This is a genomic window from Fimbriimonadaceae bacterium (assembly GCA_023957775.1).
Classification (GTDB): domain Bacteria; phylum Armatimonadota; class Fimbriimonadia; order Fimbriimonadales; family Fimbriimonadaceae; genus JAMLGR01.
In genome coordinates, this window is sequence record JAMLGR010000010.1 from 1 (window position 1) to 57671 (window position 57671).

The window sequence follows — 57671 nt, forward strand, 5'->3', positions numbered from 1 at the left end:
GGGGCGTGGGGCGTGAGGCGTGAGGCGTGAGGCGGGAGGCGGGAGGCGTGAGGCGTGAGGCGGGGGCGTGAGGCGTGAGTTCCGTGCTCTAAGCCGAGGGTCTCTACACGCCCGCCAAGCGGGCGTGGCACGCAGGGTCATGCTTACCGCCTTTTCATCGGCGCTTGAGCGCTTCGTTTCCAACGACCGCGCCGGATGGGCCGAAGCGGCCTTCGCGCTCTCTTGCCCACCAACGGCGGCGGGTCGGTGGAAGTCTGGGGCTGCCTCACGAATGTGCGGCAGCCCCAAAGCTCGGTGGGAATCACCCTCGGACGAACACGTCCTGTTTGCCGTTCGTATCGCCCGAAACGAGGTTCGTGGCCGCCGAGACGAACATCACCGTCTGCCCGTCGTCGCTGATCGAGGGAACCGTGCTGGCCCCGTTCGACTGCGCGCCCGAGGCAGTCACCGACGCGCGCGCGGTTTTGTTGAGTTGGCGGTCCCGAACGAACACGTCCGAAACGCCGTTCGTGTCCTTGTTCTTGCCGATCAAGTTGTTGGCCTCGGACTGGAAGGCCACGAATCGGCCTTCCGCACTCATGCTCACGCCCCACCCTCCCGTGTTGCCCAGGCCGCTTGGGCCGGTGCCCTGCTTGCCCGTGGAGTCCACGGACACCCGCTCGGTTGTGTTGCTCTGACAGTCGCGCACGAACACGTCGAGCGTGCCGTTCGTGTCCTTGGACACGAGGTTCGTCGCGTACGAGGCGAACGCGATGTAGCGGCCATCCGCGCTCATGGCGTTGGAGAATCCGTCGCCATTCCCTTGCGCTCCGCTTTGACTCATGGACACTCGGATCGTGGTGTTGGTTTGGAGGTCGCGGCCGGAACACGTCGAACCGTCCGTTGGTGTCCCCAGCAAAGTGGACGCGCGCACGGTGCTCTGGGCGTGTGCGCCGACGACGAGGGTGAGCATCGCAGTTGCGATTGATGTTACGAGTGGAAATGTGACGGCGGTGTGACGGGTTTTGAACCGTCAGAGAGCGCCGCACCCAGGCTCGCTCCCGTGAACAACCCGTGACGGAGCCTGTCACACCCCAAGTCGCATCCTGTCGGACGTGGAACGACAAACCCCGTTCTTCCGTCCCGGCGGGACCCTCGATCCTCGGGCGGAGAGCTATCTCCGGCGATCGGCCGACGCGGTGCTGCTCCGAGCCCTCCTCGACCGCGAGTACGTCTACCTCCTGGACTCGCGTCAGAAGGGCAAGTCCTCCATGGTCGCGCGCGCGATCGTGGGCCTCCGCGAGCGGGGCGTCCGCACCGTCAAGCTCGACCTCCAGCGCGTCGGGGCCAATGTCTCGCCGGAGCAGTGGTACGCCGGCCTGCTCGCAGGCGTCGGCGACGAGTTGGGACTGAGCGCAGAGGTGTTCGGCCACTGGGCTCAAGCCAGACCCGTAGGGCCGATGGCGCGCTGGATCGGGACGCTGGGCGAGGTCGTGCTTCCCGCGTTCGCCGATCCGATCGTCGTGTTCGTCGACGAGGTCGACTTTGTGCGGGCCCTGCCCTTCTCCACCGACGAGTTCTTCGCAGGCATCCGCGACTGCTACAACCGGCGCGCCGAGTCGGAGGCCTTCGGACGGCTCACGTTCTGTCTCGTAGGCGTCGCGACCCCCTCCCAACTCATTCGCCATCCCAAGATCACGCCGTTCAACATCGGCCGACGGCTCGACCTCACCGATTTCACGCTCGAGGAGACCCGCCCCTTCGCCTACGCCCTCGACGCGCGGGGAGTGGACGGAGCCGCGCTCGTGGAGCGCATCCACTACTGGGCAAACGGCCATCCGTACCTCACCCAACTCCTGTGCAGCCTGGTCGCGGACGCGCCGGGGGCCGGGCCGGAAACCGTCGACCGAATCGTCCGCGAAACCCTGCTCAACGCGGAATCGCGCGCGCGCGAACCCAATCTCGCCGACGTCGAGAGACGTCTGCTCGAACCTGACCTCCCCGCCCCCGACAAAGAGGAGCAGCGCTGCCAGGTCCTCGACGCGTACGGTCAGGTCCTTCGCGGACGGACGGTCGAAGGGGGAGACGACGACCCCCTGGTCGCGACCTTGCGCTTGTCCGGCGTGTGCGTGGAGAGACACGGCCGCCTGACCTTGAGGAACCGCCTGTACTCGAAGGCCTTCGACGATGCCTGGCGCAAGGCCAACCTGCCCGAGGCCGAGTTGAGGCGGCAGCGGAGGGCCGCTTGGAAAGCGGCTCTGAGCACGGGCGCGGTGGCGCTGACGATCGTGGCGTCGATCGGGGCCCTTGCCATCCGGAACGCCCAACTCGCCGCCGATCGGGAGCGCCTGCTTCGACGCGCCGAGGCGCTAGGCAACGAAGCCGCGCGACAAGCCTACGTCACCCGGATGAACCTGATGGACATGCAAGGGTCCGACGGTCTCCGCCGGGCCGCTTTGCTCGATCTCACCGGTGCGTACCAACGCAAGGGCTGGGAGTGGCACCGTTGGAACCTGCTCCTCAACGGCCAGCTTTCGACCCTCCGCTTTCTTCCCACCGGCGGCTTGCTCGCGTTCGGCCCCCACGGGCAACTCGTTGCCGAAGTGACCGTCGACCCCTCCGCCGTCCGGGTCTGCTACTCGGATGGGACAACCTGGACCACTCCTCCCGCCGAGACCCGTTGGATCGTGCGCCTGGGCATGACCCCTCCCCATGCACGGGCGTACACCGCAAGAGTCGCTCCCCTCTTTCGCCGGCTCAAGGCCGGGAACACGATTGCGGTCGACGCCTCGCCCGACGGCTCCCAAATCGCCTACTACGACATCGAAGACCGAGCCTACCGGCTCGTCACGGCCGCAGGCATCACCAAGACCCTAATCTCCCCCACCGACCGACCGAACAACATCCTCGGTGTCTTTTCCTACGATGGATCGAAGTTCGCCATCCTGACGGCGGACGGGCGTCTCCGCTGCTACGATACGGAGACCGGACGGGCCCTCTGGGACAGTCCCTGCCGGGAACCGATCTATCTCTCTTTCTCACCTGATGGTTCGCTCGTGGCCGTCGCCCTCAACGAAGAGGCAATCCCCATCTTCGATGCCGCTGACGGGCGTCAGGTCGCTTTGCTTGAGGGACACACCGCGCCCGTACGCTCCGTGGAGTTCTCCAAGTCAGGAAAGTTGCTGCTCAGCGCCTCGCAGGACGGTACCGCCCGACTGTGGTCCGTGCCGCAACGCAAAACGCTTCAGACGTTCACCGGGCACCGCGATCTCCTGATGGGAGCGGCTCTGTCCCCGGACGGACGCCGGGTCGCCACCTGCGCAAACGACGGAGAGGTCCGCCTCTGGGACGTTCACCCGCCCCCCGCCACCGCGATCGTTGTCCGGGTTTCCGATGAGATGCACCGACTTGTCGAGAGCCCCCGAAACGAATTGTGGACGGCCGGCTCCAAGGGAGGCTTTGTGGCTTCCTTCGACCCGGACACCGCACAAATCGCCGCCACCTTGCCGCTCGGCACGATCGCCGACGATTCGGCCATCGCCGCCGATCCGGACGGTCGCAACATCGCCTGTTTCGGCCCAGACGGTACGGTACGGCTGCTGGATGTAAGAACGCTCCGGGAACGGCAGCGCTGGGACGTGGGTTCGATGCAGCCAGGCCCGCTTCAAATCTCCCAAACCGGCCTCATCGCCGCAGGATTCAAGGATGGAACGCTGTTGCTGCTCCAACCGGGATCGCCCGACGTCCGCCGTCTGGAAGGACACGCCGAACGGATTCGCTCGCTGGACTTCCAGCCCGGTGGGAAGTTGCTTGCCAGCGCTTCGATGGACCGCACCGTACGGATATGGGAGGTGGACACGGGCAAGCTCCTCAGGGAATGGGCGCCGGACAGCCCAGGCACCCCCGTTGGGGTCCAATTCTCGCACGACGGCAGGCTCCTCGCCTGCGCGAACTACGACAACACCGTGGCGGTTCTGAACATGCGGGGTGGCCCTGCGAAGGTCCTGCACGGACACTCCCACCGGGTCTTCGGAGCGCGGTTCTCACCCGACGACACGCGTATTCTCTCCTACGGGTACGACGGCACCGCGAGGCTGTGGGACACTCGCAAGGGCACCGAAATCGCCGTGCTGCGCCACGACAGTTGGGTGTCCTCGGCGCGCTTCTCTCCAGACGGCGAACGCATCGTCACGGCATCGGCGGACAAGACCATCCGCATATGGGACGGCCGCTTCGGCGACGAGTACATGGTGCTCCGCGACCATACCGAGGCCGTGTTCGACGCCGCCTTCACCGCCGATGGCAAATCCATCGTCTCGGCGGCCAACGACGGCACCGTGCGCGTGTGGAGGTCGAAGTGACCGGCATTTTCCGACGAATGCGGTCTAGTAACGACCCGATGGACTCCGTATGCTGTTAGGCATGGATCGTGAGTCGCCGTTCTTTCGTCCGGGCGGGACGATGGATCCCAGTGCGCAGAGCTACATCGAGCGCGCCGCGGACGCACGCCTGCTCGAGGCTCTGCTGGCCGGCGAGTACGTGTTCGTCCTCGACTCGCGCCAGAAGGGCAAGTCGTCGATGGTTGCCCGCACGATCGTCAAACTCAAAGAGCACGGCGTACGCACCGTCAAGCTCGACCTCCAACGCATCGGCGCGAACGTCACGCCCGAACAGTGGTACGCGGGGCTTCTGGCTGGCATCGGGCAAGAGCTGGATCTCACCAAAGAGCTGTTCGCGTACTGGGGCGAGCGACAGGCGGTGGGACCGCTCGCACGCTGGCTCGGAGCCCTGGAGTCCGTCGTGTTGCCCGCCTTGCAGCAACCCCTTGTCGTTTTCGTCGACGAAGTCGATTTCGTTCGCGCGCTTCCCTTTCCCACGGACGAGTTCTTCGGCGGCGTCCGCGACTGCTACAACCGGCGCACGAATGGTGCCGGTTTCGACAAGCTCGCGTTCTGCCTTGTCGGCGTGGCCACTCCTGCCCAACTCGTGCGAAACCCCGAGATCACGCCGTTCAACATTGGTCGTCGCCTCGAACTCTCCGACTTCACGCTCGATGAGACGCGGGGGTTCGCCCAAGTGTTGGATGCTCCCACCCGCAGCGGAGAGGCCCTGCTCGGCCGGGTCCACCATTGGGTCAACGGCCACCCTTACCTCACGCAGCTGCTTTGTAGCCACCTTGCTGCAGACCAAGCGCTCGCCAACCCGAAGGACGTGGACCGGCTCGTCCAGACGCTCTTCCTTTCTCCCGAAGCGCGCCAAAGCGAGCCGAACTTCACCGACGTCGAACGGCGGATGCTGGAGCCCGACATCCCCGGCATGACGCCCGAGGAGCGGAAGATCCAAGTGCTCGAGCTCTATGGCCGCATGCTCAGGGGCAAGCCGGTGGAGGGGCCTGAGGAGAATCCCGTCGTGGCCACTCTGCGACTCTCCGGCATCGGCCACGAGGAGGGTGGAACGCTCCGCGTGCGCAATCGCACCTACCAACGCGTCTTCGACGAGAACTGGCGTAAGCAACGCCTTCCCGACGCCGAACTGAGGCGCCAACAAGGTGCTGCTCGCGTCGCCGTCCTCCGCACCGCGGTCGTCGCGGCAGCCGTCGTGCTGGCGGTCTCGACCGCCGCGGTCGGCATGTGGCGGCTCTCCAACGATCGCCAGCGGTCGTTCACGGCGCTGCAGCAGCGCACGAACGAACTGAACAAGGTCTCGAATGACCGCCAGACCGCGCTCTCGGCTCTCGAAGAACGCACGAAGGAGCTCGACGCGTCGGCAGCAGCCCGCGAGCTGTCGCTCACGGCCCTCCAGAAGCAATCCCGCGAGTTGAAGGAGCTCGCCGAGCAGAAGAGCCGAGCCCTTGCAGACCTCCAGGCGCGCACCGACGAACTGATTGACCGCACCTACGACGCGCGCATCAACGTCATGCAGGGCGACCTTGCCGCAAACCGGTGGACACGGATGACGCGGCTGGTCGAAGCCACGGCCGACAATCCGAACCGCGGGTGGGAGTGGGGACACTACGCGCTTTCCATCGACTACGGAAGCCCGCGGGCCGCCTTCCGCAAATGGAGCCGGCTCGAGGAGCAGCCCGACGGCCGCATCCTCGTTTCCACGTTCGACGGGCTCTACGACTTCGACTCCATCCCCCCTAAGCGCGTCCAGAAGATCTCTTCGACCCCGGGCTTCACTCCCGGAATCCGTCGGGGCGCGTTTCGGGTCCAAATGATCGACTCGACCCGCGGAGACGCGATTCGCGATGCCGAGACCGGCAAGCTCCTGGTCAAGGCGCGCAACTACTCGATAATCTACGACGTGGATCCCAAGCGCCGTCGCTACCTCCTCTTCGTCGGGCAGGCCGACGACAAGTCGATCGAACTACGCCGAATCGACGACGACGCCCTTCTCGCCTCGTTCCAGGGCCCCGACCAGGCGAACGCCGGCCGGTTTCTGCCCGATGGCACGTTCCTGGGCATCTTCGCCACCCCGAAGGAGGGGGTGGCAGAAGTCTGGCACTGTGCGCCGGACGGCCGGGTCCTCACCAAAGCGCCGTCGGATCAGTGGTACGCGTCAGGCATCGCGACCGACGCCCAAGGCACGCTCTACGCCGCCTATGGGGACAACGCCAAACTCGAAATCCGGCGGGTGAAGGACCATCAGGTGATCGCGACGCTTCCGGACCACCCGAAGCCGCTCACCGACGTCGTGTTCTCGCGCGACGGCAAGCAGTTGCTGACGGGCTGCGAGGACGGCGTGGTCCGCCTCTTCGCCGCGGACTCCGGCGCGCAAATCCGAGTCCTTCCGGGGCTCACCTATGCGATCCGGACCGTCGTGTTTCTTCCTGACGGAAAGGGATGGTGCGCCATCGACCAGGAAGGCCACTTTCAGGTGTGGCGACGCTCGACCCCCCTCGCGCTCGAGGAGTTCCGCGACCAGGTGGGGAGAATTGGCGTCGCGTTTGTGACGCAGGACAACCGGCGGCTCGTTTCCACATCGTCCCACGGGGCGGTCATCAGCCGCGACCTCGTCACGGGAATGGTGGTGCAGAGGCAGTTGCTCGAGCGGGGAAAGACGCCCCACGTCGGCGGCATGCGCTCAAGACATCTCTACTGGATACGCCCCGACGGCGGGCTCGAGCGGTTGGCGACCGACACCCTGCAGACCCTGAGCGCGACCGAGGCCTTCCTGCCAAGACCCATCGTTTTCGTGTCGGTGATCGACAGGGGCCGCCACCTGTTCGTCTGCGGCGCCGACCGCATCTACGCTGTGCTCGACGCGCGCACCCTCAAGGTCATCCGTCGCTTTGAACCCAAGGCCACGCAATCGGGGTTGGACGCCCTGGGGGTTCGAATCCTCGACGCCTTCGCCATGAACCCCGACGCGCCCGTCTTCGCCATCTTCCAAGGCGACGTCGGCAAAATCATGGTCTTCTCCGCGAGCGACGGGCGGCTGGTCACCCAGTGGGCGCCCCAACAGAAGGTGCTGGCCATGGTGCTTGCGAAGAACGGCTCCGAACTCGTGGCCAGCGAAGGGGTCCTCTCCCAAGCCCACGATGGCCGCACCCTGATCTACGACGCCGCAACGGGCCGGCAAGTCGGCGAGCTCAGGCACCCGGGATTGGCGATGCTGTGGCCCCAGTACTCGGAGAAAACCGGCATCTTGGCCACCCTCGGAGGGGGCAACAGCAACATCGTGTTCCTGTGGGACGTCGCCGCAAGGAAGAAGATCGGGGAGTTCAGGCCCGATCCCCGCACGATGATGTTCTACTTCTCGCCGGACGGCAGACGCATCGTCACGAATTCGCCGGACGGAACCGTGGCGGTATGGAACAGCCGGACTGGAGAGCAGTACTTCCAAATGCCCTACCCCGGCAAGATCACCTACCAGCCCTACGGGCGGGGCGCCGGGGCGCAATTCTCGCCCGACGGCCGCCGCCTCGTGCTGTTGTCAGAGAACGGGTGGGTGCGACTCTGGAACAGCCTGGCATGGAATTGACGCGGGGCGGTTCACGCGCCGGCGCCGGCCCACGGCCAATGCCCCCAAGCCCAACACGACAATCGTCGCAGGCTCGGGAACCGGGTCGTAACGAAAGAACGCGTTGGTGTTGTTCTCGCGCCAGTAGCTGTAACGCGATCCGTCGTAGACCGCTCGGGCGTAGTGAAACACCGTTGGCGTATCGTCGACCCTTGTCCAACTGTTGGAAGCGATGGTGTACTCGTACAACCCGAGCGGGTCGGAAGAGTTCACACCGGTGTTGAGGAGGAGCTTCCCCCCGCCCACATCGAGCAGTTGGTGTTGGTAGGTGGTGACGGGGATGTCCGCGAGGCGCTGCCAACTGATCGTCGACGGATCGAACGCATAGAAGTGCGAGGATGGGCTCAACCCATCCTTCTTTCCCACGGTCAGATAGAACTTCCCGTCGGCGCGCGCCATCGAATTGTAAGCCATCGGCTCGGGGTTGTCGGCGATCGGCAAGAAGTCGGAGGCGCCCTGCCTTCGGAACATTCGCTGATCCCACATGCCCCCGGTGTAGTAGAAATCCACGCCGTCCGTCGAGCCGGCCCCGTACGGCGCGGGGCCCCAGGTCGGGCGCTGCCAGGCGTCCGCGGCGATTTCATACCGGTAGAACTCGTTTGCCCAGTTCCCGCGGTTCATGTAAATCCACCCGTCGTGGATCGTCACCGCGACGTTGTGTTCCATCGGCGCCAGCGCATCCGCCAACCTCGTCCAGGTGTCGCTTCCGATGTTGTACCGGTAGAACTCGGGAGAGACCCGAAAGCTTCCTCCCCCGAGTGAAACGTAACCCACCGTGGCATAGATGGAGTCGCCCCCCTCGTACACCATCGTGTTCGCCGAGCAGTTGCCTTCGGGAACAGGAATCGATGCCAACTGATGCCAGGTGCCGGCCAACGAACTTTCGGCCAGCACGGTCGCGGCAACCACGATCAAGAACCTCATATCAAGAACCTCTCCAATCAGCGAAGTCTGCAAAGGGCGTCCTGCGCGAAGCGCCTGAAACGCTCCATTGTGAGCGGGGAAAGTCAACAAAGCGCACGTCTCAGGTACGCCTCGTACGCCGGAACCCGGAACCCGGCCTCCTGCCCCGCGCTCGCCAACACCCCGGCGGCCCAAAGCCGCTGCCGTGTCGAGTTGTGCTCCAAAGGCTCCCTGGCCAACAAGCGCCGCACTTCCGCGGCGGTTTCGGGATCTCGCCGGATCGCCTCCCAGAGATGCCGAAGGTGCTCGCCAAACGGACCCTCGTCGTCCGCCACCTTGGCGGCCAACTCCTCCGTCGTTCCGCCACGGGCAAGGAAGGCGAAGGCGCGCTGCGAGAGGTAGGGATGTCCGCACGCAGCCTTCCACACCGCCGCCGAATGAAGCGGATCTCCAACCCCGTATCGCGCGCCCAACTCCGCCACCTCTGACTCCGTGAAGTCGCGGAGACTCACGCGCACGCCCACGTTGAATGGCGATTGGTTCAGATCGGCGATGAAGAGATGCGCCTCGGTCGCGTAGCTGATCAGGAGGCACAACCTCTTCCAAGGGCCGTCCGGGTCAAGAGCCCGGCGGTTGTGCCAACTCCTTACGAGGCCGAAGAAGTCGTCTGCATACTCCGTTCCGAAGACGCGGTCCACCTCGTCCATCGCCCAGCACACCGGCCCTTCCACCTGGCGCAGCAACGACTCCACCAGCGCGTCGAGATTGGAGTTGGGACCGATCCACTCGTTCCACGAGGGTTCGTAAGTTAGCCCGAGCTGAGTAGCGAGACTGTGGACCAGAGCCCGATACAGCGTCGCGGAACGCTCGATCTCGGAACGACTGAGAGCCTGGAAGTCCGTGACCGCCACCGCGTGACCCGCTCCGCGGGCCCGCCCCGCCGCGCGGGCGACAAGCGAGGTCTTGCCGGTTTGGCGCGGGCCGAACACCAGCACCACGGCCTCCTGCTCACCCATCGCCTCCTCGACGCGCCGGTCGGCGGCGCGCTCGATGTACAGCCGGGATCCCGCAGGAACGGCGCCGCCGGAAGCGGCTGCTTCCGGTTCAACACCCTCTTGGTTGGCCGGATGTCCTTCCCGCGCCGAAGCTTCCCAGTCGAGTGCGCCAGGGACGCGCCACTCCGGAGCGTCCAAGGCCGCTGCGGCGGCGGCGCCCGGCGTTTGGCCGTACTCGTCCGCCAGCATCGTCTCGAGCGCCTCGTACTGCTGGAGCGCCATCGTGTGATTCCCCATCGATGCGTAACCCAGGATCGACGCGACGTAGGGCTCTTCCCGCAGCGGCGCGAGCAAGGTCGCCGCATGGGCGAGCCGGACGGCCTCCCTTCCTTGTCCGCGGCCGACCAGCGTTCGGCACAACTCGTCCACCGCCCGGCAGTACATCTCCTCGTACTGCCTGCGGTAAGCGAACACCCAGTCGTCGTCCAGCGGGGCCAGCAACGGCCCGCCGTAGAGCACCAAGGCATCGGCCATCGCCCCGTCGTCGTCTCCCTGCGCAGCCGCGAGCAACGATTCGAACTCCTCCACGTCGGACTTCACGGCCTCGACCGCCAACATCGTCTTGCCGTGGTCGGTTCGCACCCACTTGCCACGCTCTCCCTCGTCCTCGAGAGCATCGCGCAGGTCGGCGATCGCACGCCGAAGGCTTTGGGCCTGACGGTCTCCGTCGGAGTCCGGCCACAAAAGGTCTTGCAGCGTGTGGTTCGCAATGGGTCTACCCTTGTTCAGGGCCAAGAACGCGAGCAGAGCCCCCACCCTTCTGGAACGGAAGCTCGCCGCCGTGCCCGACGACACGACCTCGAATCGTCCCAACATACGAATCTGCCACATGGTTCAAGGGGCCGTCGCAACCCAGTGGAATGAGATTCCACGAACCTTGCGCCGCATCCTGCATGCCGCAACCCTGCACGTTTCCCAGACATAAGGCCGGGTTTCGCCCCGGGGCGCCGATATCACTGGAGCCGCGAGAACCGCCGACTCTCTCCCCCTGCGGATCGTCGGGTTCAGTCCCTCGGGTGCTTCTCCATCACCTCGCGCTCGAGCGCCTCGACGCGCTGTTGCGCCTCGCGATCGCTGAGAACGCGCATGTACTGGACCGCTAGAACATTCACCCAGAAGATCCCATCGTGGTCGTGCACCCCGTCCTTCTTGCGGTACACGAGTTCCAGGCACAACATGTCGTTCTCGTGCCCGCGCACGAGGTAGACGCACTGGTCCGCACGGTGCTCGGCTAGGGGTCCCGGCGTCCAGCGCACTTCGACGAACTGTCCCACCAGCTCCATCCGGCTCCGATCGCGGTCGAGAACGTTGATGTCCATGGATTCAGCATAGTCGTGAACCGGTTTGCCGTGCATGTCCCCGAATCCGGCGACACCTTGCCGACCCGTAATTTTGCCGGGTTCTTAGGAATCTTCTTCCCTTCGTTCGACGAGACTAGTACAATGATCGTGTCTGGTTGTTTGTTGAAGGAGATGTGATGAATTTTCAACGCCCGCTCTTGATCGCCGCCCTCGCCTTGGGGACCACTTCGGCATTTGCCGCCCCGTACTCGTGGGTGAACTGGACGTCGTGGACGAACGGTGTCACTGCTTCTGGAACTATCAGCACCAGCAATGGCCTCGTCGGCGTGACGGTGACCGGCGGCTTCACCGACCTGCTCACGAACTACCCCGCATGGACGCCGACCACCAGTTGGGCCGACGGGTCCATCGTCGACAATGCTCCGGACAATACGTCCATTGTCAAACTCATCAGTCCGACCACCATCACGGTGACGTTTGATCGCGCTGTCTCGGACCTTGCGTTTGCCGTGTGGAGCGTCGGGCAGAATGGCAATGCCGTCACATACTCCTTCGACCACAACCTGTCGTTGGTGACCGGTGGCCCGAGCACCGAATACGGTGGCCAAACCATCACGACGACGGCAACGACGCTCACCGGCGAGGAAGGCAACGGGACCGTTCTCTTCGCCGGCCCGCTGACGTCGCTCACCTTCACCACCAACCCCGCCGAAAACTGGCACGGGTTCAACCTCGGCCTGAAGACCGCACAGCCCGTCCCCGAGCCCTTCACGATGGTGCTCGGCGCAGCCGCACTCGCGGTTGGTGCCAACCGACGGCGGGCCAAGAAAGCGTAACTCCTTTCCTTAACATCCAAACTTCGCCCCAGGTCCTCGACCTGGGGCGCTTTTCGTTTGCCCCTACGCCTTGAACGCGCCGCTCGTCACCCCTGCCATGAACGGCTTCGTGGCATAGAGGAAGAGCACCAGGAGCGGGATGCTCGCCAGCATGTACGCGGCGAACATCGTCGCGTAGTTCGCCGAGAGGTTGCTCTGCCCCATCAGGAACAAACCCGACGCCACCACGTGGTACTTCGCGTCCGAGTTCGTGATGAACGGCCAGAGGAAGTTGTTCCACGTGCCCAGGATGTTCACGATCGCCACCACCGCGATCACCGACTTCGACAAGGGCAGCACCAGCCTCCAGTACAAGGTGAAATGCCCCGCCCCGTCCATGCGCGCGGACTCGAACAGCTCGCCCGGCAACCCGTCGAAGAACCCCTTGAACAAGAAGATCGCGAAGATCTGGCCGCCCGCGATGTACGGCAGGATCAGCACCCAGTGCGAGTTCAACAACCCCAACTGCTTCACCCACATGAAGCTGGGAACGAGGGTCAGCACCCCCGGAATCATCATGAAACCCAACACCGCCAAAAACAGCGTCTCCCGCCCCCGGAACCGGCACCGCGAGAACACGTAACCCGATACCGTGCCCACGAGCACGACCCCGATCACCGTCACCAAACACACGAAGATCGTGTTGAGCGTGTAAGGACGCAACACCTCCCAAGCGTACGCGTAACCCTGCCCCAGTTGGCTCGCGACCACCCGCATCGCCTCCCAGTAACCGACACGGCGCACCGCAGCCCCCTTCTCCGTCGACGCGGCGACTTTGAACCCCTCGGTGCGCCCGGAAAGACGCTCGCGCGTATACTCCGCTCCCGCAACCGCGGCCTTGGGCCAGCCGAAGAACGAGTGGTTCATCTCCGAGTTCGTGCGCAACGAGTTGTTCAGCACGAACGCGAATGGCAGCAGGGTGAGCCCCAAGATCGCGAGCAGCGCCGCGTGAAGCCAGATCTGGCCGCCTCGACGCCTCATCCGGTCTCCCCCGCGAGCTCCTCCGAAGACCGGAAGTAGCGCATGTTCAGGATCGTCATCCCGAGGATCAGCAGAAACAGGATCACGCCGATCGCGCACGCGTAACCCATGCGCTGGAACGTGAACGCGTTCATGTACATCCAGAGACCCGGCACCATCGTCCGGAACCCGGGCCCGCCCCGAGTGAGGATGAACATCCCTTCGAACCCCTGCACGCTCCCGATCACCGTCAAGATCGTCAGCAGCTTGACCTGGCTCATCACCAGGGGGACGTCGACCTTCCAGAACTTGCGGATACCCCGGGCTCCATCAAGCTCAGCCGCCTCGTGGACGCTCTCCGAGATCCCCGCCAACCCCGCGTAGTAGATCAGGATGTTGATCCCGCCGGCGAACGGAAAGCCGATAAACAGGATCGCCCAAAGGGCCGTGCGCGGGTCGGTGAGCCAACCGCGCGTGAGGTCGTCGCGTCCCGCAAGGCGCAGCAGCTCGTTGAGGAAGCCCATGTCGTTGTAGACCATGCCCTGCCAGATCATCAGCCCCGCCACCCCGGGCACGACGATCGGGATCAGGAACATCACGCGGTAAAGGTAGCGCGCGCGCTCTGATTGGAGCGAGAAGATCAGGCGGGCGACGATCAGCGGCGCCGTCACGACCACCGCCAGCCCGAAGAGCGTGAGAATCCCCAGATTCAGGAAGCTGATCGCGAGGGTGGGGTCGTGGAGATACTCCACGTAGTTGGCAAACCCAACGTACCGCGACGCGCCCCCCACCTCGTACTCGTAGAACGAGGTCGCGAACGCCCAGACGAACGGCACCAGGCTGAACACGGCCAGCAGCAAGAAGGTCGGCGCCAACATGGCGTAGGGCGTGAGCGAGGGACGGGGCTTCAACGGGGCAACTCCCTCATGCCGGCTCGAATCGGCGCGAGTTCGCGCCACTTCGGTTCGAACTTCGAAAGGTCGATCCCCTTCCGCCGCACCACGGTTTCAGACGCGGTGCGCACGTTCGACTCCATCCACTTCATGAACTCGTCTTCGCCGATCCCGTCGTCCAGGTACAGATCCAGCATCCTGCGGAAGATCTCGTTGAAGCGCAGGTCGAACGCGTACAGCCATTTGGTGGTGGTGTAGTTGCGCTGCAGAATCTCGTGGAAAGGCATCAGCTCGGGGCGGGGCTCGACCCCCACGATGTTCGGCAACAGCGCAAGAACTTCGTTCACCACGAGGTCCGTGTTCTTCGGCACGGTCAGGAACTGGAGAAACGCGATGGCCCGCTGGAGCTTCACCGAGGTGGCGGCGTCGCCCGTATCGTTGATCGCGCTGTTGGTGATTTCAAACTGCGTCCCCGCCCCACCGACCACCACCATCGGGTGTCCGTCCGCGAAGCGGCTCGTGGAGCGTGGGATGGGCGGCAAGTAGAACACCCCCCACTCGAACGCCATGTCCGGGTCTCCGTTCAGCCGGTACACCATCGGGCTCGCGTCCCAAAGCATCGCGCCCTGCTGCGTCACGAACAGCCGGAAGATCTCCGACGCCATGTTTTTCTGGAAGTACTTGCGCCAGTTCTTGAGGAAGCGGAAGATCTCGACGTACCGGGGATCCCTTCGGGTGAAGAACCCCTTGCTGTTGAGGAACGCCAGTTCGTCCCAATCGAGGTAGCCCTTCATGTACTCCTCGCGCACGGGGTCCTTGGCGAGGTCGATGCCCGGCAGGATCTCCCCGTAGAACTGGTCGAACACGAGGTCCATCCCCCAGTCGGCCACCGAGGTCGATCCCACGAGGAACGGGATGAGCCCCGCGGCCTTGATCTTCTCCTCCGCTCGCACGAACTCGGGCCAGGTCGTGGGCACGCTCAGGCCCAGGCGCCGGAAGATGTTCTTGTTGTAGAACACGCCGGTTTCGATCATGTCGTAGGTGAGGCAGTACATCTTCCCATCGGGCGCTGCCTTGCCCCGGCTGATCGCTTGGTACTTGAACTGGTCCCACCACTGTACGCTGCCCGGCTCGCCCTTCGGAATGAACGGGTTGGGTCGCTCGAGGTAGCGGTCGAGCGGGATGTACCACCCCTTCTGCACGTCCTGCCACACGTCCTCGACGTTGACGTTGAGGATCTCCGGGGCCTGCTCGGCGGCGAGTTGCGTGACCAGGTACTCGCGCTGCCCCACGGGCGCCTCGGTGAACTCGATGCGCGTGTCGGGATAGAGCCGCTCGAACTCCTCGGCGACGTGCTTGAGCCCCTCGATCGGCTTCCCGACGTCCATCGGACGCCGATCCGGCATGTAGATGCCCGGCGCGAATCGCAGCGTGTACGGGCGCGACGCCGAGGATTGCTGCGAAGCGCCCTCCACACCGTCGGAGGCTTCCCCGCGCGGCCAGAGGGCCCACGTGGCGAATCCCAGGATCAGCACGAGAGAGAGATTGCGCAGCAAGCTGATCTCAGTCTACAACTCGCGCAAAAAGAGAACTTGCGGACAACTCCTAGAAAACCGGCCTCCCACTGACTAGAATGGGCAAGGGTTCGACGCAATCGCCATGGTGACACAAGCACAGATCGACGCGTTCCACAAGGACGGCTTCCTCAATTACGGGGCGCTGCTCACGCCGGAGGAGACTCGGGAGTTGCGCGAAGCCCTCCAGCGCGTGCTCGATGGGAGCAGCGAGGCGAAACCCGAATCCACCACCAATCTCTCGGGCGGCAGCGAAGAGGTGGTCGTCCAAGTCGTCAACGTCTGGGAAGCCGAGCCCGCGTTCCGACGCCACCTTTTCCACCCGAAGCTCGTTGCGATCGTCGCCGCGCTCATGGGAACCGACACCGTGCGCGTGTGGCACGACCAGGCGCAGATCAAACCGCCCCGCATCGGCGGCCCGACCGTGTGGCACCAAGACTATCCCTATTGGCCCGTGATCGCTCCCGCAGACCTGGTGAGCGCATGGGTCGCCCTCGAGGATGCCGACCCCGACAACGGGTGCATGAGCATGGTCCCGCGCAGCCACAGGTGGGGGATCTACGGAAGGGGCACGGTCGGAAACACGGAGGAGCACGCGCCCGCGTACGACCCCGAGTTCCCACCCGAAGGCGAGGAGGTGGAGGTCGTTCCCTGCCCCGTTCGAGCCGGCAGCGTGATGTTCCACCACTGTCTCACCTGGCATGGGGCGCCCCCCAACCGCTCCGACCGCAACCGGCCCGCGATCGCGGTGCACTACATGCCCGGCCATACCCGCTACGAGCCGAGCGGAGAGCACCTGATCGGGCACCACATCGAAGTGGCGCCCGGCGAGATCCTGAAGGGCAGGGCGTTCCCGACGGTGATGGAAGGCGAAACGGTTCTGGAGGGATGATGGGAGTGCGCCGATTCAGAGACTGTCGCAAACCGCAGTGAAGGGCTCCGGGTGCCACGCCCGCTGGACGGGCGTGAGTACAAGGTTGTAGCTGAAAGCCCCCGCACGCCCGCCAAGCGGGCGTGGCACCCAGGGTTTTGCAACAGTCTCTTCATCGGCGCTTTCGTTCTTCCGCGAATTCATTCGCGGGATCCCGGTCCAAGCCCTTGCCCCAGACTCGGCCTGAGGCGCAGAATGGACGCAAGGTCATTCCATGCAAACCACCGAACCCTTCAAGTACCTCCAGAAGACATACCGCCCCGACGAGGTGGAAGCCATGGCGGAAGCGATCCACGAGGACGGATTCGCCCTGATTCCCGGCGTGCTGGACGCCGGGTTGGTCGAAGCCGCGCGCGCGAAGATCGACGCCCTCGAACCGTTCGGCTTCGACAGCCAGGGAGTGAACGACCATTACAAGTGCGTATTCAACCGCGACCCCTTCTGGCTCCAATTCCTGGACCAACCAGGGGTGATCGACCTTGCCGAGGCCACGATGGGCTCCGAGTGCCACATCATCGGTGAGACGGCGTGGCGAAGCCATCCCGGCCACAACGGATGGTCGCCGCACACCGACCGCGTGTTCTTCGAACTGCCCGAAGAGGTGGCCCCTCACGTCAAGCTGCCGGTGTATCTGTGCACGGCGCACTTCTACCTCAGCGACATTCCCGAGGAGCTATGCCCGACCTACGTGATTCCAGGCAGCCACAAGTCGGGCCGATCGCTCGATTGGGGCAAGAACCCCGAACCCAAGTGGGAGGGGCGAGGGTTGGAGCCCGTGCTGTGCAAGGCGGGCGACGTGCTGTTCTTCCGCAGCGAAATCTGGCACACCGGGAGCCTCAACCGGTCCGAACAGACGCGCTACCTCCTTCAGGTGCACTACTCGCACCGTTTTATCGCCCAGCAGTTTTCGCCCTACCTGGAGTGGCGGTTCAACCCCGAGGTGCTGGCGGCGGCCAACCCGAGGCAACTCCGCCTCCTGGGCAACCACCGGCAAGGGGCGTATGACTAGAGGCCTTCTCGACCTCTCCGATCGGCACATCCTCGTCGTCGGGGGCAGCCGAGGGATCGGTGCGGCCGCCGCGCGCATGGCCGCCCGCGCCGGGGCGGCGGTCTCGCTGACCTACCGTGCGGACGGGAGCGCAGCCGATGCGTTGGTCGCGGAAATCGTTGGCCATGGGGGCCGTGCGGCGGCGTTTCAAGCCGAAGTGGCCGAGGAGGGGCCGATCGACGCCGCGGTGGACGATGCCGTACGCACGCTCGGGCCCTTGCGGGGCGTCGTCGTCTCCGCCGGCATCTTCGAGGGAAGCTACCTGGAGGACATGACTCCCGAGTTCTGGGACCGGACGATGGCCGTCAACGTCCGAGGGACGTTTCTGGCCGTCCGGGCGGCAGCCCGCGCCATGCGTGCGGCGGCCGAGGGCGGCAGCATCGTGATCATCACATCCACGGCGGGGCAGCGGGGTTCGGCCGAGTACTCGGCCTATGCGACGTCGAAGGGAGCGCAACTCCTGTTCATGCGCTCCATGGCGAAAGAGCTCGCCCCCGATGGAATCCGAGTCAACTGCGTGGCGCCCGCGTGGACCGAGACCGACCTGGCGGCCCCAAGCCTCGACGCGCTTGGACGCGAGGAGGTCGCCGCGGGCTTTCCTTTGGGGAGGATCGGGCTTCCAGAGGACGTGGCGGGCGCGACGACCTTTCTGCTTTCCGATCTGGCCGGGTTCATCACCGGCAGCACGATCACCGTCGATGGCGGGATGGATATGCGCGGCTGAGCAAACTGATCGCAAACGGGGGGGGGGCTCAGCACGCCCGTCGAGCGGGCGTGGCACCATGGGGCACCATGGAGCACCATGGGGCTCGCCCCGGCTACAAAAGAAGAGGAGGGTGCATGGCACCCCCCTCTCATTTTCACCGAGGTGAGACGGGATTAGGAACGGCGGCGGCGACGGAGCAGCGCGCCAGCGCCGAGGGCGAGAGCGGCGATCGAGGCCGGCTCAGGCACCGGAGCGTCGGTGCGGAAGTTGACCAGCGCGGTGTTCGCCGCACCGGTACTGGTGCTGGAGACGTCCCAGTTCGAGGCGCCGAACGTCGTGTTCCACAAGCCCACCGCCAGCCAGTATCGGCCGGGGCCGATGTTGCCGTCCCGGCCGTTCGCGGCGAGACCGCCGATTGCGCCGTTGGGATCCGAAGGCATCGTCCGGGACGTGGTGTTGCCAAAGGACAAGGCGCTCATGAAGCCGTGTCCGTCGTCATCATCGCTGCTGATCAAAGCGCCGGTGTTGCTATAGAGGCCAATCTCCGTATCCGGAATGGCCGTGTTCGTCGAAAAGACGTCGATGTCGAAGTAGAAACCCGAGGCCGAGGTCACGTTCGGAAAATCGAAACGCAGCCAGACAATGCTGGTCCCCGCCAAATCGACGCCCACGCTCCGGTCCGCAACGCTGTACGGCGTCGCGCTGCTGGTGATCGTTCCCAAGTCGAAAAACGTGACCGGCTGCGCCTGGACGGCGGCCACCGCCCCGATCGCGAGTGCTGCAAACAGTAGCTTCTTCATGCGGAATCCCTCTCCCTTCTGAGGCCAAGGCATCACGAACGCGCCCAGGTCCAGACCCATGGTAACGCCTTTCCGTCTCTTCGGCAACCCGATTGGCCCACTTCCGGTAGTTATGCTAGGTACCCGCCCGGACTCCTTCGCGCTCAAGGGCCTTGACCAAGTTGGCCTCGTTTCCCGATCCCACGAGGGCGTCCTTCACCTTCCCGTCCCGCCCGATCACGTACATTGTCGGGATGCCCGACACGTTGTACTTCGACGTCGGAATGCTCTCCTTGCCCCTGCCCGCCGGGTCGAAGGCAAACGTGAAGGTGTAGGTCGTCCCCCCGTTCTTCGCGATCCACGCGTCGAACGGCGCCTTGGCGTCCAGCACGTTGAGACTGAGCACCACGACCCCCTGATCGCGAACCCGATCGTAGATCTTCTGAAGACCCGGCATCGACTCCTTGCATGGTCCGCACCACGTCGCCCAGAAGTCGAGGATCACGACCTTTCCCTTGAAGTCGCTGAGCCGGATCGGCTTGCCATCCGGGGTCTGGGCCACGAAGTCGGGCGCGACGGTGCCGGCGGCGAGAAGCGACTTCTCTTCGACCGGGGCCTGGGGCGCCTCCGATCCCGCGCCGGGAGGCGCCGATGGAACCAACGTCAACTGCGCTCCGCTGATCGACGGCATGGCGTCCCACCACTGGCCGTCGAGTTCGAAGGGCCGATCGATCGAGAACCGCTCCCGGACGCGCATCGTCTTGCCATCCCGAGTCTCGGCATAGCCGGTGAAAAGGCCGTCGTCGTTCAAATCCACCATCAGCTCGATGGGACGACGCGTGCGGTCCCCCTGTTTGGGGACCGTGAAGATGCCGTCGCTCCCGTTCTCCACCAGAAGGAGCCGGTGAGGCTTGCCGTGGAGGGTCAACCGCCCCTCGCGCGCGCTGAACTTCGTCCACCCCACACGAGGGTCGCCGTCGCGCTTGTAAAGAAAGAGCGTGTAGGTGCCTGACTCCTCTTCGGAAATGGGAGATCCCCACGAGGCATGGACCTCGACCGCCTTGGAATAAGAGACGATCCCGTCGATCTCCTTCGCCTCGTCCCACGTCGGCGGGCCATCGTCGGTCAGGTCCCCGTTTTGATTGAGGTCCACAAAGAGACGCCCGGTTTGCCCAGGCGCCTCGTCGACGGCGAAGTAGGTGACGCATCGCGGTCCGTTGCCCACCTGGAACGCCCCGTACAGCGGTTTGCCGTTGTACGGCGGTTCCTTGGCGATCCCTTTGGGCTTCTCATCGACCAGGGCCTGCCCCGAAGGCATGTAGCCCATCATGTTCTTCTGCAGCGCCTCCATATCGAGGGCGCGTTGGGAGAGCGCAAGCTCCAGCGTGATCGCCGCTTGGCCGGCAGCCGTGTGCTGCTGCCCGCAGGCGCAGGCGACCACGCCGAGGGCCAGGACCAGCATGGGCTAGCCTCCGCCTTTCCGGTTCGCAAGGGCGGCTTCGATCGCCTTCTCGAGCGCTGCGCCGCGGATCGCGTTCCCGCTGGCCAGGACCTTCCCCGTGTCGCCATCGACGAGCAGGCCAAAGGGAATGCCCTCCACGCCGAACTGCTTCCCAATGGTGGTGTCCCAGTACTTGCCCTCGTACACCTGCTTCCACGGCATCGAGTGCTCTTTTGTGAACGCCGCCACCTTTTCGGCAGCATTGGCCTGGTCGAAGCTGATCCCGAGGATCTCAAAGCCCTTGTCGTGGTACTTCTCGTACGCCTTGATCACATTGGGCATCTCCTGGATGCACGGGCCGCACCACGTCGCCCAGAAGTCCACCATGACGATCTTGCCGGCGTAGCTCTTGGGGAAGCTGACCTTCGTGCCGTCCGTCGCAGTGGCTTGGAACGTGGGCACCATCGCGCCGACGCTGAGGTCGGGCGGCAGCGGGAACTCCTCCACGCTCTTGCTCGAGGTGACGGCCTGGAACGCTCCGTCGACGATCTTCAACTCGTAGGTCGTCCCGCCGAAGTTGAACGGCTTGTCGGCAGAAATGCTCTCCGCACGGCCGTCGCTCTTGCCGTTTCCGTTGCGATCCACCCAGAGACGGGTCGTCGGCTCGACACCCCCGGCAAAAGCGATGGGATAGGTCTTTCCGCCGACCGTCAGCTTGCCCTGATAACCGAAGTCGGTGTAGTAGAGCAGTGTGTTCTTCAGCGCCGCGCGCTGCGGGTCGTTCTTGTCGAACTTGTAGACCACGACCGACGCCAGGTCCCCGTGGACGAGCACTTGGGCTCCGCCGAAGTACATCGTCATCTCCCCCTGCTTGCGGGGCGCCCACGTCGTGGCGGGATCGTTGGTCAAGTCGCCGTCCGCGTTGCTGTCCACGTACAGCTGCGCGGTGCCGCCGTCCGGATCGTCGAGGATGAACGCGTAGCGCTTCCCTTCGATCGCGAAGGACCCGAACATCGGCGCCTGAAGGCCGCCCGGCCTCTTGGCGACGCCCGTGGCGTCGGCGCTCATTTCAGCGCGGATTGGAATGTAGCCGCCCATCTTGGCCGTCATGCCGCTGGGGACGAATGTGAGGCCCCCGCCTTGGGAGGCAAGGAGGGCGCCGGTTAGGAGCAAGGTCACCATGCGCGCAGTGTACCAAGATGGGTCGAGCACTACCCTGCGCCGACCACGGAATGCATGACGCTCAACCAATCCGCCGCCTGACCGGCCGAAGGCAGCGAGCGCAGGCGATCGACGCACCGCGCGAGATGATCCCGCACCTCGCGCTCCCCCGCTATCGCAACCTTCAGCTTCGGTGGCTGCGTGAACGTCCTCTTCTCGAGCCGCTCGAACAGACGCTGGTTGGGCGCATAGAGCGGCGCGGCGCCCAAGCGATCGATCAAGGTTCGCGTCGTCCGGGCCTCCTCATCGAATCCCAACTCGAAAAGACTTGCGCACAGGGTGACCATCGACGACTTGGCCAGGCGCCGAAACTCCTCGCTGTATCCAAAGTCGAGCAAGAGCAACGTGCCCACGACCTCCGAGAGGGCGGCCTTCGCGTACAGCTTTCGCTCAAATGCGATCTGGCCCAGATTTTGGAGGATCTCGCCGGTGGCGCGCAGGTCGTTGCGTTCCCGCGCGTGCGCCAGGGTCGCCTCGAGGATCAGCCCGGCGGAGTCCAAATCGGCATCCAGTCGATAACGCAGGCGCCCGATACATGTGTTCACAAGGCTCTCCACCCCGGGGATCGGTCGCCGCCGTGAAGTGATCCGAGGCGGCCTCTTGGGCGGCCAAAGCCTCGTCCAACCGCTCCTGCGACTCGAGGAGGGTTCCCAGGTTGTAGTAACACTTGACGAGCGTCGACTCGTCGACTTCTTCGTCGGCTTCCGCGAGCGCCTGGCGGTACCTCTCGATGGCCGCCTCGGGGTGGCCGAGCGCGCGTTCGGCGAGCCCCGACTGCATCGTCAGTTGACACCTTTGATCGCTTGCCGCGGCCCGCTCCGGGGTCATCTCGAGGGCGATCTGGACGAGCTCCCTCATGCGCTCGAACGCGCCTGCGTGAAAGTAGGCGGCGGACAGGGAGAGCACCGCGGGCAACCACCCGGGAGCTTCGACACGCGGGTCCACGAGAAGGAATCGGTCGACGGCTTGAAGCTGCGATGTGCCCAAGGCGCTGGATCCGAGCCAAGGTCGGATCGACGCGAACAAGAGGGTCGCGTGGTCGCCCGCACCTTCACCGATCAACTGGCCCACGATCTCGAGGGCCACGGGAAGGGAGTCCGCGATCTGGAGGTCGAGCGGCGTCTCCTCGCCACGCCGCGCAAACCAATCGACGCTCCTTTCTCGAAAGCGCCGAAACAGGTCGGCGCTCCTTCCCCCCTCGGAGACCGATGTCAGCGCGGCCGCAGTCGAACGCAAAACGCGAACGTACGAGGATGTTCCATCGCGAGAGATCAACCCGGAGAGCAGCCCTTCTTCCAGATCGCACGGCATCGCTCCGGAGCACTCGAGCAGGTGATCGATGTGGCAACGACCGCCCAATCCCGCAACCAGGGTCACCACGCCTTGCGCCTGCGGACCCAGATTGCGATAGCTGCTTTCGATCGCGTTCCGGAGGGAGGAGCGACGATTCGCACTGCCCCGGTCGCTTGTCAGTGCATCGAGGTTGCGGCGCAGGCTGCCGATCGTGGCGGCCACGCCGATCGATCCTCCGAGGCGGCCGGCGATCTCGAGGGCCATCGGAATGCCATCGCAGAGTTCGGCCATTTCGAAGAGCTGCGCATCGGGAGATCCCGTTGCCTTCGGGTCGACCACCCGCTCAAGGTTGCGCACGAGAAGCTCGATGGCGGGGCCGGGGGTGCACGGATCTCCCAGTTCCAACGGCCCCAAGGTCATCATTCCCTCGCCAGGCAGCCCCAGACGGGTGTGGCTGGCGCACACGAAGCGGGCCTCCGGATGGGTCCGGAGAAGTTGCTCGACCGTATGCCGATGCTCCGCCTCGACATGGTCGAGCAACACGACCTCGCACGTGCTCTCGGTCAGCAGCCGCGCGACGAGATCCGGTGGCTGCAATTCGAAGTCGAAGTGGGCGGTCTCCATCAGAGGGGAAACCCGCCAGAAGAGGACACGCAGAAGATGCGACTTACCGATGCCCGATTGCCCGGTCAGCGTCGTCAAGCGCCTCCCGCGATCGTCTCGCACCAAGTCCATGAGGGCCGCCAGATGCTCCCGGCGACCGACCATCGGCGCCGATTCGGGAGCGATGCCCCAGCGGCGACCCTGGGGCCGATCCATCCCCGAGAGCAGCGACTCGAACAGGCTCGACACCGCGCTCGGAACCTGTTCGCCGCAATCGTCGTCGAGTTGGGCCTCGTACGAGGAGAACGTCTGGACCACTTCCTCCTTCAACCCCAGGGCCGCGTAGATGCGCATCAACGCTTGGACGCGGTGCGACGAAGGCGTCCGCTGGAAACCAAACTCCGCGAGCCGCTCCAGAATCAACGGCGCGTGCTTCTGGCCCAAGGGCCCCGTGGCAAGACACTCCAGAGCTTCGAGCACCATGCCTTGGAGCTGCGATCGGATCGGGCTCAGCAACGGGTGCTCGAGGTCGCTGAAAGGCGTCGCGCGGGCAACATCCAACGCTTCCTGCCAGAACGCACAGGCAGCCAACGAATCGCGTTCGTGGCGCGCGCGCTGGGTGGCCTCGGCAAACGCCTTGACGTCGCACAGAAAACTCGACGCGCAAAGCCCGACTTCATCGGGAGTCACATAGAGCAAGGAGAGCTCGGAGTGGGCCGCCAAGGCCGTTTGAGCGCGGGTTAGGAGCAGGGCGAAATTGGGACTCCAAGCGAGGTCGTCTTCGTCGAACAGGGCGTGGGCGAGGGCCCGACGGTCCGCGTACAACGATGGTTGCGACGCCAAATAGGCGATCATCGCCTTGAGTCGCTTGCTCCTGGTTCGGAAGAGCCTGCCGTCAGGCCCCACCAAACTGAACGGCCCAAACAGGCACGCTTTCCACTTCATTCGCGAACCGCCTCGCCCTCCGATCATAACACGGAGCTGAAAGTGAAATGCAAGTGAAATGGTTGGTCGCGAATCCTAGGTGATCGGAGGCCACATGAACACTCTGCTTGCCGTTTTCATCGTCACCGCGATCGGCCAAGGCCCGATCCCGACCACGCCAACCGTCAATCGACCAGCCGCACACGCGTCGATGGCCACTCCCTGGGACGCCGTCCACGCGTACCTTGCCGAACACGCAACCCGCATCGACTCCCGGACCGAGGACCTGCTCAAGGCGGAAGCGTATTCGGGCACATGCACCTGGACTCTGGTGGGATGTGCCGATCGAAACTCCGCGCCGCCGGTGCTGGACGGACCGGGATTGGGGTGGCCCGCAGCCGATCGCGTGGTCTTCTTCGCTTCGGACTCGGAGGCGCTCATCGCCGCCTCCATGATCCTGGACATCACGGCCAACCCGCCGCCCGACTCCGGCGACTTGGACCAAGACTAGGTTCGCTGGCTGCCTAATCACCGATGTCGACATTTGAACCACGGCCGTCGAACGAGAGCACCGCGGAAGAGCACGCCCGCCTGCAACTGCTCTTCCGCAGGGCTTCCTCGCTCCCGCAACTGCCTCAAACGGCCCTCCGGCTGATCCAGTTGATCGATGAGGGTGAGTCCGGGGCGCGCCAACTGGAGCAGGTGATTCTAGAGGACCCCGGTCTCGCCGCCGAACTCCTGCGCCACGCCTCGCTGTCGGCCCATGATCGGGAACCGCCCGTCTCGATCCGCCAGGTGATCATGCGCCTTGGACAGAACACCGTCCGGTCCATCTCCAGTTCGATGCTGGTGAGCCTTGCCATTCGCCGTGGGGAGATCGTCGGGCCGTTCAACCCTCGGCGCTCCGCGATGCGCTCGACGGCGACCGCGATCATCGCGAGATTCCTCTATGCGCGCGCCAAACAATCGAAGCCGTTCGAGTCGGCTTGGAGCGCAGACGATCTCTACGCGGCAGGGCTCCTCCTGAGCCTGCCGGTGGCTCTGCTCGCCAAGGTGGCCCACGAGGTGTTCCGAAGGACGTTTCACAGCGCCCTTCGAACCCAGACCAGTGTCGAGAGCGCGTATCGAGCCCTCTATGGAGAGTCCCTCTTCCAACTGGGCGCAGACGCAGCCAGTTCCTGGAACATGGCGTCGGTGTTTACGACCGCGCTTCGGTGCTTCGAGGAGCCGTCGTCCTTCGAACAAGAGTACGTACCGCTCTGTTGTCTGAACTACGCCAACCAGATCGTCGTCGGTAGCGACACCGGACTTGAGCCATGGCCCGTCGCCCGGACCATCTCTCCCGAAGTGGAAGAAGAGGTGGGCATGCAGGACGAGGAGATCGCCGCCCTCCTCCAGTCCGTCCAAGCCCACCTCCGCGTTTCCGGGTACGTGGATTCCCAGTCGCCTTCGCCGTAGGAGCGACTGCGGCGACACGCTTCGGCGCGCATCGCCTTCGGGTTCAATGGAACGGAGGTGTGAACATGTCGCCGGTGCGCTTCCTTGTCGCCGTCGTTGCGGCCACCGCGATCTTCGGGATCGCGCTCGATCTCGTCACAGCCCACGTCGCCGTCGAGTACTTCACGGTCCACCACCCCCACGTGATCGACAGCGACTCTCCGATCGCGATGGCGCTGATCTGGGGCGTGGGCGCATCCTGGTGGTTCGGCCTTGGCGCCGGATTCCTCCTCTGGTGGGTGAACCGCCGTCGCCCGCAACCAGTGGCTTGGTCCCAGATTTTCGGCTGGATCGTCCGCGCGCTGGCTTGGCTCTGGGCTCTGATGATGGGGATCCTGCTGGCGGTCTACGGTCTCGCAGGGCTCGTACCGATGCACCAGCGAGGGCCGACCTTCGAGCACGATCGAAGGCTCATGGCCGTTGCGTTGACCCACGCTACGGAGTACGTGTTGGGGGGCGTCATCGTCGTGATCCTCCTCGTGAAGATCGTCCGGGCCTCGAAGGTCCGCACCGCCCCGTGACAGATCACACGGACGGCCCTCTGACACTCAGGTGCCTGCGTAGTACAGGGGCTCCTGCCGCCAGTCCTTCTCGCGATCGTGCGCCATCGCCTGCACGCGCGGGCGCCGCTCCCGCAGCCGCACGGACTCGATCATGAGCGCGCCGCCGCCCGAAAGATGGTTCTTCCCCACGCACTCGAGCCGGACCACATAGCGACCGGGCGCGGGCCAGAAGTCCAAGAAGTGGAACTCCCTCGCACCGACCTCCGGCGCGTAAAGGTCCATCGGCTCCCCAAGCCGGATGCCGTCCAGCGAGAGCACGAAAATGCCCAGATCCGGACCGAGACCCATCGTGACGAGAAGCCGCAACGGCTCCTTCACGCTCACATCGAACGGAATCTCCACTGCGCACGCACCGTCCGGCGCGGGAACGACCAGCACCGGATGCTCGAAGTGCTCCGGCAACGAGCGGACGGCCCGCTCTCTCCCGACCGGCTTCGGTCTCCCCGTGTACTCCAACCGTGGCAGCTCTTCAGGCTCTTGCGAGGGCGGCTCGAGCGAAGCCGCTAGGGCGACGATCCGATCGATGCTGGGGAGCGCGCGCTCGCGCGCGTGGGGGGCCCGGGCTGCGAACGTCGGCGCCCCCGTCTGGTACCAGAAGGCCACGCTGGCATAGTCGTCCTCGCGCGGGTTCCAGCTCATCGCCCGGTACTCGGGGTTCTCGTCCGGCGACATCCACCCAAACGTCTCGAACTGAACTCGAATCGACGTGTTGAACACGATCGGGTCGTTCACGTGCCAACGGTAGGCGCTCGTATGACCGCCCACGATGCCCCACTGGTCGAAATAAGGCACCCCGAAGTAGGGAGTCAGGGTCTTTTCCAAACCCCACGCGCACAGGAAGTAGTCCTCGGTGCCCGTGCCCCAAATCGACGGAATCGCTTCGCCGTCGATCGCGATCATCTCGTCCCCTTCGCCGAACCAGTACGGGCTGCGCGTGCGCACGCAGAACACGGTCCCCACGTAGTGGCCCTTCCCATCGGTTTCGAGCACGGTGTAAGGCTCGCCGTTGCCGGTCGGATAGCGCTGCGTGTACTGCGCATAGAAGTAGGGCGTGTCCTCGGGCAGCGAGTCGCGCTGGACCCAGTCGATGTTGTAGTACAAGAGGCTGAGGGGCTTGTCGCTCTCGTTTACGATCTCGACGCGAGCCGACTTGCGGAACGGCATGTGCCAGAAGCAGTTGTACGAGTCGCCGCCCTGGGTGGTCACGGGCACGCTGATCACCTCGCTGCGCTTGCCGAAGCAACCGCCGAAGAAATCGCCCAAAGGCGCCTCGACGCCCGGCCGGTCGCTGCCATCCCACGTGATGCGCAGCAGCAGCTCCTGGTGGTTGGCGGACCCATCCTTCGCCCACGGATGAGGCTCGGGCCCGAGAAACGTGATCCACATGTGGGTGATCACGCCCGGGCCTTCGACATCCATCAGCACATGGGTCTGCCCCGGGGGGATTCGAAAGTTGTCGCGATTGCTCTTCTCCTCGAGGTCGCTCTTAGGGGGTGCCGTGGGGTCGTAGTTGCCGTCCGGCCCCTCCCGAAAGGTGGAGGTGGCGCGCCGGCTGCGTCCGCTCTGCGGCGCGGCAAGCGATCCCATGGGGCCTGGACCGAACGGAGAGTTCACTGCCTGAGGAGCTCCCGAGCCCGGTCCCTCGCCTTTCCGGAGCCACTGGCGGCCAACACCTCGATCCACGGCTTGGCGGAATCGATGCCGTAACGGGCGAACACGTCGAGCCAGCTTAGGACTTCGGGCTCGTCGCTCGAGAAGAGGCGTGTGACGACGAGATCGAGTATCGGGGATCGGCCCATGGCGTCGCGGAGAGAATCGGGCACCTCGTGGAGCAGCATCGCGGCCGCAGCAAGATGGGCCTCGGGAGATTCCGAGTCGATCATCTGCCACAGCACGGTCGCCAGGTACCTGGCTCCCGTCTCCGGCTCGCGCAACCACTCGGCGACCTTTCCCCGGGTCGCCGCAACCACCGCCTTCGGGTCTGCTGCCAGCGCCGTCCGCAGCGCCCAGTTCGCCGAGGGGTCGTCGGGGATGGGCTCTGCCAGGAACTCGGGCTTGAGCAGGCCCCTCAGCTTGTTGGCCTTGGCCTCGGGGAGCGATCCGCCCAACACGTCGTGCAGCACGCGCACGTAAGAGCTTTTGGTGATTGGTGGATCGAGGCGGTCGAGGATCGTGTCGTAGCTGGCGTCGTCGGTGTAGATCCAGAGGCGCGCCTGGTCCCAAGGGCCTCGCGAGCGGGACGCCGCCGCGATGCCGGCGAGTCGTCGGAACGTGGGATCCTTGGGGTAGGCGACCGCGTAACGGGTCTTCGCCGTGGGCGCCTCCTTCTTCATCTGGGCGCACAGCACGCGCACGCGCTGGGGCTCCGCATCCGAAATGGCGGTGACTCCGAAAGTCGAGCGGAGCAGCTCGGCGTTCTCGGCCACCACGAGTTCCTGGGCGCTGGAGTCGTCCGGCACGAGCCGGGTGCCGGCGGGGAGGAACAGTCCGCGGGCATCGCTCCCCGAGAAGGAGACCTGCACGGCATTCATGCTCTCGCCGACGATGGAGTAGCGACCCGCCTTGGCAAAGGATTCCCGCTGCAGGCTCGCGTACCCCGCCGTTCGCGTTTGGGTCGGCAGGATCTTGAAGTCGCTCCCGAACATCGTTTTGGGGGGGTCGGAGCCCGTGGAGGCGTGTTGGGTCTTCTCGCACGCGCAATCCAGACCGCGCGGTGCCACCGTCGGTCCAGGATCGACCAAGGTCGCACCCGCAATGCGGATCTTCTTGTGGTCGAACAACCTCCCCGCTTCCGTCGCAGGCCGTCCACCCTTTGAACTCATCAGGGTGACGGTGACCGTGAGGACGACGTCGTACGGCCGCTCGTAGAGGAGGTACTCCTGGTATGCGCACGGCTCGTCAGGTGTCACGATATGCGGCCGCTCGAACTTCACCGTCCGCTTGGCGAACGCCTTCTTGAACTGGTTCACCGCGTCCAGCACCGGCGCAAAGCTCGCCCATGGAAGTCCTCGTGCGGCGGAGGCGCGCATGACATCGCCGTATTCGAACCGCCACGAATCCACCCGGCCCTGGGGAAGAAAATCGATCGGCGTTCGCCAGTAACCAGCACCATCACCCTCGAAGCTGTGGCTCTCGGAACAGGGCCGGTCGCACAGGCGGTTGCAGGCGGCGTGCGTGGCGTGGTTGGGCGGCGGACCTTGGCATGCGTTGATGCACATCGATCGCCAAACGATTTTGGGTTCGCCCTCATGCGCCGGTTCGAGGTCCACCGACACGTCGAAGCGCGCGAACTCGCTGTCCCCGCCGCCCGTGTCCTGCTTGGGTCCATCGATCCGGCGCACGATGGTGAGCGAGAGGTCCTGGGCGTTGCCCGTATTGAGCGGAGTGCCCTGACCCGCGGTGATCAGGAGCGCAACGAGTGCGGCGACCATGCGAGGAGTATAGGACTCGGTGCTAGGGTTGGCAAGGGGGTGAGGCTGTCACGGATTCGTCACACCGTGGGTCATAGGCTCTGGCCGTGGTTCACGCATCGTGAACGAGGAGACAATGGATGGATAAGTACGCACGCATATCGACGATCTTGATGACGGCCGCTGCGGTTTCGACGGGCATGTTTGTGTTCGTCAACGCCCGAGCTGGAGAAGGGGCCGGCTCTGCAGCGGTTGACGTCGGATGTTGCCTCCTACAGGCTCCGGGCCCGGACGGCGGATACGATCAACATTGGGAATTTGATTCGGACAATGCGATCCCGACCTGGAGTTGCTACCCCGGTGGACCGGTGAACTGCGTGCCCGGTTCCAAACCGCCGAACTGGTGGCCGATAAAGCTTGGCCTTCCCACTTCGGTCGCCCTAGGTAATGGGATTCGACAGTTGGAGTCGCTCACTGGTGACCTCAAGCCACAGGGACCAACGCTTTATCCTGGGTTCGTTGTGATCAACTCTCAACTGATGCTGGTCTACAAGGGACCAGCGAAGGAGGGGCACCGAGGCGCTGGGGCCGCTCAAATCACAATCGACAACTTGATCGATAAGATGTCCCTTGATCCCAAATCGATTGTAATCCCCATTCGAAAGGGTGCTCCCGTAGGTTCGGGTCCCCAGATGTGTTGGGGGGCAGATTCCGGTGGCAACCTCTACCAGGTTCCTTCAAAATCTAACTGCGTCTTCCCAGCACAGCTCCTATCCTGCACGCGACCCTCACGGTCCCACGACGAGAAGTTGATGCAGGTCACGTCCCGGGCAAACGCGATCCTCAAAAAGATCGCCGATTCGAATCGGGACCGAAACGTCAGGCTCGCGATTCTCATGGTGCGTGGCAGGCCTGCCCTTGCCTGGGTCCGCACGGAGCGACCCAAGGCAGCACTCCCCATAGGGCCCAACAGCAAGTGGGAGGAAATTCAGGCCGCGCTGAACATCGGGGGCTAGCTGACCCGAGGTGAGCCCCCCGTTGGGACGTGGAGCTCACCTCGCCGAAAACCAACTCGTTGTCGACACTATTCGGCGATCACCCACGCGCTGGCGTTGTCGTGCAACAGGGCGCGCACGTCGCGCCCGATCTCTTCGTCCGAGATCGTCCGTCCCGCCCGCTCGATCGCCTCGTAACGGGTGACCAGCGCGTCCGCGATCTCCCGGCGCGAGTGCTTCCACTTGTAGACGACCTGATCGAGCACGCGGGCGTCCGAGTGCTGCGGAACGAAGCTCGCGCCCAACAGCTCGAGGCGGAGCAGCGTGGTCTCGCGCACCAGCGAGGGGTTGTTCATGAACCACCAGCACCCGAACGGCAACAGGTTCGAGAACTTGCGGGCCGCCACGCACAAACCCTGCTGGTTCTCCCGCGCCAGCGCGGAGACCAGGAACCGGTTGTCCGGAAACGCCTCGCACAAGCGCTCGACCGCTCCCATGTCGGCCAGCCCGAGACTGTCTCCCGCGTCGCCCAAGCGGGGATGGACGCGCTTGCGGACTCCGATCATCATCGCAAAAGGCAGTCCGTGTTCCTTGCATACGGGCAAGATCGCCTCGGCCACCACCCGCGCGCGATGCGAGTCCTCGGGGAAGGCGAACGTCGGCGGCAGGGACGCGGCCATGTAAAGGGGCCGCATCTTGGCGACCCAGCCTTCGAGGAACGTCCGTATGGCGCCGATTTCGGTGGGAACCTTCGCCGCGGCGCCGCTCGAACCCACCGAAATGCCGCCGAGCAGGGGGTCGATCCTCAGGGCGGCATGGAAACGGGGATCTCGCTTGGGAGCCTCCCAGAGCGGCGCCTCCCGCCCGTCGAACGGGTCGTTCGTCATGACGAGAGAACGCACCCCGCTGAGGTCGAGCACCCGGTCGAGATGCTCGTCGAACGCCACCGTGTCGAAGTACTCGCGCACCTCTCGGAGGTCCCGCGCGTTCGGGTCGAAACCAAACTCCGACAACGTCGTCACCACGCCGGTCGTGGCTTCGGAGATCGGCGAGTGGCGAACGAACAACGTGTCCCAAACCACGTCCGCCTGCTCGCGCTTCGGCATCGCCAGAAACACCTCCGGCGCGATCGGGGAGAACCGCAGCGTCTCCGCAACGAGGTAGTGGTACGTGAGAAGCTCGTCGATCCCCCAGAGCGTCAACCCGAACGACGGCAGGTACAGGTGCGTGTGGATGTCGAAGACCGGCGACCGGTCGACGGCGTCCCTGACGGACCGGGCCAAAGACTCGCGTGCCATGGCCGGATTCTACCGGCGGCACGCCTCGACGAAAGCCCTGGCTCTGCGGGTGAGCTCCTCCCAGTCCCCTTGGGCGAGAATCTTCTCCGACACGAGGCTTCCACCCGCGCCGAGCGCCACGCACCCCGCATCCAGGAACGCCTTGCAGGTCTCGAGCGACACGCCCCCGGTCGGGATGATCTTCAGGTGCGGCAAGGGCCCCAGGATCGACTTGATGTACGCGGGCCCGCCGACCTCGGCCGGGAAGATCTTGATCGCGTCCGCACCCGCCTCGTACGCGAGTTGCGCCTCGGTGGGAGTGAACGCTCCGCACGCCACGGGCACGTCCCGCTCCCGGCAGAAGGCGACCACGTCCAGCCGCATCACGGGCGTGACCATGAACTGGTATCCCGCGGCAAGCGCGTTGCGCGCGTCCTCCACGCCGAGCACCGTGCCCATGCCGAAGGCGATACGGTCGCGCAATCGTTCGGGTACCGAATGAATGGCTTCCAGTGCACCGGGAGTGGTCATCGTCACCTCGATCGCCCGGATACCCCCCGCGTCGAGCGCCTCGCACAGAGGCGCGAACGCCACGGGCGACTTGGATCGCACGATCGCGACGATGCCCGGGTGGTGAATTCGGTCGAGAATCTTCTCTCGGGTCATCGGCCTACCTCCTCACGCGCCCGGAACCCCCGCCCTTCACCAGCGACTCGACCTCTTCGCGGCTGAACACGCCGAAGTCGCCGGGCACCGAGTGCGCGAGACACCCCGCGGCGGCGGCGAACTCGACCGCCTCCCGCGGGTCCATGCCCTGCAGGAACCCGAAGATCAGCCCCGCAGCAAAACTGTCGCCCGAGCCGACCCGGTCCACCACATCGATGACGTACCACCGGCCGAATGTCGCCGCGCCGTCGGTGAACACCACCCCCGACCAGCCGTTCCGCGAGGCCGAGTGGCTCAGCCGCAAGGTGATTGCCGCCGCCTTCAGCCCGAATCGCTCGACGAGTTGGCGGGCCACCTCCTCGTACTGCGGTGCGTCGAGGGTGCCCGCCTCGGGGTCGGAACCTTGGGCCTCGATGCCGAACACCGACGCGGCGTCCTCCTCGTTCGCGATGCAGACGTCCACGTGCTCCATCAGCTCGGTCATCGCGGCCCGCGCCTGCTCTCGGGTCCAGAGTTTCTTGCGATAGTTGAGATCGCAGCTCACCGTCAGGCCCCGCTCTTTGGCGGTGCGCGCCGCCTCGGCCACGGCCGTCCGCGCGCTTTCGGAAAGCGCGGGGGTGATGCCCGAGAAGTGGAACCATGTGGCGCCCTCGAAGATCGCGTCCCAGTCGAGCGACGCGGGGTCCAGTTGGGAAATCGCGCTTTCGGCCCGGTCGTAGATCACGTTCGACGGCCGCTGGCTCGCGCCGTGCTCCAGGAAGTAGATGCCCAGCCGGCCCGCTCCCCTTTGGACGAACGCCGTCTCCACGCCCCATCCGCGCAACGTGTTGAGGCACGCCTGGCCGAGGTCGTTGTCCGGCACCGCGGACACGAACGCAGAGGACACGCCCCACTGCGCAAGGGCGACCGCGACGTTCGCTTCAGCCCCGCCGAAGTGGGCGTCGAAGGAGCGCGCCTGCAGAAACCGCTCGTTACCGGGCGGGCTGAGGCGAAGCATGATCTCCCCGAAGGTCACGACTTTCATGGCTTAGAACCCGATGCTCGCCCCCCCATCGATGGGCAGACACACGCCCGTCACGAACTTCGCCGCGTCGGAGCACAGGTAGACGGCGCCCCACCCGATGTCGTCGGGGTCGCCGAGGCGACCCATCGGGGTGCGCGAGAGCACCTTCTGCTTGCGCGCCGGGTCCGCGTCGAGCGCCTTGCGCGTCATCGCGGACTCGATCCACCCCGGAGCGATCGCGTTGACGCGCACGCCGTGCTCGGCCACCTCCGTGCAAAGCCCTCGCACCATCCCCAAGTACGCGCTCTTCGCCGCCGAGTACGCGATCACGAGCGGCATCCCGATCAAGGAGGTCATCGACGCGGTGAACAAGATGCTGCCGTGCTTGCGCGCGATCATCCCCGGCAGGACCGCGGCCGACAGCGCGTGGGCGGCCAACACGTGGGTCCGCAAGACGCCTTCGAACTCTTCCACGGTCGTTTCCACGGCGCGCTTCTTGAGGTGGATGCCCGCGTTGTTGACGAGGATCGACACCTCACCCACTCGCTCCACGAGGCGAGGGATCTGGTCGAATTCCGTGATGTCCTGGGCGAGGTACGTCGCCTCGGATCCGAGGTCGTCGCACGCCGCGCGCAACTCTGCCTCACGCCTGCCGACCAGCACGACCCGCGCGCCGGACGCAACGAAGCACCTGGCGATGCCGAGGCCGATCCCAGTGCCGCCGCCAGTGATCAGCGCGGTCTCCCCCTCCAGCAAGAACGGGTTCATGCTCACCACGATACTAGCCCGCCTCCACCAAGTGCTCGTCTAGAAACCGGAAACCCCAACCGGGCCCCTCGTGCGCGCGCGCAAACCCTCCCTCCATGCGAATTGGGGAGTCGATCAAGGGGTCCACCCAGTCGAACGACTCCGCGCCCCGCACGTTTGCCACCGTGGAGAGCAGCGGCACGTCGTACTCCTTGTAGAAGTGCGGCAGCACGGGCAGTCCCCGCTCCTGCGCAAGCGAGGCGGAGGCCATCCAACCCGTGACGCCCCCGAGGCGCAGAATATCGGGCTGCCACAGGTCAAGGGCCTTGCGCGGTCCCGACAGTTCGCGCAAAGCCGTGAGGTCGAACTCGCGCTCGCCCATGGCCAGTGGGATGTCGGTCTCGCCGTTCAGAGCGGCGTAGCCGTCGAAGTCCGTGTGCTCAAGGGGCTCCTCGAACCACCCGATATCCAGCCCGCGCGCCCGCTTGGCGAGCTGGATCGCCCCGTCCAGGTCGAGACCTTGATTGGCGTCCATCAACAGCTCGACGTGCGGCCCCACCGCCTCCCGGACCCGACGAAGCCGCTCCAGGTCGTTCTCCAAACTCGATCCGACTTTCACCTTCACCGCCCGGAACCCGCGCCCCACGTAACCCCGAGCCTCGTCGATCAGCTCCTCCACCGAGTAGGAGAGCCATCCGCCGCTCCCGTAGAGGGGCACTGGAGCGGGATTGCCGCCCAGCAGCTTCCACACCGGCACTCCCTGGGCGCGCGCGAGCACGTCCCACATCGCGATCTCAATAGATCCGAGCGCCCACCGATTGAGGCCGGGATTTCCGAAGTACTCCGAAGCCCGCTCCCACTCCTGAACCAGGCCCTGAACGTCCGCGGGGTCCCACCCCTCGGCCATCGCGGCGGCGTCTCTCAGGGCGCCGCGAATGGCGTTGGGCGAGTAGTGGAACGCGAGCAGGTACGCCTCTCCCACCACGCCGGTGTCGGTGGTGAGCCGCGTGACGAGGAACCCGATCTCCGGGATCGCGTGCGTGCTGTCGGCGATGGGCCTCGATAGGGGAGAGAGCGCCTTGAAGAACCGGACCTCGCGGATCTTCACGCCCGGCAGCCCTCGTCGAGGCTGGGCGCGTCTTGGTGTTTGTACATCACGAAGTACTCGCGGTGCCCCAGGGCCTCGGGTTTGGAGGGCGTGCCGGCGGCCACCTGGACAACCAGGGACTCCAACTCCTTCCCCGCTTCTTCCAGGGTCACGGACCCTCCGAGCACCCGCCCTGCGTCGAAGTCCATGTCCTCCTCCATGCGGCGGAACGTCTCGCTGTTCCCCGTCACCTTAACGAGCGGAGCGATCGGAGAACCGATCACGCTACCCCGACCCGTGACGAACAACACGATTTGGGACCCTGCGGCGATGAGATCCATGATCCCTTCCGTGTCGTTCGGGTTCGTGTAGCCGAACTGCATGAAGTGCCCGTCCGGCACGCTGTCGAGCAGCCACAAACCAGGACCCGGGGGCTGTTGCGCGACCTTGATCACTCCCTCGATGGGTCGCGAGCCGCTTTTGGCGAACGCGCCCATGCTCTTCTCCTCGATCGTGGTGAGGCCGCCCGCAAAATTGCCGGGCGAGACGCTGTACTGGCGCACGTCCCGGCAGTAACGCTCGGCCTTGTCGTACGCCGCGGCGATCTGGGTTGCGGCCGAAGGATTCGCGGCGCGGGCGACCATGATGGCGCGCAGCCCGATCATCTCCACGGTCTCCTCGAAAATCGCGGTGCCTCCCGTATCGACCAGGCGGTCGAAGAACTTGCCGACCACGGGATTGCCCGCCAGCCCGCTCGTGCCGTCGCTTCCGCCGCACTCGCATCCCACCACGAGGTCGGCCAGGGTCATGGCCACCCGCGGGGTCTCCTCTCGGATTCTCTGGCGCATGGCATGCACGATGCCCTTGCCCTTGGCGATGCCGCTGCGCGTGCCACCCGCGTCTTGGATCGAAAAGGCTTCGGTCGGCCGCCCCGTGGCCGCCACGGCTTCGGCGATCTTTGCGGGCTGGGTCCACTCGCACCCGAGCCCCACGGCCAGCACGGCGCCCACATTGGGGTGGCGCGCCAGGGCCAGCATGAGCCGAATCGCGTAGGGGTTGTCGTAGCACCCGGGAAAGCCCACGACGTGCACGTCCTCCTCCCCCTCCCCGATCGCGTGGGCCACGAACTTCGCGCACTCGACGGTGTAGATGACGAGCACGAGGTTGCGCACGCCCTTACGCCCATCGGGCCGCAGATAGCCTTGCCACGTCTCACACATAGGGAGTGTCCGTCGCGGCTCCGGTGTGCAGGTCGAGCGTCTGGCTGCGGGCATCGAGCGCGCTGACGAGGTTGTGCAGGTGCACCCACTGCCCCGGTTCGATGTCGGCGCCCGCCACGCCGATGGGCACCCCGAACTTGACCACCGGTCGCCCTCTTGGGATGGGTGCCAAGGCGACCTTGTGCCCGAGCTTTACGGCCTCGAGCAGTTGCAGGGTCCCATTCCCCACCACCTCGACCGCACCGGGCTCCGCATCGTCGAGCAGCGTCGCCACATTGTCGTCCGGGTGCACGCGGAAGGCGCGGGGGATCACGCCGCGGCTCCCTGCTCCTTCTTCGCCGGCAGCAGCAGGTGGATGATCGCGAGGGCCGCCAGGTACGCGACCGGCGCGAGGACCATGATCGTCGAGTAGCTGTGGGTCTCCTGCAGGACCTTGCCGACGTAGAGCGAGAAGAACATGCCCATCGCCGAGCCCGCCAAGCCACCCATGCCGACCACCGAGCTGACCGAGTGGCGCGGCAGCGTATCGGAAACCAGGGTGTACAGGTTGCACGACCAGCCTTGGTGGGCCGCCGCGGCCAAGCCGATCAGCCCGACGGCGCCCCAAGCCGTGGGGACGTTCGCGGCGAGGGTCACCGGCACGACGCAGAGCGCGCATCCCAACATGACGATCTTGCGGGCGCGCACCGGATCCCAGCCGCGTTTGATGATCGAGGAGGAGAGCCAGCCGGCGCCCACGCTTCCGACGTCCGCCAGCAGGTAGATGGCGATCAGCGGCAAGCCGATGTTCTTGAGATCGAGGCCGAACCGCTTGTCGAAGAAGTCGGGCGCCCAGAAGAGCCAGAACCACCAGATGGGCGAACCAAAGGCCGTGCCGACGATGAACGCCCACGCGCCTTTGACCTTGAGCAGGGACGCCCACGACGCGCGCGTATCGGGATCCGGCGGGTCGCTCTGGATGTGCGCGAGTTCCGCGGGCGAGACGCTCGGGTGCTCTTCGGGCCGCTTGTACACGAGGAGCCAAGCGATCACGAACACGAGCCCGAACGAGCCCGTCACGTAGAACGCCGAACGCCACCCGTAGCTGAGCGTGAGCCATGCGACCAAGGGGGGCGTGAGGACGGGGCCGAAGTTCGAGCCCGCGTTGAAGATGCCCGTGGCCAGTGCGCGCTCCTTCTTCGGGAACCACTCGGTGACGGCCTTGACCGCCGCCGGGAAGTTGCCGCCCTCCGCAAGACCGAGCGCGCCTCGGACGAAGCAGAACCCGAATACGGAGCTGACCATGCCGCCCGCGGCCGCCGCCAAGCTCCAAAGCGTGACGCTGAGCGTGTACCCGCGGCGCAACCCGATGACGTCCATCAGCCGACCGCCAAAGAGGTAGCCCATGGCGTAGAGGGCTTGGAAGGTCGCGGCGATCCAGCTGTAGTACTCCTCGGCGTGGTCCGGGCTCCACGCCAACTCGGTCGTCAGCGTGCCTTTGAGCAGGGCGATGACCTGGCGGTCGATGTAGTTGATCGTTGTGGCGAAGAACAGGAGGACGACGATCCACCAGCGGAATCGGCCGATGATCGCGGCGGGACCCGGCGAGCCAGAGGTTTCGGGCATGTCGTCGTAGGTTACACCGATTGCCCTAGGCATGGGAACCTATGCGGGCGCTCGTCAACCCGCGCGCATGCGCGCCCGCTTGCGAACCTCGGACCAAGTGACCAGAGGGCGGACGACGGGGTCCAAGACCCGCATCCGTCCCAACGCCGCGAGGCGGTGCCGCCGCAGCCACCGGGCCTGGCCCTTCAGCCCCGGGTGCCTCTCGACGTTCCACTTCTCGGCAAACCGATCCAGGCTGCGGTCGTTCCACTCGGGCGACCAGCGAAGGAGGTGGTAGGCGAAGTCCGCCCGGCTTTCGGGCCTGGCGGGCGAATACGTGACCTTGGCGGACGGTTCCAAGTAGACCGAGCCCCCCTGCTTCTGGGCCAGCATGCAGAGATCCGCATGCTCGGCGGCGCTCAGCAGCTCCTCGTCCAACGGCCCAAGGGCCTTCAGCGCGCTCGAGCGCACGAGCATCGTGTGGAACTCCACCATGTCGACGGCCTCGCGGCGCAGCGCGCCCGCGTGGTCTCCAAGCCTCTGGTTCGCAAGCCGATGCGCCTCGTGAAACACGCGGCGGCCATCGACCTCTTGGATTTCCAGATCCCCACCCGCCATGTGGATCACGTCGGTGCCGGGGGGGCCGATCATGTAGAGGGGGCCCACGATCCACGCTCCGGTCTCGTCCGCGCACGCGACCAGTTTCTCGAGCCACCCCGGATCCACGGTCACATCGTTGTCGACGAAGGCGACGAACTCGGTTTCGAGCCGCGCCGCCGCGAGGTTTCGCGCCTCGTTGGGGCTCAGGAAGTGCTCGGTCCGGATCAGTTCGAAGTGCTGAGCCGCCGACTGTGCCCGAAGGTAGTCCCTCACTTCGGGAGGCGATCCCCCGTCGACGTACACGAGCTTGTGGGGAAACGTGGTGTTCGACAGCACGCTCTCGAGCGACTGCCGCGTGAAGCTGAACCGTTCTCGAGGCACGATCGCGACGGTGACCCGCGGTTCGGGGCCCTTCGTTTCTAACACGGGTCGGCTCCTTGGCCGGCCCGGGGAGGCACCCGTCCCGCCACGGACCTCCCAAGCAACCACCTTTCGGCTCGCCACGTGACCTTTCGCATCGCTTCCACCCCTCCTGCTCCCACCATTCTAAAGGAGTGTCCTATCGAGCCGCAAGGCAGTCCGGGGGCGGGTCGTGTCTGGGCCGGAGGTAACGTGGGGCCATGGGGCCGATCGTCGTCGAAACGGCCGCGCGCTGGCGCGACTACGCACCCCTTGTCGAGGCGCTTGAGCCCGGCGTTCCGGGTCCCGAGGCGCTGGCGCGGCGGGTGCTTCTGGACCCGAATTTCGAGCCGGGCGGTGCGCTGGTGGTCCGCCGAGGCGGCGAGGCCGTCGGCGGCGCCGTCGCGATCGCGCGGAGGGTCCCGTTGGAGAACGCCCCGCCCGACGCGGAGCGCGGCTATGTCACGTTGCTCGCGGTCGATCCACGGCATCGCCGCCAAGGGATCGGGGGCGCCCTCGTCGAGGCGGCCGAGGCTTACCTCGCCGTGCGGGGATGCACCTCGGTGTGGGTGTCGCCCTATGCGCCGGGCTACTTTGTGCCCGGCGTGGACGTCGAGGCGCACGCGGAGGCCCTTCGCCTGCTCGCCCGCCACGGCTACGGCGAGGTGTACCGGCCCTTGGCGATGCGGACTTCGCTCCCGGCGCTCGCCTCGCCATCCTGGGTGGACGACCGGGAGCGGGCCTTGGCGCCCGAGTACGGGGTCCGTACCTTCAGTCCCGACCTGGCGTTTCCACTCCTCGAGTTCGTCCAACGGGTGTTTCCCGGCGACTGGGTGCGGGTGGTGCGCGAGACGGGCGCGCGCATCCTGCAGGGCGAACCGCCGACGCGCCTCTTCGTCGCGGTCCGAGCGGACGGGCGGGTCGTCGGCTTCTCGCACCACGAGGCCGACCGGTTCGGACCGATCGGGACGGACCCCGAAGTGCGGGGCCTCGGGCTCGGCCAGGTCCTGATGTTCCGCACGCTCCACGCCCAGCGCGCGGAGGGTCATGCCGAGGCGTACTTCCTTTGGTCGGACGACCGAACGGCGCGCCGCCTGTACGACGCCGCCCGCTTTCGGGAGTGGAGGCGTTTCGCGGTCCTCAAGAAGTCGATTTCGCCGCGTCCGAGCCTCGTCTGATGGCGTTCGGCAGGAGGGTGCGGCCCGCATCGTGAACCTCGGACTATGCCGGAGATCGACATCCTTGCGATCGGGGCCCACATGGGCGACGAAGTCGCCTGGGGCGCGGCGTTGGCGGCGCACGCGAGGCAGGGCCTCTCAATCGGTCTTCTGCACCTCACTCCCGGCGAGAAGGGACACCCGACGCTGCCTCCCGAGGCGTACGCGGCGCAGAAGCGGGAGGAGGCCGCCGCGTGCGCGGCGCGGCTGGGCGCATCGATCTGGGCGCTGGACCACCGAGACGGGGAGTTGCGGGACGACGACGCGCTGAAATTCGAGGTGGCCGACGTGTTGCGCGAGGCCCGTCCCAAGGCGGTGGTGACGCACTGGGCGGGCAGCATGCACAAGGACCACGCCGCGGCGCACCGGCTTCTGGCGGATGCGATCTTCTACGCGGCCCTTCCGGGGTTCCAGCGCGCGCTGCCGCCCACACCGGGCCCGCGGGTCTTCTACGGAGAGAACTGGGAGGACCTGGAGGGTTACGAGCCAGAGGTGTTCGTCGAACTGCTCGACGAGGACCTGGAGCGGTGGGAGGAGGCCATGCGGTCCTACGCGCTGTTTCGGGGTGGCGTGTCGAAGTTCGAGTACCTGGACTACTACCGCGCCCTTGCGCGCGCCCGCGGTTGCGAAACGGGCTTTCGGTACGCGGCGACGTTCGCCGTTCCGCCCCGGGCCAGGCGCCGACGCGTCCCCTCGCTGCTGGGTTAGGCCCGGGAGTGACGGACACGCGCGCGGCGCCCTTCTAACGACGGGTGGTGGTGGCGCTCCAGGCCGAGGCGACGGCTTGCGCCAGCTCGTGGATGGGGTGGTTGCCCCCGGTGTTGGTCATCACCGCCACGACGCGACCGGCCTTGCGGTCGATTGCCAGGTACGAGCGGCACCCTTGCTGGGCGCCGCCGTGCACGGGGTTGCCCTTGGCATCCAGCGCCCAGCCGAGGCCGCGCCCGGTGTCCAGCCCGTCGATGATTTGCCGCTGGAACATGAAGTCGGTCGTTTGGGGGCGCAAGAGGCGGTTTTCGAGCACCGCCATCGCAAACCGCGCGAGGTCGGGCGCGCTCGCCTCCATCCCTCCGCCCCCGCTCTTCCACGAGATGTTCTCCTCGCGGGTCTGCCTCAGGGCGACGTTCAGGGCGCTTAGTTCATAGAGCGCCGAGCGCGCGGGGTCCGGCTTGGAGCGGTCCTCCAGGCGCAGGCTCTGCGCCCCGGCGGGCGCGGCGACGCGCCGCCGCACGATCTCGGCGAAGTTCCCTCCTCCCGCGATCTCGACGAGCCGGGCCACGAGGCTGAACGCGTGGGTGGAGTAGGAGACCTTTGCGCCGGGCTGGAACAGGAGCGGATCGTCCTTGAACACGTCGAGCGAGCTTTTGACGGTGAACGGCTCGAAGAACACGTCGGACTTCCCCGCCGCGTAGTGGCGGATCCCCGACGTGTGCGTGAGCAGGTGCCGAAGGGTGATCCCCGCCTCCTTGTGCGGCCACTCGGGAACGAGCGCGGCGACCGGCGCGAACAGCGAGAGCTTGCCCGACTCCACGAGCTGCATCGCCGCGACGGCCGTGACGGGCTTGCTGATCGAGCCCAGCCGGTACACCGTTCGCGCCGACGCCCTCGTCTTCGCCTCGCGGTCTTGGAATCCGGAGCCCGTTTCGAAGTGGGTGCCGTCCCGTTCGAGCACGGCCGCGGACGCTCCCACGAGGTGGTGCTCGGCCACGTAGGCGTCGAGCGCCTTCTGGACGGCGGCCTCGCGGCTTTGCGGGAAGGCCGCGGCGGCGGTGAGGGCGGCGAGGCAGGCGAAACCAGAGCGAAGTCGCATCACCTCCCCGTTCTACCTTCGCGCCGCGCCTCCCCGGCCAAAGGCCTCGCGCACCAGGTCCATGCGTTTGAGCAAATCTGGCGGCAGCGCCTCGCGTTCATGTACGATGGCCCGCTGTTCTTGGGACGCGTCTTGACGAACGGCGCCATCGATTGGCGGTCCCAGTTCCAACGACCGAGTTCAGCATCCAGGAAGCGACGCGGATAAGGCGTGGGAAACGCAAACGCCGCTCACTGCTCTCCCGCCTGTCGCCGCTAGCTGGAGCTCTGCCGCTTCGAATGATGTCGACCAGATAGAGGTCATCCAGCCGCATAGACAACGCGGGCCTCCTGGATCACGCGGTCGCGGATCACCCATTTGAGCTGTTCCGGCTCGGCGAAGATCGACCTTTCGGCGCATAATGGGATTAGGCTGGCCCAAGCCACAGTGGTTCGGCCAAGGCAGGGATGATCCTACCAGGGGCACTGTCCGCCTATCGGCAGGCCAAGGGCGCTTGCGGTGCCTCGACCACTTATTGACGCAACGAGGTTCGGTGCCCTTTTGGGATTGCGGGTGCTGAGGAGCTTATGAGACAATTCGTCATCGCCGCTGCGCTACTGGCAGGCGCCGCCGCGGCACGTGCGCAGTGGACGGTTGAGATCCTTCATCCAGCGGGAGCGAGCGAGTCGCACTTAAGCGCCGCCGGAGTTGGGCAGCAGGCGGGATATGCCCTGGTTTCCGGGAACAACCGGGCGAGCCTGTGGACAGGGATGTCTTCCTCATGGGTGGACTTGACCCCTGTTGACGCGGACAACGCGACCATCGGAGGCGTCGCCGGAGGCCAACAGGCGGGTGGCGTGAGCGTGGGTCGCCGCGGCCACGCAAGCATTTGGACCGGCACCGCTGCCTCGTGGGTGGACCTGCACCCTGCCGGCGCGCGCTCTTCGGCAGCACACGGAACCGACGGTGCCCGGCAGGCGGGTGAGATCCGACCCGGCATCGGACCTGAGCTTCATGCCGGACTCTGGAGCGGGACGGCATCGTCGTTTGTGGATTTGAACCCAGCGGGTGCGAGTTCATCGATTGCCTACGGCATCGAGGGAGGCCAGCAGGCGGGGTATGCGGTCGTGACCACCGAGATCGCGCACGATCACGCGAGCCTATGGACAGGTACGGCGGCCTCTTGGGTGGATCTCAACCCGGCGGGGGCGTACGACTCGAGGGCCCTCGACGTACAAGGGGGCCGGCAGGTTGGTTGGGCTTTCACCGGCGTGGGGAACCACGCGAGCCTATGGAGCTCAACCGCGGCCTCTTGGGTGGACTTGCACCCCGTGGAGGCCCTCAGCGGCAGCTCCTTCGCGACGTCGGTGTTCGGGGAGTTGCAGGCTGGCTACGCCTACTTCCCCGGGATCACGAAGGCTGGCATCTGGAGCGGAACGGCGGCCTCATGGGAGAGCTTGAACGGTTATTTGCCAGCGGAGTACACGAGCACGCAAGCGAATGATATTTGGAGCGATGGAGCCTCCATCTACGTAGTCGGGGAGGCCTACAACAGTGCGCAAGGCCGGATCGAGGCAGTGATGTGGCAGCGTCCCGTGCCCGAGCCCGCGAGCCTTCTGGTTTTGGAGGCAGGTCTAGCCGCGCTCGCTGCCCGCCGAAAGCGTCATGGCAACAACCAGCGTCCGAGGTCCGTCCGTCGGCCAACCGGGTTGGGAACCATGCTGAGCAAGAAGTGGTAGGCAGGATCGCAAGGCGTCATCCAGGTGAGGGCAGAACTGGCTGAACCACAGCCAACGTGCGCGACGTCGATCGCGCATCCGCCAATTTCAAGCTTGGCGACAAGAGACTTGGACGATAAGCTGCGAAAATGAAAACGCCCTCCGAGTGCTGGAGGGCGTATTCATCGTTCTTGAACCTGAAAGGAGTGGTGGACCGTGAAGGACTCGAACCTTCGACCCGCTGATTAAGAGTCAGCTGCTCTACCAACTGAGCTAACGATCCACGCTTCGAAAACGCATTTTACCCGACCACGTCCCGACGTCTTGGAGCACACTGGACACGTGGACGATGGGCGACTCGCACGGTGGGCCGGAGCGTACCGGGCCGTCGGGTGCCGGCCCCTCGACCCCGAAGAGCGCGCCGCGATCGAAGCGCTCTTGCGCCGAAGCGAACGGTCCCGACGACTGGCCGTTCAGATCCCAACCACCGTCGTCGCCGGGGCGCTCGGGCTCACCGCCCTCGGCTATGGCATGCAGTGGTGGGGACTGGTGATGTGGGTCCTCGCGTTCTTCTCGATCGTCATTGGCCCCCCCGTTTGGCTCGATGGGGTCAAAGCGGTGAAACTCCATAGCGCCGAACTCGAGGACGGCCGCGTTGAAGCGTTCGCAACCGAACCAGGAGCTCCCCCTCAGCCCCCCTTCGAGGCCCTTCGCGGCTCCGGGCGCGTCCTGAGCTGGAACGGCGTGCCCGCTCGGAAACGCCAGTTCGTCCACGCCGTGTCGGTCGCGTCGCCACCCAAGACGCGGCGCAGCGCCTCCATGCCGATGCGCATCGCCGCGATCCATCCCTCAGCCGCAGGCGCACTGGCCGAGCGCACCCTCTCCGACGACGAACACCGCGAACTCGCATCGATCGTCCATGGGCTCTCGCCCCTTCGCAACCCCCTCGCTCTCGTCGGTTGGGTCTACGTCGGAGCGCTTGCCGCCAACGGACTCTCAAGAACCGCCGAGGACCCCTCCCACCTCGTAGTCGGGGCGATCTTCTCCGCCCTCTGGATCTTCATCTCCACCCTCCTCTCCCGACGCTTCAGCCTCTATCGACGGCTGTCTCGCGACCTTGTCCAAGGCGTCACCTACGCGTCCACGTCCTCCGGCGTGACCCTCCGCACAGGGCGGGGCGAACTCGTCGACGCCGAGTTTCTTCCCCACTCCCGGGCCCTCTGGACCGTCGAAGGCGAACCCGCGACCTGGCGACGCGGGTAGGTGGTTGGTTGTGGTTCACGCAACGAACGCAAGGAACGCAAAGGGGTTGGGCTATCCTTCCACCATGAGCACGCCCACCGTGAAAGAACTCCTTCGGGACTCGCTGCAGAAATCGAAAACCATGTACCTTCAGGATCTGGAGGCCATGTCCCACGAGCATCTGTCCAAGTCGCCGGGCGGCAGCGCGCGAACGCCCTACGACTTCACCTACGAAACGGCCGTGGTGAACCGAAGGATCGCCAAGCGGCTGCGCGGCGAAGACCCCGGTCCTCCGCCGTTCGGAGAGTGGCCCGTCGCCCCTCCCGAATTCCAGGACAAGGACACCGCGATGAAAGAGTTGGAAGCCTCCGCGAACGACGTGATCGCAGGGTGGGACGCGACGCCCGAGCACAAACTCACCGAGAAGATCCCGCTGCCGAAGGGCGAGACCTCCCCGCTCGACATGGCGAAGCTCGCCGCCGTGCATATGAGCTACCACGACGCGCAACTGAACAACCACCAGGCCATCTGCGGAGACGACCAGGTGCACTGGAAGCAGGACTAGCCGCCGCCAGACGGGGGGTCGCACAGAGAAGAGCGCGACGCCAGAGGGCATCCGCCGCCGCAAGCCCCGACTCCGGGTGGACAGACGAACTCCCCCAAATGAATCCAAGGGGTGCGAGCGAGTGTTTGGGGCCGGCTTCATCGCCGAGCAAAGCGTGGCCCTGGAATTGAGGCAAGAACCCTTCGTTCCCAAGGTATCGTGCCTTGCGTGCCTACGATTCGGCGAGCGACCGCTGCGGACAGCCCCGACGTCGTTCGTGTGATTCGCGCCGTGTACGACGAGTTTGGCTTTTCGTGGGATCCCGAGGCGTATCATGCGGACCTTTACGACCTTGAGGGCCACTACTTCGCCAAGGGGTACCCCTTCTGGGTCGCCGAAGCGGACGGCCAGGTGATCGGCACCTCGGCTCTCGCGCTCTTTCCCACGGTGCCCGGCAGCCCCGGTTCGGTCGTGCAGGACGGCAGCGCCCGGCGGCTCGCAGGTACCGACTGCGCCTTGGAGCGCCTGTACGTGCACCCCACCGCGCGCCGGGCAGGAGCGGGCACTGCCCTCCTCACGGCAACGATCGCCGCCGCGCGCGAACGGCGTTGCGCGGCGATGGAGATTTGGAGCGACAAGCGATTCGAAGACGCCCACCGGCTCTACGGACGCCTGGGCGCAGAAACGGTCGGCGACCGGATTTGCCACGACCCCGACCAGAGTCCCGAGTGGGGCCTCATCCTCCCCCTCTAAGGGCCCCCCGATTCCCGATTCCCGTTTCCCGTTTCCCGATTCCCGTTCCCCAGCATTTCCCCTATACTGAGTGCGTTAAGGTTGCTTTGAGGCACCTTGTGCGAATGAAGAGGAGGACCCTGTGCGAATCACACGAATCACGCTTTTCGTCACCCTAACCGCCGGAGCCGTCTTGGCTCCCGCCCAGGGACGCTTGATCGCGGTCGACAGCAGCCGCGCTCTCTACGACATCGATATGACCTCGGGGGCGAAGACCCAGTTCGGAACCGTAAGCTCCAACGCCAGCACCACCGCGGGACTGGCCTACGATGCCGCTTCCGGCACGATGTATCTCACGTCGTCGGGCAACGACTCGCTTTTCACACTCGACTTGGGGACCGGCAACGCGACTCTCGTGGGAGCGTACGGTGATTCCTCGATCGTGATGCATGGTCTTGAGTGGGACAGCAGCACCGGCACGCTCTATGGAGTCTCGGGCGCGACTACCAACCAGAACACGTACCGCATCAGCACCACCACGGGCGTTGCGACGGCGTTCGGCAATACGGGCCTTACGTCGTTCAACAACCTGGGCTACAACAGCGATACCGACACGATGTACATGACCAACAGCGGCACGGACAGCTTCTACCTGTTCAACCGCACGACTGGCGTACCCACCCTGATCGGGGCCCTGGGCGGCCCGACCAATCCAAACGGTCTCGCCTACAACCCGGACAACGGTTTGATGTACATGGTGGACAACAGTACGGACAATCTGTACACGATCGACATGTCCACCGGCGCGGCAACCTTGATCGGCTCGACCGGCACCGGCAACCTGCTGGGCCTTGCCTACGTGCCCGTGCCCGAGCCGACCACGATGCTCGCCCTCGGCCTCGGCGCCGCTGCCCTTTTGCGACGCCGCAAACGATAAGGAAACCGGGAATCGGGCTTCGATGGTTTTGCCCGATTCCCGATTCCCGTTTCCCGATTCCCGTTTCCCGATTCCCGTTTCCCGTTTCCCGTCACAAGCAACCTTCCCCATGCCTGCGGCGTCTTCAGAGGAAGGAGACTTCTGACCAAAACCATGTTTCGAACTGCCAACCCCTCGATGAAGGAGCAGGTCTACACCGACCGCGCCGGGGCTTTCGAAGCTCCCATGACCGTGACCGGGACCGTGGGCAAAACGGGCATTCTGCTCGCGATCCTCGTCGCCACCGCCGCCTTTGGCTGGACCCAGGCGTCGATGCCGCTGATGCTGGCAGGGCTTGTGGTGGGGCTGATCCTCGCGATCGCGACGATCGTGAAGCCGCAGTGGGCGCCTATCACCGCGCCCTTCTACGCGGCCGCGGAGGGCCTGCTCGTCGGAACGATTTCCGTGATCTACGCCACGATGTTCGCCGACTCGAAGTGGTCGAACATCGTCCCGCTGGCCGTGCTCAGCACCTTCGTGGTGTTGGCGGTGATGCTGGGGCTCTACCTGACCCGGATCATCCGCGTCACGGAGACATTCCGCATGGTCGTCATCGGTGCGACGGCGGGCATCATGCTCACCTACCTCGCGACGCTGGGTTTGAGCTTCTTCTTCCCGGGCGTTTGGAACCTGGCCATCTACCAGGCAGGCCCGATCGGAATCGTCTTTTCCGTGGGTGTGATCGTGATCGCCGCGCTCAATCTCGCGCTGGATTTCGACATCATCGAGACGGGCGTGGAGGCCAAAGCCCCCAAGTACATGGAGTGGTACGCCGGCTTTTCGCTGCTGGTGACCCTCGTGTGGCTCTACCTGGAAATCCTCCGGCTCTTCTCGAAGCTGGCCAGACGGTAAGGCACGCCCGTCGAGCGGGCGTGCCTCCCGCACTCCCGCCTGGCTAGCCGCCCCCGCCGCCGCCACCGGCCCTTCCGGCTTTGCCGCCCTTGCCCGCGCGATCGGTCTTGCGATCCGTAGCCCCGCCGCCGTCCTTTCGCAGCTTCTCAAGCGCGGCGCGCATGAGCTCCTGGTACTTCTTCAACTGCTGCTCGGTGAGCGTCGTCTTCACCGTCTCGCGATACTCGGTCTGCAGTTTCTGGGCTTCTTCGCGGAATGCGGCGCGGTCCTTGGTCTCGCGCGCCTTCTCCATGAGCTCCTTGAGCCCGTCCTGCAGCTTCTTCTGAGCGGCTTCGAGCTTGGACTGCTGGCGCTTGTTCAGATTCAGCTTGGCCAGCACCTCTTGGTTGATCTTCTGCATCTGCCCAGCCCGCGCCCGGTTCTGCAACTGTTGGCCCTGACCTTGACGCTGACCCTGGCCGAGTCCCTGGCCCTGGCCGCCGTTCTTGGGCCCGGCGGCTTGCGCAAAGGCGGCCGTGACGAGGCTTCCCGCAAGCGCTGCGGTGGTGATGAGTGTGATAACTATCTTCATTCCTGTTGACTCCCGATGGGATACCGGCAATGACGCTCGCCAAAAGGCACGGTTCACCGAGACCCAGGACCGTCTCCCGATTCCCGTCTCCCGATTCCCGTCTCCCGGCACCGAGTATCCTCTCGAAATGATTCGGGTGTCGGACCTCACGCACGCGTTCGGCGAGCGCGTGGTCCTGCGCGACCTCGACCTCGATATCGAAAAGGGCGAAATCGTCGCGATCATGGGGACCAGCGGCGGGGGCAAAACCACGCTCCTCAAGTGCATCACCGGGCTTCTCACCCCGACCCAGGGCACCGTCGAAGTCGCCGGCATCGACGTCCGAAAGGACCCCGAGGCGGCCCGCCGGAAGATGGGCATGGTCTTCCAATCCGCGGCGTTGTTCGACTATCTCGACGTGGCGGGCAACGTGCTCTTCGGCGTTCGCCGTTGGCTCCACCTCGATCGGGACGCCGAGCAGAAGCTGATGCGGGAGACGCTGGCGACCGTGGGGCTGGAAGGCGTCGAGACCCTCATGCCGAGCGAGCTGAGCGGCGGCATGCGCAAGCGGGTGGGCGTCGCGCGCGCGCTCGCGCTCAACCCCGACGTCATGCTCTACGACGAGCCCACGACAGGCCTCGATCCCATCACCACTTACACCATCGACGCGCTGATCGTCCAGGTGAGGAAGACCTTTGGAGCCACAAGCGTCGTCGTGAGCCACGACGTCTCCTCGGTGTTTCGCGTGGCCGACAAGATCGCGTTCCTCGAGGGGGGCGAGTTGTCGTTCACCGGCTCGCCCCAGGCTTTCGCGGCATCGGAACGACCCGCCATTCGCGAGATGGTCGAGAAGGCGCGCGCCGAGACGTTCGGGTAGCGAGGAGGCGTCAGCGCGCCCGGCGGACGGTGGAAGGGCTCGTGTGGAACCGCGCGGCGAACGCTCGCGAAAAGTGCGAGAGACCCGCGAATCCCACCGCTTCGGCCACCTCGGAAACCGACAGGTCCTCCTCAACCAACATCTGGCGCGCGCGCTCCAGTCGGATGGCGACGAGATACTTGTGGAACGGTTGCCCGGTCGCCTGCTTGAACAGGTGGCGGAAGTGCGACGTGCTGAGGCCGAGCTGCTTGGCCACGGCCGCGTCGGTGAGGCTCTTGGCAAAATGCCGATCCACGATCGCGAGCGCGCGGTCCACGAGACGCCCCGAGGGCCCGTCCGATCCGTTCACCATGGGCGCAACAACGCGCTCCACCCACTCGTGCGCCGCAGCGGCGACCGCCTCGCACGACGACTCCGCATCCAAGGCCCGCGCGGCCTCCAACTGGACGCGGTGCAGCGATCGCGGGCCGCCGGCCTCCAGCATCGCGGCCGTCACGACGGCGAGAAACGTCAGCGCTTGACCCCGCGCCTCGTCGAGATCTTCGGCCTCCAGGAGCCCCTCCTCGAGCTGCGCGAGCGCGTCCTGCAGGCGGATCCGGTTCCCCGAGCGCACGATGCCGCCCAGCTCCTCGAGTGCGATCCGCCCGCGGGCCGAGTGGAAGGGACACCCGCGGGCCGGACGGTATTCGAACAGCACGTCGAACAGGAGGAAGGACGCGGGGCTCCCGAGGTCCTTGAAGCGCAGATGCGTTCCGCGCAGGCCGGGTGGGATGTCGATGGTCAGGGCATCGACGCGGCAGCGCTCGCCCTCGACCGAGCAATCCCCCAACGTCTCGACGCTCGCCCCGTCGCCGCTCAGTCGGACCCGGTCGGAAAGTTCTCGCGCGTCGCTATAGTGCCTTCCGTTGATCAGATTGCACCGAAGCAGGACTTCGCCGTTGGCCATCAGATGCACGGTCGCGCCCAAGGTCCCTTGGCTCTCGAACTCGACTCCGGCCCATCGAGCAAACACCCCGACCAGATACACGCGGCACAGATCGCCCACGTCGGAGGGGAGCGGCACGTCCAGCGTGTAGGCGCACGCCCGGGCCGGATGGCGGCGCGAGGGCCCCCCATTGCTCTGCCAAGCGGGCTCCCCTCCCAACTGGAGATCGCGCAACGCCCCGGGCGGGTCGAAGCGCAGGCCCGTGTCCGAGCGTGCGAATCGTCCGCGAACCAGTTGCGTCGTGGGCTCCGGACCGAACTTCAAACGAGCCTCAGTTGGAGAGCTGGACCGTCGTATGCGGCAGGTGTCCGAAGAGGGACTCCCGAAGGCCCTTCACCCGAGGCGAGATCAGCTCCGCATCCCGCTGGAAGTAGATGGGCACCCAAGCGGCGTCCTGCAGCGCAATGTCCTCGGCCTCCGCATAGAGGTCCAGGCGCCGCTGCTCGTCCATGGTGCTGTCGGCCTCCTTGCAGAGCGCGTCGAACCTTGGGTTCGAGTAGCCGATCCGGTTCTCCGGCCCATACGGGTACGTGCCGAGCATAAAGCTGAGGAAGTTCTCGGGGTCGAGATAGTCCGCCGCCCAGCGCATGTGCACGGCTTGGTGCTCGAACCGGTTTCGCGCCTCGAGGAACGCCCGCCACTCCATCGTCCGGAGGGTGACCTTCACATTGAGGTTCTTGTCGAGCTGACTGGCCACCGCCTCGGCCACGATGCGGATGTCGGGCCGCACTTCGCGGAACGTCAGCTCGAAGGGGGGCAAGCCCCGCCCTTCCGGATAGCCCGCGTCCGCCAGGAGCTTCTTCGCGCCCGCCACGTCGTAGGGCAGCCCTTTGGCGTTCTCTCGGTGCCCGAGCACACCGGGCGGCACGATGCAGTTCGCCACCTGGTTGATGCCGCCCATGATCTTGTTGACGATCGTCTCCTTGTCGATCGCCATGGCGATGGCCTGCTTCACGCGTCGGTCCTTGAACGGCGGGTACTTCAGCTCGTTCATCGCGATGTACCAGACGGCGGGGCGTGGGAAGAATTTGAGCTGATCTTTGAACTGCGGGTCCTTGCGCAACCCGTCCACGTCCTGCCGCTCGAGCATGACCAGGTCGATCTCGCCGGCCTTGAACTTGTTGAGCCGCGTCGCGGCGTCCTTGATCACGGGCCGTTCGATCTTCTCGATGAGCGGCGCGCCTCCGTGATACTCCTTATTCGCGGCAAGCACGATGATCTGGTCGGGCACGTACTGGTCTGCCTTGAACGGGCCGGTTCCGATCATCTCCTTGGCGTTCTTGATCTCCTCCATCGGCACATCGCCCTTGGGCAGGACGGCGTTGACGATGTAGGTGAGCTTGCCGATGAAGTAGGGGCGCGGCTTGTCGATGCGGATCGAGAGCGTCAGGGGATCGACCACCTGGATCCCGGAAATGTCCTTGGCGGTCCCGGCGATCTTCTCTTTGACTCCGACGATCTCGCCGAGGTAGTTGGGTGCGGTGGAGCTCATGAGGGCGGGACTGCACGCGCGCTCGTACGTCCACTTGAAGTCCTCGGCCGTCAGGGCCTTGCCGTTGTGGAACTTGACTCCCGGCTTGATCTTGAACGTGTAGAGCGTGCCGTCGTCGGAGATCGTCCACGATTCGGCGAGCAGGCCGACCGGATGGTTGTCCTCGGACCAGTTGACGAGGCCCTCGTAGACCTGTTGCAGGAGGTCGATCGTGTCGCCGTCCTCCACCTTCCCGGGGTCGAGGGACGTGGGGTTGGTGACGATCGGGTACCGGAAGACGTTTTCCTTGCCGGCTTGGGTGCGTTCGGAGAAGTCGCCTTTGCCGCAGCCGGCGACCACGAGGGCCAGCGACGCGAGCAGGAAGAGAGAGGCCTGTCTCATCCTTTTAGTTTACTCGGGGGGACGGGAATCGGGAATCGGGAATCGGGAGTCGGGTCAGCTCACCCCGGGGGCGGCTGAGGAGGGCCCCACCTCCCGGTTCTCAGAAACTGCTCGATCACGGCCTTTCGCAGCTTCGGAGGGTTCTTGTCGAGTTGGAGGTAGCGCCTCAAGTACTGACCCGCCTCCTTAGGCGATTCGACTACACAGGCCCAGCCCGCAAAGTACTGTGCCTCCGCCCAGTCCGGTTCGAGACGTGCGGCCTCAATTGCATATTTGCGGGCAAGCGGCAAATCAGCCCGGTCCTCGGCTGGCACCGGCAGTTCCTTCCCGTGTCCGTCCACCATCCGCTCGACCCCACTGCTATAGGCTTCCGCCAACATCAGCCGGCCCCTGGCCTCTTTTGGGTGCCCGTCCACCCAAATTCGAAGTGACTTGCGCGACTTCGCGATCTCGTTCATCGCGTACATGGCGCCTGAGTAGAGGACGATCATCTCTCGCCGGTCCTCCCCGGGGGGAAGTGGCTGCAAGAATAGAGAGCCGTACCAGCGGTCCGCTTTCGGCGAGAGAGCGTTCCGTGTTCCGGTGTCACCCATGATAGCCATGACTAGGTTGTAAGCAACCACGTGACGGGCGGTGCCCTTATGGGGAACGCGTCCACCTCCACGGTCAATCTCCTGTTTCCGTAGTGCTGTCACTTTGACCGCGACTTCATCTGCCGCCGATGACAGGGTGCCGACCATCTTGGCTGTGATCGCCATGCCCCAGATGTGAAACGGTGAATCGTCGTCCTGTCGGTAGAGGCCGCGAAACCCTTTCCAGGCTTCCTCATAGCGGCCTGCCTCAAGGGCAGCGATCACCTTTCTTTGGAACGCAGACGGCTTCTTCGGGTATGCGTCCGACGCCGGCACGCAACCACAGGGATCCAAACTGGATACGGACCAGTCCCCTTTGCCTCCAGCGCTGGAAACTGCAATGAGGCACCAAAAGGCTAAGGCGAAGCATAGCCTTCCGGCGCGAAGTCTATTAGGGGTACGGTAGCCAATGGAGACGGTATCTGTGATCATTACGTTCTGCATCCTCTTTGGTCGCACTTGCCCATCTATCCATCTGCATATCCCGAATACCCAAGAATCCGTTGTCTCCGTATGCTAAGAAGAACCCGGTTTTATGCCGCCAGAAGTTCTGTTTCTCTATGCAGAACTGAAGGTTGTTTGGTCCGGGGTTGACAGTCATGGAGTAGCTTTGCGTTCTAGTCACCGAAGCGGTTTGGCCGTACTCCCCCGAAATGCTCAGCGCGCGAAGCAGAGGGTGGGCTTTGGCTAACGCTTCCCCGCTCAGTCCCACCTTCACGGCCCAAGTGATCGACGTCTCATACCCCGAGGATTCTGTAATGGTGACCGGCCCATACGGATTTCGAACCACCCATCCGCTCACACAGCCGAAGTCGCTGCTCTTCTCCACATCCGAGGTCCAGACGGGAAACTCCCACGGCGCGTGGATCCTCACCTCGACGCTTCCCGACTCGGGAATCTGATCCTGATCGATCATGTGGAATGCGTTGTTCAACGTGATCGGCCCGGAACGAATCATCTGGACCACCTCGTCCCCGCTGTAATGCCGGTAGACCTGCCCGACGGTCCAGTGCGACATCTCGACGTCCGTCCAATCCCAGGCACCCGTGGGCCCGTTCCAAGCGCCCCAGGGCGCGGCGATGAAGACCGCTCGTGCCATCCCGTAGGGCGCGGAGGACCCCGGCGGTGGAATCTCCACCCCGTTGCCCGGACAGATGAGGCCGATGTCCATCTTCAGAATCCGGGGATCGATCTGCTCGTTGGGCACCGGGGCGTCGTGAAACCCGATCGTGAAGGTCGGATCGGGAACCCCCACCACCTCGAGGGTCCGATCCGCCACCATCTGCTCCGTCGTCCGCGCGTCGGCGTAGGCATGGGCGACCAGGTCGGTGGCCGAGGCCTGCGCGAACTTCGGGATCCGGATCTCGGCGTGCCCGTTCGCATCCAACGGAATGCGCCTCAAGACCGATCCGAACTGCTTGAGAACGATGTCGAAGAGTTCGGGGTCCGGTGTGTCGACATCCGTCGGCGTGTCCAACCCGTTGTTGATGCTGATCGTGCCCAGCGGCTTGGTGCCCGCCCACGCAAAGGAGGTGATTCGGATCAGCACGCTCGGAGGCGGATCCCCCACGCCGATCCACCGAACGTCCAACACGGACTCTCCTTCGCTCGTCATCGACACGTCGCGGGGCACGCCCGTCTGGTTGGTCGCACCCGGAAGGGGGAAGAACTGGTGGCTCTGCCAAGGAATGCGATCGACCCGATTGACCGGTTGGCCACCCTCCATGACCCAGGAGGAGACCGTGTCCGTTCCCACCGAGTTCACGGTCAACGCCCAGTTCGCCGGATTCCACGGCCGGTCGTCCCGCTCAAATCCAGTCCCGACGCCGCCCTGGGCAAGGGCCGCTCCGAAGGTCGCGGCGAACGCGGCGACAACGCTAACTTCTCTCAACATGGACATGACTTCTTTCCTCGCAAAAGAGGATATCACAAAAATACTTGAGGCGCAAGTATTTTTGTGACGGGAATCGGGAGTCGGGAATCGGGAGTCGGGCTACAAAGTGGCTTCGTACGCCTGCGTGGCCGCGGGCAAGGGGCGCTCCAGCACGTGCCGCCATGTCGCGAGCAGCACGCGCAGGCACTCCTCCACGAACTTCAGGTTCCCCGGCGGCGCGTCCAGCTCCGCGATCCGATCGAGACCCATCAGCGCTTCGGCCCGGGTCTGGAACGCGTCCTGGTACTCGTGCGCCTGGCCGTCCGAAACCAACCCGCCCGCCTGCGGCGAAAACCAGGGCTTCCCCGAAACCAGTGCGCTTCCGTTCGACGCGCACCGCGCGAACGACGGCTGGAAACCCGCCTCGCGCAGCAGCGCGACCTGCGCCCACACCAGCGCCACCGCGGGCTTCTCGTGCCGCTCCAAGGCCTGCAGCACCCGCAGCAGCAGCTCGTACGCCCCGGGATCGCCCTCCTCCCAGGGAATCACCGCCTCGAACAGCTCCGCCATCGCAAGCGCCATCGCCAGGCGGTCGTAATCCGCGCGCAAGCCCGGAAACGAGCTGGAGGGCTGCGCCTGCGTCACGAACCGGTTCACCTTCCCCACCGCGACCTGCAGCACGACCGCCACGAGCGGCTCCGACGAGCCCGCCAGCCGCGATCCGCCCTTGCGCGCGCCCTTGGCCACCACGTCGAGCTTCCCGTGCTCGCGGCTCAAAACCGTGAGGCGCCGGTCGCTCTCTCCAGCGTCCCGGCGCCTCAGCACGATCGCGTGCAGGGTCAGCTCGTGCAGCGCGTCATCCTCCGATGCGCAAGACCGTGTCGCGCAGCCACTCGATCCACACGAAGTACATCCGGTCGATCAGCAGCGTGAAGCGCATCATGACCGTCGATCCGAAGATCGCGCCGAAACCGACCATCAGCAGCCAGCGGCCCGACGTGGTCATCCCGCGCATGAACCGGTTCTTGAAGTCGAACGAGAACAAGAAGTACGAGATCACGCACAAGACCGTGATCACCATGATCAGGTTCGTGAGCGCCTGCGAGACGTACACGTTCCCCGCCACCGCCGCCGCCTGGTCGGGCGTCATCCCCTCGGTCGAAGGAACGAACGGCGGGCTCCACGTCGTGGGCACGATCGGCCGCAGGGCCGTGTTGATCTGCGCCCCGTACCGGTTGAACCACACCTGGACCTGCTGACCCGACCACAGGCCGATGATGATTCCGATCGGAATCCGGCTGAGCCAGTTGTGCTTCTTCGAGAACACGGTATAGCCCGCCAATCCGATCGGAAGCAAGAACGCGTACGCCCAAAATCCCGGCGTGTCGGGTCCGCCGCTCTCCGAGAGCGAACCGACCATCTTGTCCCACCACACGTCTTTGAGCGTCTCGGTCCAGAGGATCACCAGCGCCCAGCCCGCAGCCAAGCCGAGGAACAGGTGCTCGAAGAACCGGTAGAACTTGTTCTCCTTCCAGAGCACGCTGTAGAGTCCGATGGTGGCGATCACACCCACCGTCAACTTGATGAGTTTGTAGTCCATCCTATTTCGGCTCCTTGCGGCTCAGGTACATGCCGATGTTTCCGACGACGATCGCCAGGATCATCAGGGTGAGCGCCACGTGGAGAGTCGGGTAGTACGCCTTTCCCTTGCCGGCGTTCGCCATGCCGGGGAACCCCGGGACCGGCTCCTTGTGCTTCTCGTCCACCACCTTGGGCTTGCCCGGAGGGGTGTTGATCCCGTCCTCCATCATCGTCTCGATGTCGTAGACGCCCTTCAGCCCCACGCAGATGCCCTGCATCTGGCCGGACGAGTAGTACACGATGCTCTCCGGTCCCATCACGCCCGTGACCATCGCCCCGAGGGTGACCTTTCCGTAGAGCCGCTCCACGATGATGTCGAAGGTCTTCGACGCCGTGACCACCAGCAGGAGCGGGACGTCGCCGACCTTGGACACGTTCTTCAGCACCGGCGATTGGAACACATCGGTCTGCGGCTGGCCCGGCCCGGGAGACTCGGTGCGGCCGGCGAACGCCTTCCGAAGGTCCGTGGCGATCGCGTTGTTCATGCCCTCCGAGTTCGGGAAAAAGCCCAGGCTCACCCAGTCGTTCCACCGCTCGTACGGGCGCCCTCCCGCCGCCGCCTGCTCCTTGCTCACCTTCTCGATCGTGTCCCGCGCGACTTGGGGCGCCTG

Annotated in this window: 50 protein-coding genes and 1 tRNA gene (1 of these 51 running past the window's edge); 18 read left to right on the forward strand and 33 right to left on the reverse strand. The window is 65.3% G+C overall.

The window, feature by feature from the left end; translation table 11 throughout:
• Nucleotides 1–301 precede the first annotated feature (301 nt).
• A complete protein-coding gene (locus tag M9921_09585) occupies nucleotides 302–952 on the reverse strand; it encodes a hypothetical protein (GenBank protein ID MCO5297095.1) in 651 nt (216 codons plus the stop codon).
• 142 nt (nucleotides 953–1094) lie between these two features.
• Between M9921_09585 and M9921_09590 the strand changes: the two genes are divergently transcribed.
• Both M9921_09590 and M9921_09595 read left to right on the forward strand, forming a co-directional pair.
• Nucleotides 1095–4340, forward strand: a complete 3246-nt coding sequence (locus M9921_09590; protein ID MCO5297096.1) for an AAA-like domain-containing protein — start codon at nucleotides 1095–1097, stop codon at nucleotides 4338–4340.
• Nucleotides 4341–4401: 61 nt separating this feature from the next.
• Nucleotides 4402–7965 (forward strand): AAA-like domain-containing protein, encoded by a 3564-nt coding sequence (locus M9921_09595; GenBank protein MCO5297097.1) that lies wholly within the window; start codon nucleotides 4402–4404, stop codon nucleotides 7963–7965.
• On the opposite strand, the gene M9921_09600 is transcribed toward M9921_09595, so the two are convergent.
• From M9921_09600 to M9921_09610, 3 genes are all read right to left on the reverse strand, one after another.
• Nucleotides 7918–8928 carry a PEP-CTERM sorting domain-containing protein gene (locus tag M9921_09600; protein ID MCO5297098.1) on the reverse strand — a complete coding sequence of 337 codons (1011 nt, stop codon included), beginning with the start codon at nucleotides 8926–8928 and terminating at the stop codon, nucleotides 7918–7920. The genes M9921_09595 and M9921_09600 overlap by 48 nt on opposite strands.
• 83 nt (nucleotides 8929–9011) lie before the next feature.
• Nucleotides 9012–10793: an AAA-like domain-containing protein gene (locus M9921_09605; protein ID MCO5297099.1), complete on the reverse strand. Its 1782-nt coding sequence runs from the start codon at nucleotides 10791–10793 to the stop codon at nucleotides 9012–9014.
• 173 nt (nucleotides 10794–10966) lie between these two features.
• Nucleotides 10967–11281 carry a hypothetical protein gene (locus M9921_09610; protein MCO5297100.1) on the reverse strand — a complete coding sequence of 105 codons (315 nt, stop codon included), beginning with the start codon at nucleotides 11279–11281 and terminating at the stop codon, nucleotides 10967–10969.
• Between the two features lie 137 nt (nucleotides 11282–11418).
• Here M9921_09610 and M9921_09615 point away from each other — a divergent pair, with 137 nt between their 5' ends.
• On the forward strand, nucleotides 11419–12099 hold the full coding sequence (locus tag M9921_09615; protein MCO5297101.1) for a hypothetical protein: 681 nt from the start codon (nucleotides 11419–11421) through the stop codon (nucleotides 12097–12099).
• 63 nt (nucleotides 12100–12162) lie between these two features.
• Here M9921_09615 and M9921_09620 read toward each other — a convergent pair whose 3' ends face one another.
• The 3 genes from M9921_09620 to M9921_09630 are packed head-to-tail and all read right to left on the reverse strand — an operon-like array spanning nucleotide 12163 to nucleotide 15547.
• Nucleotides 12163–13119, reverse strand: coding sequence for a carbohydrate ABC transporter permease (locus M9921_09620; protein ID MCO5297102.1), 957 nt, complete (start codon nucleotides 13117–13119; stop codon nucleotides 12163–12165).
• Complete coding sequence (locus M9921_09625) at nucleotides 13116–14009, reverse strand: sugar ABC transporter permease (protein MCO5297103.1); 894 nt, start codon at nucleotides 14007–14009, stop codon at nucleotides 13116–13118. Before M9921_09625 ends, M9921_09620 begins: the two co-directional genes overlap by 4 nt.
• Nucleotides 14006–15547: an extracellular solute-binding protein gene (locus M9921_09630; GenBank protein ID MCO5297104.1), complete on the reverse strand. Its 1542-nt coding sequence runs from the start codon at nucleotides 15545–15547 to the stop codon at nucleotides 14006–14008. The genes M9921_09625 and M9921_09630 overlap by 4 nt, the downstream gene beginning before the upstream one ends.
• Nucleotides 15548–15650: 103 nt before the next feature.
• Between M9921_09630 and M9921_09635 the strand changes: the two genes are divergently transcribed.
• The 3 genes from M9921_09635 to M9921_09645 all read left to right on the forward strand — a co-directional run bounded on the left by M9921_09635 (nucleotide 15651) and on the right by M9921_09645 (nucleotide 18268).
• On the forward strand, nucleotides 15651–16457 hold the full coding sequence (locus M9921_09635) for a phytanoyl-CoA dioxygenase family protein (GenBank protein ID MCO5297105.1): 807 nt from the start codon (nucleotides 15651–15653) through the stop codon (nucleotides 16455–16457).
• A gap of 253 nt (nucleotides 16458–16710) precedes the next feature.
• Nucleotides 16711–17505 carry a phytanoyl-CoA dioxygenase family protein gene (locus M9921_09640; protein ID MCO5297106.1) on the forward strand — a complete coding sequence of 265 codons (795 nt, stop codon included), beginning with the start codon at nucleotides 16711–16713 and terminating at the stop codon, nucleotides 17503–17505.
• Nucleotides 17498–18268: an SDR family oxidoreductase gene (locus M9921_09645; protein ID MCO5297107.1), complete on the forward strand. Its 771-nt coding sequence runs from the start codon at nucleotides 17498–17500 to the stop codon at nucleotides 18266–18268. The genes M9921_09640 and M9921_09645 overlap by 8 nt, the downstream gene beginning before the upstream one ends.
• Before the next feature lie 155 nt (nucleotides 18269–18423).
• Here the strand turns inward: M9921_09645 and M9921_09650 are convergent, their stop codons facing one another.
• From M9921_09650 to M9921_09670, 5 genes are all read right to left on the reverse strand, one after another.
• A complete protein-coding gene (locus tag M9921_09650; GenBank protein ID MCO5297108.1) occupies nucleotides 18424–19050 on the reverse strand; it encodes a PEP-CTERM sorting domain-containing protein in 627 nt (208 codons plus the stop codon).
• Between the two features lie 115 nt (nucleotides 19051–19165).
• Nucleotides 19166–20491, reverse strand: a complete 1326-nt coding sequence (locus M9921_09655) for a TlpA family protein disulfide reductase (GenBank protein ID MCO5297109.1) — start codon at nucleotides 20489–20491, stop codon at nucleotides 19166–19168.
• 3 nt (nucleotides 20492–20494) lie between these two features.
• Complete coding sequence (locus tag M9921_09660; GenBank protein ID MCO5297110.1) at nucleotides 20495–21652, reverse strand: TlpA family protein disulfide reductase; 1158 nt, start codon at nucleotides 21650–21652, stop codon at nucleotides 20495–20497.
• 29 nt (nucleotides 21653–21681) lie between these two features.
• Entirely contained in the window at nucleotides 21682–22191 is a 510-nt protein-coding gene (locus M9921_09665; GenBank protein ID MCO5297111.1) for a hypothetical protein, read from the reverse strand.
• Complete coding sequence (locus tag M9921_09670) at nucleotides 22082–24532, reverse strand: hypothetical protein (GenBank protein MCO5297112.1); 2451 nt, start codon at nucleotides 24530–24532, stop codon at nucleotides 22082–22084. Before M9921_09670 ends, M9921_09665 begins: the two co-directional genes overlap by 110 nt.
• Nucleotides 24533–24626: 94 nt before the next feature.
• Here M9921_09670 and M9921_09675 point away from each other — a divergent pair, with 94 nt between their 5' ends.
• The 3 genes from M9921_09675 (at nucleotide 24627) to M9921_09685 (ending at nucleotide 26529) form a co-directional block, all read left to right on the forward strand.
• Nucleotides 24627–25022: a hypothetical protein gene (locus M9921_09675; protein ID MCO5297113.1), complete on the forward strand. Its 396-nt coding sequence runs from the start codon at nucleotides 24627–24629 to the stop codon at nucleotides 25020–25022.
• Nucleotides 25023–25045: 23 nt separating this feature from the next.
• Nucleotides 25046–25969 carry an HDOD domain-containing protein gene (locus M9921_09680; protein ID MCO5297114.1) on the forward strand — a complete coding sequence of 308 codons (924 nt, stop codon included), beginning with the start codon at nucleotides 25046–25048 and terminating at the stop codon, nucleotides 25967–25969.
• Between the two features lie 65 nt (nucleotides 25970–26034).
• Nucleotides 26035–26529 carry a hypothetical protein gene (locus tag M9921_09685; GenBank protein ID MCO5297115.1) on the forward strand — a complete coding sequence of 165 codons (495 nt, stop codon included), beginning with the start codon at nucleotides 26035–26037 and terminating at the stop codon, nucleotides 26527–26529.
• 27 nt (nucleotides 26530–26556) lie between these two features.
• Here M9921_09685 and M9921_09690 read toward each other — a convergent pair whose 3' ends face one another.
• The 11 genes from M9921_09690 to M9921_09740 form a co-directional block, all read right to left on the reverse strand.
• A complete protein-coding gene (locus tag M9921_09690) occupies nucleotides 26557–28158 on the reverse strand; it encodes a DUF2961 domain-containing protein (protein MCO5297116.1) in 1602 nt (533 codons plus the stop codon).
• Nucleotides 28159–28181: 23 nt separating this feature from the next.
• Nucleotides 28182–30002 (reverse strand): hypothetical protein, encoded by a 1821-nt coding sequence (locus tag M9921_09695; GenBank protein MCO5297117.1) that lies wholly within the window; start codon nucleotides 30000–30002, stop codon nucleotides 28182–28184.
• Nucleotides 30003–31065: 1063 nt separating this feature from the next.
• Nucleotides 31066–32274, reverse strand: a complete 1209-nt coding sequence (locus M9921_09700) for a hypothetical protein (protein ID MCO5297118.1) — start codon at nucleotides 32272–32274, stop codon at nucleotides 31066–31068.
• A gap of 9 nt (nucleotides 32275–32283) precedes the next feature.
• Nucleotides 32284–32919: a bifunctional 4-hydroxy-2-oxoglutarate aldolase/2-dehydro-3-deoxy-phosphogluconate aldolase gene (locus M9921_09705; protein MCO5297119.1), complete on the reverse strand. Its 636-nt coding sequence runs from the start codon at nucleotides 32917–32919 to the stop codon at nucleotides 32284–32286.
• Nucleotides 32920–32923: 4 nt separating this feature from the next.
• Nucleotides 32924–33943: a sugar kinase gene (locus tag M9921_09710; GenBank protein MCO5297120.1), complete on the reverse strand. Its 1020-nt coding sequence runs from the start codon at nucleotides 33941–33943 to the stop codon at nucleotides 32924–32926.
• A 3-nt stretch (nucleotides 33944–33946) separates the two neighbouring features.
• Nucleotides 33947–34690: an SDR family oxidoreductase gene (locus M9921_09715; protein ID MCO5297121.1), complete on the reverse strand. Its 744-nt coding sequence runs from the start codon at nucleotides 34688–34690 to the stop codon at nucleotides 33947–33949.
• 13 nt (nucleotides 34691–34703) lie between these two features.
• Entirely contained in the window at nucleotides 34704–35777 is a 1074-nt protein-coding gene (locus M9921_09720) for a mandelate racemase/muconate lactonizing enzyme family protein (GenBank protein MCO5297122.1), read from the reverse strand.
• On the reverse strand, nucleotides 35774–36976 hold the full coding sequence (locus M9921_09725; GenBank protein MCO5297123.1) for a UxaA family hydrolase: 1203 nt from the start codon (nucleotides 36974–36976) through the stop codon (nucleotides 35774–35776). Before M9921_09725 ends, M9921_09720 begins: the two co-directional genes overlap by 4 nt.
• Complete coding sequence (locus M9921_09730) at nucleotides 36969–37289, reverse strand: UxaA family hydrolase (GenBank protein ID MCO5297124.1); 321 nt, start codon at nucleotides 37287–37289, stop codon at nucleotides 36969–36971. Before M9921_09730 ends, M9921_09725 begins: the two co-directional genes overlap by 8 nt.
• Nucleotides 37286–38581, reverse strand: coding sequence for an MFS transporter (locus tag M9921_09735; GenBank protein MCO5297125.1), 1296 nt, complete (start codon nucleotides 38579–38581; stop codon nucleotides 37286–37288). Before M9921_09735 ends, M9921_09730 begins: the two co-directional genes overlap by 4 nt.
• Before the next feature lie 54 nt (nucleotides 38582–38635).
• Nucleotides 38636–39586 carry a glycosyltransferase gene (locus M9921_09740; protein ID MCO5297126.1) on the reverse strand — a complete coding sequence of 317 codons (951 nt, stop codon included), beginning with the start codon at nucleotides 39584–39586 and terminating at the stop codon, nucleotides 38636–38638.
• Between the two features lie 194 nt (nucleotides 39587–39780).
• Between M9921_09740 and M9921_09745 the strand changes: the two genes are divergently transcribed.
• Together M9921_09745 and M9921_09750 are read left to right on the forward strand one after the other, a co-directional pair.
• A complete protein-coding gene (locus M9921_09745; protein MCO5297127.1) occupies nucleotides 39781–40737 on the forward strand; it encodes a GNAT family N-acetyltransferase in 957 nt (318 codons plus the stop codon).
• Nucleotides 40738–40782: 45 nt separating this feature from the next.
• A complete protein-coding gene (locus M9921_09750) occupies nucleotides 40783–41484 on the forward strand; it encodes a PIG-L family deacetylase (protein ID MCO5297128.1) in 702 nt (233 codons plus the stop codon).
• A 34-nt stretch (nucleotides 41485–41518) separates the two neighbouring features.
• Here the strand turns inward: M9921_09750 and M9921_09755 are convergent, their stop codons facing one another.
• Nucleotides 41519–42586 carry a beta-lactamase family protein gene (locus M9921_09755; protein ID MCO5297129.1) on the reverse strand — a complete coding sequence of 356 codons (1068 nt, stop codon included), beginning with the start codon at nucleotides 42584–42586 and terminating at the stop codon, nucleotides 41519–41521.
• Between the two features lie 566 nt (nucleotides 42587–43152).
• On the opposite strand from M9921_09755, the gene M9921_09760 reads away from it, so the two are divergent.
• The gene (locus tag M9921_09760; protein ID MCO5297130.1) at nucleotides 43153–44304 is read left to right on the forward strand and encodes a hypothetical protein; all 1152 of its coding nucleotides are present in this window, start codon (nucleotides 43153–43155) and stop codon (nucleotides 44302–44304) included.
• Between the two features lie 186 nt (nucleotides 44305–44490).
• Here M9921_09760 and M9921_09765 read toward each other — a convergent pair.
• Nucleotides 44491–44566: transfer RNA gene (locus M9921_09765), tRNA-Lys, on the reverse strand.
• Between the two features lie 59 nt (nucleotides 44567–44625).
• On the opposite strand from M9921_09765, the gene M9921_09770 reads away from it, so the two are divergent.
• The 5 genes from M9921_09770 to M9921_09790 all read left to right on the forward strand — a co-directional run bounded on the left by M9921_09770 (nucleotide 44626) and on the right by M9921_09790 (nucleotide 48629).
• Nucleotides 44626–45546 (forward strand): hypothetical protein, encoded by a 921-nt coding sequence (locus M9921_09770; GenBank protein MCO5297131.1) that lies wholly within the window; start codon nucleotides 44626–44628, stop codon nucleotides 45544–45546.
• Between the two features lie 64 nt (nucleotides 45547–45610).
• Nucleotides 45611–46090, forward strand: coding sequence for a DinB family protein (locus tag M9921_09775; protein ID MCO5297132.1), 480 nt, complete (start codon nucleotides 45611–45613; stop codon nucleotides 46088–46090).
• A 207-nt stretch (nucleotides 46091–46297) separates the two neighbouring features.
• Nucleotides 46298–46822, forward strand: a complete 525-nt coding sequence (locus M9921_09780; GenBank protein MCO5297133.1) for a GNAT family N-acetyltransferase — start codon at nucleotides 46298–46300, stop codon at nucleotides 46820–46822.
• A gap of 121 nt (nucleotides 46823–46943) precedes the next feature.
• The gene (locus M9921_09785) at nucleotides 46944–47738 is read left to right on the forward strand and encodes a PEP-CTERM sorting domain-containing protein (protein MCO5297134.1); all 795 of its coding nucleotides are present in this window, start codon (nucleotides 46944–46946) and stop codon (nucleotides 47736–47738) included.
• Between the two features lie 153 nt (nucleotides 47739–47891).
• A complete protein-coding gene (locus tag M9921_09790; GenBank protein ID MCO5297135.1) occupies nucleotides 47892–48629 on the forward strand; it encodes a Bax inhibitor-1/YccA family protein in 738 nt (245 codons plus the stop codon).
• 43 nt (nucleotides 48630–48672) lie between these two features.
• Here the strand turns inward: M9921_09790 and M9921_09795 are convergent, their stop codons facing one another.
• Nucleotides 48673–49200: a hypothetical protein gene (locus M9921_09795; protein MCO5297136.1), complete on the reverse strand. Its 528-nt coding sequence runs from the start codon at nucleotides 49198–49200 to the stop codon at nucleotides 48673–48675.
• Between the two features lie 127 nt (nucleotides 49201–49327).
• Here M9921_09795 and M9921_09800 point away from each other — a divergent pair, with 127 nt between their 5' ends.
• Nucleotides 49328–50056: an ATP-binding cassette domain-containing protein gene (locus M9921_09800; protein ID MCO5297137.1), complete on the forward strand. Its 729-nt coding sequence runs from the start codon at nucleotides 49328–49330 to the stop codon at nucleotides 50054–50056.
• A 10-nt stretch (nucleotides 50057–50066) separates the two neighbouring features.
• Here the strand turns inward: M9921_09800 and M9921_09805 are convergent, their stop codons facing one another.
• The 7 genes from M9921_09805 to M9921_09835 form a co-directional block, all read right to left on the reverse strand.
• A complete protein-coding gene (locus M9921_09805; protein MCO5297138.1) occupies nucleotides 50067–51305 on the reverse strand; it encodes an AraC family transcriptional regulator in 1239 nt (412 codons plus the stop codon).
• Nucleotides 51306–51312: 7 nt separating this feature from the next.
• Nucleotides 51313–52914, reverse strand: a complete 1602-nt coding sequence (locus tag M9921_09810; GenBank protein MCO5297139.1) for an ABC transporter substrate-binding protein — start codon at nucleotides 52912–52914, stop codon at nucleotides 51313–51315.
• 59 nt (nucleotides 52915–52973) lie between these two features.
• Nucleotides 52974–53771 (reverse strand): hypothetical protein, encoded by a 798-nt coding sequence (locus tag M9921_09815; GenBank protein MCO5297140.1) that lies wholly within the window; start codon nucleotides 53769–53771, stop codon nucleotides 52974–52976.
• Nucleotides 53772–53937: 166 nt separating this feature from the next.
• Entirely contained in the window at nucleotides 53938–55446 is a 1509-nt protein-coding gene (locus M9921_09820) for a hypothetical protein (GenBank protein ID MCO5297141.1), read from the reverse strand.
• Nucleotides 55447–55539: 93 nt separating this feature from the next.
• Nucleotides 55540–56244: a DNA repair protein RecO gene (recO, locus tag M9921_09825; protein MCO5297142.1), complete on the reverse strand. Its 705-nt coding sequence runs from the start codon at nucleotides 56242–56244 to the stop codon at nucleotides 55540–55542.
• A 31-nt stretch (nucleotides 56245–56275) separates the two neighbouring features.
• Nucleotides 56276–57019, reverse strand: a complete 744-nt coding sequence (locus tag M9921_09830; protein ID MCO5297143.1) for a hypothetical protein — start codon at nucleotides 57017–57019, stop codon at nucleotides 56276–56278.
• Nucleotide 57020: 1 nt separating this feature from the next.
• On the reverse strand, nucleotides 57021–57671 hold the 3' portion of the coding sequence (locus tag M9921_09835; GenBank protein ID MCO5297144.1) for a hypothetical protein. 327 nt of this gene lie beyond the right edge of the window; 651 of the gene's 978 nt are visible here — the last part of the coding sequence; its start codon lies beyond the right edge, outside the window — the gene reads right to left on this strand; the stop codon is at nucleotides 57021–57023.

Bases quoted from the DNA above. Each gene is read 5' to 3' on its own strand.
- M9921_09585 (MCO5297095.1), bottom strand. From the start codon at position 952: ATGCTCACCCTCGTCGTCGGCGCACACGCCCAGAGCACCGTGCGCGCG.
- M9921_09595 (MCO5297097.1), top strand. From the start codon at position 4,402: ATGGATCGTGAGTCGCCGTTCTTTCGTCCGGGCGGGACGATGGATCCC.
- M9921_09600 (MCO5297098.1), bottom strand. From the start codon at position 8,928: ATGAGGTTCTTGATCGTGGTTGCCGCGACCGTGCTGGCCGAAAGTTCG.
- M9921_09605 (MCO5297099.1), bottom strand. From the start codon at position 10,793: ATGTGGCAGATTCGTATGTTGGGACGATTCGAGGTCGTGTCGTCGGGC.
- M9921_09610 (MCO5297100.1), bottom strand. From the start codon at position 11,281: ATGGACATCAACGTTCTCGACCGCGATCGGAGCCGGATGGAGCTGGTG.
- M9921_09620 (MCO5297102.1), bottom strand. From the start codon at position 13,119: ATGAGGCGTCGAGGCGGCCAGATCTGGCTTCACGCGGCGCTGCTCGCG.
- M9921_09635 (MCO5297105.1), top strand. From the start codon at position 15,651: ATGGTGACACAAGCACAGATCGACGCGTTCCACAAGGACGGCTTCCTC.
- M9921_09640 (MCO5297106.1), top strand. From the start codon at position 16,711: ATGCAAACCACCGAACCCTTCAAGTACCTCCAGAAGACATACCGCCCC.
- M9921_09645 (MCO5297107.1), top strand. From the start codon at position 17,498: ATGACTAGAGGCCTTCTCGACCTCTCCGATCGGCACATCCTCGTCGTC.
- M9921_09650 (MCO5297108.1), bottom strand. From the start codon at position 19,050: ATGAAGAAGCTACTGTTTGCAGCACTCGCGATCGGGGCGGTGGCCGCC.
- M9921_09655 (MCO5297109.1), bottom strand. From the start codon at position 20,491: ATGCTGGTCCTGGCCCTCGGCGTGGTCGCCTGCGCCTGCGGGCAGCAG.
- M9921_09660 (MCO5297110.1), bottom strand. From the start codon at position 21,652: ATGGTGACCTTGCTCCTAACCGGCGCCCTCCTTGCCTCCCAAGGCGGG.
- M9921_09670 (MCO5297112.1), bottom strand. From the start codon at position 24,532: ATGAAGTGGAAAGCGTGCCTGTTTGGGCCGTTCAGTTTGGTGGGGCCT.
- M9921_09675 (MCO5297113.1), top strand. From the start codon at position 24,627: ATGAACACTCTGCTTGCCGTTTTCATCGTCACCGCGATCGGCCAAGGC.
- M9921_09680 (MCO5297114.1), top strand. From the start codon at position 25,046: ATGTCGACATTTGAACCACGGCCGTCGAACGAGAGCACCGCGGAAGAG.
- M9921_09685 (MCO5297115.1), top strand. From the start codon at position 26,035: ATGTCGCCGGTGCGCTTCCTTGTCGCCGTCGTTGCGGCCACCGCGATC.
- M9921_09690 (MCO5297116.1), bottom strand. From the start codon at position 28,158: ATGGGATCGCTTGCCGCGCCGCAGAGCGGACGCAGCCGGCGCGCCACC.
- M9921_09695 (MCO5297117.1), bottom strand. From the start codon at position 30,002: ATGGTCGCCGCACTCGTTGCGCTCCTGATCACCGCGGGTCAGGGCACT.
- M9921_09700 (MCO5297118.1), bottom strand. From the start codon at position 32,274: ATGGCACGCGAGTCTTTGGCCCGGTCCGTCAGGGACGCCGTCGACCGG.
- M9921_09705 (MCO5297119.1), bottom strand. From the start codon at position 32,919: ATGACCCGAGAGAAGATTCTCGACCGAATTCACCACCCGGGCATCGTC.
- M9921_09710 (MCO5297120.1), bottom strand. From the start codon at position 33,943: ATGAAAGTCGTGACCTTCGGGGAGATCATGCTTCGCCTCAGCCCGCCC.
- M9921_09715 (MCO5297121.1), bottom strand. From the start codon at position 34,690: ATGAACCCGTTCTTGCTGGAGGGGGAGACCGCGCTGATCACTGGCGGC.
- M9921_09725 (MCO5297123.1), bottom strand. From the start codon at position 36,976: ATGTGTGAGACGTGGCAAGGCTATCTGCGGCCCGATGGGCGTAAGGGC.
- M9921_09735 (MCO5297125.1), bottom strand. From the start codon at position 38,581: ATGCCCGAAACCTCTGGCTCGCCGGGTCCCGCCGCGATCATCGGCCGA.
- M9921_09745 (MCO5297127.1), top strand. From the start codon at position 39,781: ATGGGGCCGATCGTCGTCGAAACGGCCGCGCGCTGGCGCGACTACGCA.
- M9921_09750 (MCO5297128.1), top strand. From the start codon at position 40,783: ATGCCGGAGATCGACATCCTTGCGATCGGGGCCCACATGGGCGACGAA.
- M9921_09755 (MCO5297129.1), bottom strand. From the start codon at position 42,586: ATGCGACTTCGCTCTGGTTTCGCCTGCCTCGCCGCCCTCACCGCCGCC.
- M9921_09760 (MCO5297130.1), top strand. From the start codon at position 43,153: ATGAGACAATTCGTCATCGCCGCTGCGCTACTGGCAGGCGCCGCCGCG.
- M9921_09775 (MCO5297132.1), top strand. From the start codon at position 45,611: ATGAGCACGCCCACCGTGAAAGAACTCCTTCGGGACTCGCTGCAGAAA.
- M9921_09790 (MCO5297135.1), top strand. From the start codon at position 47,892: ATGTTTCGAACTGCCAACCCCTCGATGAAGGAGCAGGTCTACACCGAC.
- M9921_09795 (MCO5297136.1), bottom strand. From the start codon at position 49,200: ATGAAGATAGTTATCACACTCATCACCACCGCAGCGCTTGCGGGAAGC.
- M9921_09800 (MCO5297137.1), top strand. From the start codon at position 49,328: ATGATTCGGGTGTCGGACCTCACGCACGCGTTCGGCGAGCGCGTGGTC.
- M9921_09810 (MCO5297139.1), bottom strand. From the start codon at position 52,914: ATGAGACAGGCCTCTCTCTTCCTGCTCGCGTCGCTGGCCCTCGTGGTC.
- M9921_09820 (MCO5297141.1), bottom strand. From the start codon at position 55,446: ATGTCCATGTTGAGAGAAGTTAGCGTTGTCGCCGCGTTCGCCGCGACC.
- M9921_09830 (MCO5297143.1), bottom strand. From the start codon at position 57,019: ATGGACTACAAACTCATCAAGTTGACGGTGGGTGTGATCGCCACCATC.